This window comes from Novosphingobium sp. JCM 18896 (assembly GCF_025938095.1).
Lineage (GTDB): Bacteria > Pseudomonadota > Alphaproteobacteria > Sphingomonadales > Sphingomonadaceae > Novosphingobium.
The window spans coordinates 106,237-162,568 of record NZ_JAPCZF010000006.1 but is presented as its reverse complement, the minus strand read 5'-3'; the positions used below and the strand labels follow the sequence as shown (position 1 = coordinate 162,568).

Sequence of the window (56,332 nt, the reverse complement as noted above, 5' to 3'; positions counted from 1 at the left end):
ATTCGACGATATCGGCATCGACACCCTAGCCCAGCGGCTGCGTGTCGATGCCGCGGCGAACGAGCGCGTGGCCTTCATGTCCCGGCTGGTCGCCGCATGGACTCGGCTTCCCTAGCCGGCCGTCTCAGTCTGCGCCGTCATAGCCGAGCAGGTCGCCGGGCTGGCATTCGAGCTCGCGGCAGATCGCCTCGAGCGTCGAGAAGCGGATCGCCTTGGCCTTGCCGGTCTTGAGGATCGAGAGGTTGGCGAGCGTGATGTCGATGCGCTCGGCCAGTTCGGTCAGGGTCATCCGGCGCGCGTGGAGGAGGTCGTCGAGTTTCACCTGGATGCGCGTGCCTTCGGTCGTTTCGTCGCCCATCAGACGGTGCCTTCCAGTTCCTCGCGCAGGCGTGTGCCTTCGCGGAAGACGCGGGCGAGGATGAACAGGACGAGCGCCAGGAACAGCCCCGCGAGGGGGATGTCGCCTTCCCAGTGGATCCGGGGTGACAGCGTCTCCGCCCATTCGCCGATCATCGACACGGGAATCGCCATGACGTGCACGGCCACCGCGATCCAGGCCATGGCGCTGAGGCGGCGGGCGTTGATCGGGACGAAGGGATCGCCCTCGCCGACGCTGGCGACGATGCGGTAGAGGTGCCGGACGAAATAGAAGCCCAGCACGAACATCGCCGAGACGAGCAGCAGCACGGCCACGATCGCCCAGATCGCCTCGGGTGGCGCGCCCTGCGCGGCCATCTGGGCCGTTACCTTGTCACGCCAGAGGAACAGCGCGGGGGCGGCCAGGGCGATGACGGCTGCCAGGGCCAGGAAAGCGGCCATCGAAATCGCCAGGATCAGCTTGACCAGGGCGAGCAGCGGATCGAGGCGAGGACCGCCAGCGGAGGTCATCACGCGAGGGCGGGTGCGGCGACGGTGGCGACCGAGGTCGGCGCGGTGCCGAGAGGCATGGTCAGCGTCGAGGTCCAGAGCGCGAAAACGGCGAGGGCGGCAAAGGCGAAAGCGCCGAAAGTGTTCGTGGTGCGGGTCATTGATCGTTCTCCGATATGCTTGATATCGATATTCAATAAGGCGAGTCGACCTTATTGTCAATCGATAATATCGAAAAACGATATGCGGCTGATCGTTTTACGGAAAGCCGGGGTTTGCCGCCCATATTGCGCGAAGCAATCGGCTGTCCTGTATGCGGCGAAGGCGGCCCCGGTTGGGGCCGCCTTCTTCGTCCCATCCCCCGACTTGGGGGTTGGGCACACGCACCTTCAGGCCGTGACCCGCGGGGGAGTTGCGGGGGCGGGGTTGCTGGTCGACGACTTGTAGGCGCGCCAGTCGAACGGCGTGGTCGCGGCGTTCTTCTCGTCAATCTCGCGCGACTGCAGGATGATCCGCGCGCGGCGCAGGCGCGCCTTGCGCGAGGTGAACGGATTGCTCGCATCGGGTTCGGCCGAAATCATGCGATCGAGCAGCGCGTCGCGTTCGGCGCGGGTCTGCGGCACCGGGCCGTCGAGCGACGCGGCGGGCTTGGCTGCGGCCGGATGGGTTGCGGGTACCAGTTCTTCCTCGCCGATCGAGCGGCGCGGGTCGAGCGGCATGGCTGCAACGGACTGGGCTGCAACGGGCTGGGGCGCGATCGTGGGTTCCACGACCGGGGCTGTGACGACCGGACGCGGGGCGGGTTCGGCATAGACCGTGGCCGGTGCTGCCAGGGCGGTGTCCTCGTGGACCTCTACGTGGCGACGACGGCGGCGCGTGACGGCGAAGGTGCCGAGACCGAGCGCGAGCAGCAGGGCTGCGCCGGCGCCGACCATGGCCGTTGCGCTGTTGTCTTCGAGAGCTTGCGCCCCCTCCTGCGGGCCATTCTGGAGGCTGGTATCCGCAGGCGGGGGCGTGGTCGCAGGCTGCGTCAGGGGAACGGACGCGGCCGGCGACATCGGGGCATCTGCCGTCACGGGGGCGGCGGGAACGGGTTCGGCTGCAGGAGCCGCGGCGGCCTGGGCGGGTGCGGCGCTGGCCCTCGGCGTGGTGCGCGCGGCGGTGCGCGGTGCCGGGCGTTCCGCTGCGGCGCGCGTCGGCGCGGTTTCCTCGGCGGTGATCGCGGCCGGCGGCGGCGTGACGACCGGCGTCTGCTGGACCATCGGCTGCGAGGTCATGACCGGCGGCGCGGCTACCGGAGCGGCAGGGGCCGGGGCCGTGTTCGGCAGCACGATTGTCGGCTGGGCCGCTGCCGGAGCGCTGGCGGCCGGCACGTCGATCGTCGGAGCGACCTCCTGAGCCCAGGCGGGGGTGGAACCGAGCGCAAGCACGGCACAAATCGCCGTGGTAGCGCGAAGGATGGGGGTGGGTGCGTGTGTCATGCTCTCAAGCTTGGGCGAACAGATGTGGTTGAAAAGCCCCGTGATGCGATAAAGCGATGGGTTGAGCGTGTTTTGTCGACGAATTGACGAATTTTGACGTCGTAATATCGAGTATGATCCACGGTAAATCGTGATTTACGCGAAGATATACTCTAATATTATTTATATATCTCTGATATAGTAAGAACAGTTAGTTTGTAACTGGCGGGGTATGTTCCGCGTCTTGTCGCAGGGCTGCGTCTGCCGGTCGATTTGACAAGCCTCGGGGGCGTATCTATATGCGCTCTCGCTCACCGCTTCGAGCAAGACGGATCCATGCGCGGGGATTCGCCCACGAAGGAAGCGAATCGGGCATCATCTGACGCGATAGGCTGCAGGCCATGGCACCCCTTGGGTGGCCGTGTGCCGTGTGGCCTTTTCTGCGTCGGTTGCGCCACGCCGCGTGTGGCATGAATTTTTTCGCCGGTTCTCCGGCCCGACAACAAAGAGGCAAACCTCTCCATGGCGACCAAGCCCGTCAACGCTCCGCGCGCTTCGGCCAAGAAGCGCATCCGCAAGATCTTCGGCGACATCCACGAAGTCGTGCAGATGCCGAACCTGATCGAGGTTCAGCGCGAGTCCTACGAGCAGTTCCTGCGTTCGGACCCGGCCAGCGGCTATGTCTCGGGCCTGGAAAAGACCTTGCGCTCGGTCTTCCCGATCCGCGACTTCGGCGGCACCAGCGAGCTGGACTTCGTCCACTACGAGCTGGAAGACCCCAAGTACGACACCACCGAATGCCGCCAGCGCGGCATCACCTATGCGGCGCCGATGAAGGTCACTCTGCGCCTGATCGTGTTCGAGGTCGACGCCGAGACCGAGACCCGCTCGGTCCTCGATATCAAGGAGCAGGACGTCTACATGGGCGACATGCCCCTGATGACGGACAACGGCACCTTCATCGTCAACGGCACCGAGCGCGTGATCGTCTCGCAGATGCACCGTTCGCCGGGCGTGCTGTTCGATCACGACCGTGGCAAGACCCACTCGTCGGGCAAGTTCCTGTTCGCCGCGCGCGTCATTCCCTACCGCGGTTCGTGGCTCGACTTCGAGTTCGACGCCAAGGACATCGTCAACGTCCGTATCGACCGCAAGCGCAAGCTGCCGGTCACCGCGCTGCTCTATGCGCTGGGCCTCGACGGCGAGCAGATCCTCAACCACTTCTACGAGACCGTCACCTGGAAGCGCGGTGAGGGCGGCTGGCGCCTGCCCTACGCGCCCGAGCAGTGGCGCGGTACCAAGCCGACCTTCGACATCGTCGACGGCAAGTCGGGCGAGGTCATCTTCCCCGCTGGCCAGAAGATCAGCCCGCGCGCCGCGAACAAGGCGCAGAAGGACGGCCTGGCCGAGCTGCTGATCCCGACCGAGGAAATCTTCGGCCGCTATTCGGCGCTCGACGTCATCGACGAGAGCACTGGCCGCATCTACATCGAAGCCGGTGACGAGGTCTCGCCCGAGAACCTCGACGCGCTCGACAAGGCGGGCATCGATCACATCGAACTGCTCGACATCGATCACGTGAACACCGGTCCCTGGATCCGCAACACGCTCAAGGCCGACAAGGCCGAGAACCGCGAGATGGGTCTCGAGGCGATCTACAAGGTCATGCGCCCGGGCGAGCCGCCGACGAAGGAAACCGCGGAATCGCTGTTCGACGGCCTGTTCTTCGACGGCGACCGCTACGACCTCTCGGCCGTGGGCCGCGTCAAGCTCAACATGCGTCTGGGCCTCGATGCCGAGGACACCGTCACCACGCTGCGCACCGAGGACATCCTCGCCGTGGTCAAGGAGCTGGTGAACCTCAAGGACGGCAAGGGCGAGATCGACGACATCGACAACCTCGGCAACCGCCGCGTGCGTTCGGTGGGCGAGCTGCTCGAGAACCAGTACCGCGTCGGCCTGCTCCGCATGGAGCGCGCCGTGAAGGAGCGCATGAGCTCGGTCGACGTGTCGACGGTGATGCCGAACGACCTGATCAACGCCAAGCCCGCGGTCGCCGCGGTGCGCGAGTTCTTCGGTTCCTCGCAGCTCTCGCAGTTCATGGACCAGACCAACCCGCTGTCCGAAGTCACCCACAAGCGCCGCGTTTCGGCGCTCGGGCCGGGCGGTCTCACGCGTGAGCGCGCGGGCTTCGAAGTCCGCGACGTTCACCCGACCCACTATGGCCGCATCTGCCCGATTGAGACGCCGGAAGGCCCGAACATCGGTCTGATCAACTCGCTGTCGACCTTCGCCCGCGTCAACAAGTACGGCTTCATCGAGACGCCGTACCGCAAGGTGATCGAGGGCAAGGTGACCAAGGAGGTCGTCTACCTCTCGGCGATGGAAGAGCAGAAGCACACGGTTGCCCAGGCTTCGGCCGAAACCAATGCCGACGGCTCGTTCGTCGAGGAACTGGTCTCGGCGCGTGAAGGCGGCGAATTCGTCATGGCGCCGCGCGATCACGTCACGCTGATGGACGTTTCGCCCAAGCAGCTGGTCTCGGTCGCCGCCTCGCTCATTCCGTTCCTGGAAAACGACGACGCCAACCGCGCGCTCATGGGCTCGAACATGCAGCGCCAGGCGGTGCCGCTGGTCAAGGCCGACGCGCCCTTCGTGGGCACGGGCATGGAAGAGACCGTGGCGCGCGATTCGGGCGCCGCGATTGCCTCGCTGCGTCCGGGCATCGTCGACCAGGTCGACGCCACGCGTATCGTCATCCGTGCGAGCGGGGATATCGAGGCCGGCCAGTCGGGCGTCGACATCTACACGCTGCAGAAGTTCCAGCGCTCGAACCAGAACACCTGCATCAACCAGCGTCCGCTGGTGAAGGTGGGTGACATCGTCGAGAAGGGCGACATCATCGCCGACGGTCCGTCGACCGAGCTGGGCGAACTGGCCCTGGGCCGCAACAGCCTCGTCGCCTTCATGCCCTGGAACGGCTACAACTACGAGGACTCGATCCTCATCTCCGAGCGCATCGTCAAGGACGACGTCTTCACCTCGATCCACATCGAGGAATTCGAAGTCATGGCCCGCGACACCAAGCTCGGGCCCGAGGACATCACCCGCGACATCCCGAACGTCGGCGAGGAAGCCCTGCGCAACCTCGACGAGGCGGGCATCGTCTACATCGGCGCCGAAGTGCACCCGGGTGACATCCTGGTCGGCAAGATCACGCCGAAGGGCGAAAGCCCGATGACGCCGGAAGAAAAGCTCCTGCGCGCCATCTTCGGCGAGAAGGCCAGCGACGTGCGCGACACCTCGCTGCGTCTGCCGCCGGGCGTCTCGGGCACGATCGTCGAAGTCCGCGTGTTCAACCGCCACGGCATCGAGATCGACGACCGTACCCGCGCGATCCAGAACGAGGAAATCGAACGCCTCGCCAAGGACCGCGAGGACGAGCGCGCGATCCTCAACCGTGCGACCTACAACCGTCTGCGCGACATGCTGCTCGGCCAGACCGCCGCGGCTGCGCCGAAGGGCATCAAGAAGGGCGTCGAGATCACCGAGGAAGTCCTGGGTGAGGTCGAGCGTCACGAATGGTGGAAGTTCGCCGTCGCCGACGACGGTCGCCAGGCGCAGCTCGAAGCGGTCAAGTCGCAGTACGACGAGACCGTCAAGGCGATCCAGGAGAAGTTCGAGGACCGCAAGGAGAAGCTCGAGCGCGGCGACGAGCTGGCCCCGGGCGTGCTCAAGATGGTCAAGGTCTTCGTCGCGGTGAAGCGCAAGCTGCAGCCGGGCGACAAGATGGCCGGCCGTCACGGCAACAAGGGCGTCATCTCGCGCATCCTGCCGATCGAGGACATGCCGTTCCTCGAGGACGGTACCCACGTCGACATCGTGCTGAACCCGCTGGGCGTGCCTTCGCGCATGAACGTCGGGCAGATCTTCGAGACGCACCTCGGCTGGGCCGCGCGCGGCCTCGGCCAGCAGATCAAGCACGCGCTCGAGGATTGGCGCCACGCCAACCCGAACCCGCAGGCGGCCGAACCGCCGACGGTGATCGCGGACAAGCTCAAGGACGTCTACGGCGAGCAGTACCACGCGCAGATCGATGCGCGCTCGCCGGCCGAGATCCTCGAACTGGCCGACAACCTGAAGGCCGGCGTCCCGATGGGCACCCCGGTGTTCGACGGCGCGCGCGAGGCCGACGTCTCGGCGATGCTGACCAAGGCCGGTCTGCACACGTCGGGCCAGTCGGTGCTGTTCGACGGCCGCACGGGCGAGGCGTTCGACCGCAAGGTCACCGTGGGCATCATCTACATGCTCAAGCTGCACCACCTGGTCGACGACAAGATCCACGCACGTTCGATCGGGCCCTACTCGCTCGTCACCCAGCAGCCGCTGGGCGGTAAGGCGCAGTTCGGTGGTCAGCGCTTCGGTGAGATGGAGGTCTGGGCGCTCCAGGCCTACGGCGCCGCTTATACGCTGCAGGAAATGCTGACGGTGAAGTCGGACGACGTGGTCGGCCGCACCAAGGTCTACGAAGCGATCGTCAAGGGCGACGACACCTTCGAGGCCGGCATTCCCGAGAGCTTCAACGTGCTCGTCAAGGAAATGCGCTCGCTGGGCCTCAACGTCGAACTCTCGTCGCTCGACAACGACGAGGACGACGACGGGATCGCCATCGCGGCCGAGTGAACGATCGGAGCGCCGCCCCGCACGGGTGGCGCTCCCCCGTTCGCAGCAGAGATTGACCCTCCAAAGGGACTGAAACCATGAACGACCTGACCAAATTCACCAACCAGATGGCCAAGCCCGAGACCTTCGATCAGATCCAGATCGGTCTCGCATCGCCCGAGCGCATCCGCTCCTGGTCCTTCGGCGAGATCAAGAAGCCGGAGACGATCAACTACCGCACGTTCAAGCCCGAGCGTGACGGCCTGTTCTGTGCGCGCATCTTCGGCCCCGTGAAGGACTACGAGTGCCTGTGCGGCAAGTACAAGCGCATGAAGTACAAGGGCGTCGTCTGCGAGAAGTGCGGCGTCGAAGTCACCGTCACCAAGGTGCGCCGCGAGCGCATGGGCCACATCGAGCTGGCCGCCCCGGTCGCGCACATCTGGTTCCTCAAGTCGCTGCCCTCGCGCATCGGCCTGCTGCTCGACATGCAGCTCAAGCAGCTCGAGCGCATCCTGTACTTCGAGAGCTACGTGGTCATCGAGCCGGGCCTGACCCCGCTCGAGAAGTACCAGCTCCTCACCGAGGACGAACTGCTCGACGCACAGGACGAGTACGGTGAAGACAGCTTCTCGGCCGGCATCGGCGCCGAGGCGGTCAAGCAGATGCTGATCGCGCTCGACCTCGAGCAGGAGAAGGTCGACCTGCTCGAAGAGCTAGCGACCACCAAGTCCGAGCTCAAGCCGAAGAAGATCATCAAGCGCCTGAAGGTCGTCGAGAGCTTCATCGATTCGGGCAACCGCCCCGAGTGGATGATCCTCGACGTCGTGCCGGTCATTCCGCCCGAACTGCGCCCGCTGGTGCCGCTCGACGGCGGCCGCTTCGCGACCTCGGATCTCAACGATCTCTATCGCCGCGTGATCAACCGCAACAACCGCCTGAAGCGCCTGATCGAGCTGCGCGCGCCGGACATCATCGTCCGCAACGAAAAGCGCATGCTGCAGGAAGCCGTCGACGCGCTGTTCGACAACGGCCGCCGCGGCCGCGTCATCACCGGCGCCAACAAGCGTCCGCTGAAGTCGCTGTCCGACATGCTCAAGGGCAAGCAGGGCCGCTTCCGTCAGAACCTGCTCGGCAAGCGCGTCGACTATTCGGGCCGTTCGGTCATCGTGACCGGTCCCGAGCTCAAGCTGCATCAGTGCGGCCTGCCGAAGAAGATGGCGCTCGAGCTGTTCAAGCCGTTCATCTACGCCCGCCTCGACGCCAAGGGTCTGTCGATGACCCTCAAGCAGGCGAAGAAGTGGGTCGAGAAGGAACGCAAGGAAGTCTGGGACATCCTCGACGAAGTCATTCGCGAGCACCCGGTCATGCTGAACCGCGCGCCGACCTTGCACCGCCTCGGCATCCAGGCCTTCGAGCCTGTGCTGATCGAGGGCAAGGCGATCCAGCTTCACCCGCTCGTCTGCTCGGCCTTCAACGCCGACTTCGACGGTGACCAGATGGCCGTCCACGTGCCGCTTTCGCTGGAAGCCCAGCTCGAAGCGCGCGTGCTGATGATGTCGACCAACAACATCCTGTCGCCCGCGAACGGCAAGCCGATCATCGTGCCGTCGCAGGACATGGTGCTGGGCCTGTACTACCTGTCGATGGACCGCGACGGCGAGCCGGGCGAAGGCATGCTGCTGGCCGACATGGCCGAAGTGCACCAGGCGCTCGAGGTCAAGGCCGTGACCCTGCACTCGAAGATCATCGCGCGCGTTCCGCAGACCGACGAAGACGGCAAGGAATACCTGAAGCGCTTCGAGACCACGCCGGGCCGCATGCTGATCGGCGAGTGCCTGCCGCGCAGCCACAAGGTGCCCTTCGAGATCGTCAACCGCCTCCTCACCAAGAAGGACGTCGGCGACGTGATCGACGAGGTGTATCGTCACACCGGCCAGAAGGACACGGTGCTGTTCGCCGACGCGATCATGACCCTGGGCTTCCGCAACGCCTTCAAGGCGGGCATCTCGTTCGGCAAGGACGACATGATCATCCCGGACAGCAAGGATGCGCTGGTCGCGGAGACGAAGGAACTCGTCGCCGACTACGAGCAGCAGTATCAGGACGGTCTGATCACGCAGCAGGAGAAGTACAACAAGGTGATCGACGCCTGGAGCCGTTGCGGTGACCAGGTCGCGAACGCCATGATGGACGAGATCAAGGCGACGCCGAAGGATCCGGAGACGGGCCGTCTGGCGCCGATCAACTCGATCTACATGATGTCGCACTCGGGCGCTCGTGGTTCGCCGACGCAGATGAAGCAGCTCGCCGGTATGCGCGGCCTCATGGCCAAGCCGTCGGGCGAGATCATCGAGACGCCGATCATCTCGAACTTCAAGGAAGGCCTGACCGTTCTCGAGTACTTCAACTCGACCCACGGTGCCCGTAAGGGTCTGGCCGATACCGCGCTCAAGACGGCGAACTCGGGTTACCTGACCCGCCGTCTGGTCGACGTGTCGCAGGACTGCGTCGTCGTGATCGACGACTGCGGTACCGAGCGTGCGCTCGAAATGCGCTCGATCGTGCAGGGCGGTTCGACCATCGCCTCGCTCGGCGAGCGTATCCTGGGCCGTACCCTGGCCGAGGACATCGTCGACAAGGAAGGCAACGTCATCGTGCCCAACGGCACGCTGCTCGACGAGCCGACCACGGCTAAGATCGAAGCGACCGGTCTCCAGGCCGCGAAGATCCGTTCGCCGCTGGTCTGCGAAGCGACCCAGGGCGTCTGCGGCAAGTGCTATGGTCGCGACCTGGCGCGCGGTACCCCGGTCAACATCGGCGAGGCCGTTGGCGTCATCGCCGCTCAGTCGATCGGTGAGCCGGGTACCCAGCTGACCATGCGTACGTTCCACATCGGTGGCGCGGCGCAGGTCAACGAGACCTCGCACCTCGAAGCGATCGCCGACGGCACGGTCCAGTACCGTGACATCCCGACGATCGTCGACAAGCGCAACCGTCGCCTCAGCCTTGCCCGTAACGGTGAGATCGTGGTGTTCGATACCGAAGGCCGCGAGCGCGCCATCCACCGCGTGCCTTACGGTACCCACCTGCTGCACACCGACGGTGCCAAGGTGAAGGAAGGCGAGCGTCTGGCCGAGTGGGATCCGTTCACCACCCCGGTCATCACCGAGAAGCCCGGTATCGTTAAGTACCAGGACCTGATCGACGGCCGCACGCTGACCGAGCAGACCGACGAAGCCACCGGCATGACCAGCCGCGTCGTCACCGAGAACCGTGCTTCGAGCCGGGGCAAGAAGGAGGACCTGCGTCCCCGGATCACCCTGCTCGACGAGGCCTCGGGCGAAGCCGCGCGCTACATGATGGCGCCGAACACGACGCTGTCGGTCGAGGACGGCCAGATGGTCGAGGCGGGTGACGTGCTGGCGCGTGCTTCGCGCGAAGCTGCCAAGACGCGCGACATCACCGGCGGTCTGCCGCGCGTTGCCGAGCTGTTCGAGGCCCGCATTCCCAAGGACAACGCGATCATCGCCCGCATCAGCGGCCGGATCGAGTTCATTCGCGACTACAAGGCCAAGCGCAAGATCGCGATCATCCCCGAGGAAGGCGAACCCGCAGAGTACCTGATTCCGAAGTCGAAGGTGATCGACGTTCAGGAAGGCGACTGGGTCAAGAAGGGCGACAACCTGATCTCGGGCTCGCCCAATCCGCACGACATCCTGGAAGTGCTCGGCGTGGAAGCGCTGGCCGAATACCTGGTTGCGGAAATCCAGGAAGTCTATCGACTGCAGGGCGTGAAGATCAACGACAAGCACATCGAGGTGATCGTTCGCCAGATGCTGCAGAAGGTCGAGATCACCGACGGCGGCGACACCACGCTGCTGCCGGGCGAGCAGGTCGATTTCGAGGAGATGCTCGAATACAACGGCAAGCTGGAAGAGGGGCAGCGCCCGGCCGAAGGCAAGCCGGTGCTGCTCGGCATCACCAAGGCCTCGCTGCAGACGCGTTCGTTCATCTCGGCCGCGTCGTTCCAGGAGACCACCCGCGTGCTCACGCAGGCGGCGGTCGAAGGCAAGCGCGACAGCCTGATCGGCCTCAAGGAGAACGTCATCGTCGGCCGTCTCATCCCCGCCGGTACCGGCGCGGGCATGAACCGTCTGCGTGTCGCCGCCTCGAGCCGCGATGCCGCGCTGCGTGCGCAGTATCGCAAGCTCCAGGAGCACCTGATCGCGCCCGAAACCGCGGCTGAAGAGCACGCGGCCGAGCTCGCCCAGGGCCCCGAAGCGGCGATCGGCGACGATCCGCTGGCGAGCATGGAAGGCGAGACCCACGGCACCGACGCCGATGCCGGCGACTACCTGCTGAAGGGTGACGAGGCCGAATAAGCCTCACGCCTCGCTACAAGAACAGGCCCCGCCGGAGCGATCCGGCGGGGCTTTTTCGTGCCTGCGCGGCTCGTGGTAGACCGGGGTATGACCGTGACCATCGATTCGACCGCGATCGCCGTGCTGCTCGCCGCGGCGGCCTTCGTGTTCTGGCTGGGGCGCTTGTCCGCGGGGCGGGCGCGCGATCTCTCGGCACCGCCGGCGGGGCTGGGGACGGCGACGCCGGCGCGCCCGGTCGCCACCGCCCGCGCGCCCAGCGACCTGGCACCCGACAAGCTTGCGGAGATTCGCGGCGAGCTGGCGCGGGGCAACAAGATCAATGCGATAAAGTTGATGCGCGAAGCCACCGGGCTCGGACTCGCCGAAGCCAAGCAGGCGGTCGAATCGCTCGAAGGATAGCGAGGGGCAAACTCGTCGCGAAAATACCCCGACTCCCCCTGCGTGACATTATCAGGACATTGTTAACCTTCGTGTGACACATCATGACAGTGATCTGTCGAGTTTTTCCGGGGGGTAGGCTCGCATCGTGACGGTTTTTACTATTCGTGCCCACAAGCGTTTCGCGGTCTGCCGCAAGATTCGGCTCGGTAAGTCCGGGCGTCGCGGCGTCGATGGCCTGCTGATCGAACTCTCGCTCGACGGCTGCCGCATCAGCCACGCTTCCAAGACTGACAGCTTCGCGCTCGACGAGCCGATGGTCCTGCGCATCGCCGGCGCCGATCCGATCGAGGGCCATGTGCGCTGGCTGCGCGAGGGCGTGGTCGGCCTGCGCTTTGCACGGCCGCTGCACAACGCCGGGCTCGAGGCGCTGATCCGCCTGTGCCGCGCCGAACCGGCGATCACCGCCGCCTGATCCCGTTTTTCACCGCGCGTGACTTGCCGCTGCGCCGCGGCTAGACTGGCCTTCTGCAAAGGAGACCGGCGCATGAGCGACATCGATCCTTCCGCCCAGCCCGCGCCGCGGGCCGACCTCGGCCAGGGGCCTTCATCGGCGCCCTCTTCGCCGCCATCGGTAGCCGGCGGCTTCGAATTCAACCACCCGACGATCATCAGCCTGCTCTACCTCGCCTCGATGGTGGTCGGCGTGACCGCGATCGTCGGCGTCGTGCTGGCCTACGTCTGGAAGGGCGATACGCACGAGGCCTGGGAGACGTCGCACTACCAGTACCTGATCCGCACCTTCTGGATCGGCGTGGTGGGCAGCGTGATCAGCGTGGTGCTGATGATCGTCGCGATCGGCTTCCTGTTGCTGCTCGCGGTCGGCGTGCTCGTGCTCGTGCGCTGCGTGCTGGCGCTGGTCAACGCGCAGAAGCGTCAGCCGATGCCCAATCCCGAAAGCCTGTTCGTCTAGGTTTTTCGCGGAAATGCGTGGCCTATCGCACCGTTTCGGAGGGAACGGCTAGGCCTCGCGCGGCAATCTGCGGTGCAGGGTGGCGGCATGAAGACCGCCATAGCCCTGCTCGCCTTCGCCCTGACCGGCCTCGCCGTATCCGCCAGCGAGGCGGCGCCAAGGCACGCGCCGGCCGATCGCGAGGCCGCGCATTTCGCGCCATGCGGCGGCGGCCTGCGCGTGACCTGCGTCGTCGACGGCGACACGCTCTGGTACCGCGGAACCAAGATCCGCCTCGCCGACATCAACGCCCCCGAACTCTCGTCGCCGCACTGCCGGGCCGAGGCGCGGCTCGGCGCGCGGGCGGCCGGGCGCCTCGCCGATCTGCTCAACGCGGGCGGCTTCAGCTTGCAGCCCATCGCGCGCGCGCAGGATGCCTATGGCCGCCGCCTGCTGGTGGTCACGCGCGGCGGCGAGAGCCTGGGGGCGATGCTGACCGCCGAAGGCCTGGCCGAGCCGTGGCAGGGCCATCGGCGCGACTGGTGCCGAGCCTGAGGGTTCAGTCGTCGAACAGTTCGGACAGCCAGTGCTTGCGCTTCTTGTAGGGCTTGTGCTGGCCCTTACCGTAGTCGTGCTTCCCATGCCCGTAGCCGCCGTGGTCGTAGCCGCGCGGCGCCCAGGGATCGCTGCCGCCCGACTGATGGAGCGGCGCCGCCGGCTGCGGCGCGGGTTGGGCCGCGGTCTGTGGCTCGGGCGCGCTGCGCTCGATGATCTTGTCGAGCTCGCCGCGATCGAGCCAGACGCCGCGACACTGCGGGCAATAGTCGATCTCGATCCCCGAACGCTCGCTCATCGCGAGCGGGACCTGGCAGACCGGGCAGGACATGGCGGCGACTTCGGCTTGGCTACGCATCAAGGATCCTCGTCTCTCGCGCCCCCGCTCTCAAGATAGGGGGCGTCCCGGAGGGTTTCCATGGCGCAATGCCGGCCATCGTCCGATGCGACCGCGCAGGCTCGTTAAACGACCGTCGCATCGGCATTAGACATTGGTCGTAAGTAGAAACATCAAGGGTTAACTTACCCCAGGATTCACCATGACTTCGTAGAAACCGGCAACTCGGTCGCGAAGGTGGCAAACGATGAGCAGCGCAAAAAAAGATGACATGGCGTCGACGCGTCTCGACTTTTTCGGCATTACCGAAGAAGACTATGGTAAATTTCCCAAGATTGCCAAGAGTGTAGACAAAGTCGCGGTCAAGGCGCTGGACGATCTCTACAAGAAGATCAAGAAAACGCCCGAAGTCGCGCACTTCTTCACCTCCGACAAGGTGATCGAGCACGCGAAGGCCAAGCAGATCTCGCACTGGGCCGGTCTCTTCTCCGGTCGGATGGGCCCCGACTATCACGCGAACGCCGAACAGATCGGCATGGTTCACGCGCGTATCGGCCTGGAGCCGACCTGGTATATCGGCGGCTATGCCAGCGTTCTCGAACGCGTGATCAAGCAGATTTGCGGCGGCCTGCTGGGCGGAGCCGCCGGCGCCACCGTCGCGACGCTGGTCAAGGCCGCGCTCGTCGACATGGACATCGCGCTCTCGGCCTACTTCAAGGCCGAGGAACAGTCGCGCCTCGCGGTGATCGACCAACTCGGCCAGGCGCTCGCCGAAGTGGCCAAGGGCAATTTCTCGGCCAAGCTCACCGGCCTGCCCGAGGCCTACAAGCAGATCGAGCGCGATTTCGAGGCGATGCGCGACGGCATCGACGGCGCGCTGACCGCGGTCGCCGACGGCGCCGGACGCATCAACACGGGTTCGAGCGAAATTCGCCAGGCTTCCGAAGACCTGGCCCAGCGCACCGAACGCCAGGCGGCCTCGCTCGAGGAAACCGCGACGGCCATGGAAAAGCTGACCGCCGGCGTGCGCGAAGCGGCCGACGGCGCCATGAACATGACCAAGGTCGCGGGCGAAGCCAACAGCGAGGCGCATACCGGCGGCCAGGTCGTCAGCCAGGCGGTCGCGGCGATGGACCGCATCCAGAAGAGCTCGGCCGAGATCTCGACGATCATCGACGTCATCGACGGCATCGCCTTCCAGACCAACCTGCTCGCGCTCAACGCCGGCGTCGAAGCCGCGCGTGCCGGCGAGGCGGGCAAGGGCTTCGCCGTCGTCGCGAACGAGGTGCGCCTGCTCGCGCAGCGCTCGGCCGATGCCGCCAACTCGATCAAGGCGTTGATCAACACCAGTGTCGAACAGGTCGGCCTCGGCGCCCAGCTCGTCGACAAGTCGGGCACCGCCTTCGAGGCGATCGCCGCCCGCGTCGGCGACGTCGACAAGCTCGCATCAACGATCGCCGGCCTCGCGCAGACCCAGGCGGTCAACCTCGCCCAGGTCAACGCCGCGGTCCGCGACATGGACCAGATGACCCAGCACAACGCCGCCATGGTCGAGCAGTCGAGCGCCGCTTCGCGCAGCCTCGCCAGCGAGGCGGGCGAGCTCTCGTCGCTGGTTTCGCGCTTCACGCTTTCGGGCGGTTCGCGCCAGGTCGCCAGCCCGCCGGTAAGCATCGCGCCGAAATCGCCTTTCGTGCTGGCGCGCCAGGCGCCGGCACGCGCGCCGGTCGCGATCGGCAATGCCGCAATCGACCAGGACTGGACCGAATTCTGAACCGCTCTTGCCCGATCCCGGACGGCGAACGATAAGCGCCGTCATGGGTACCGTGCACAAGTTCAAGCGTCCGCCGAAGAATCGCGGTCAGTTCCAGGGCTACAACCCCAAGCCGCCCCACGATCCGCGCGATCCGCGCAAGGGTGGTCGCGGCACCGGCCGGCGCTGGTGGCAGTGGAAGTGGTGGGGCCCGCTCGCGGTCCTGACGCTCGCCGTCGTGCTTGGCCTGCTCAGCGCCGGGCGCTGAGCTGCGAAACCCGCCGATGCGATCCGATCGACTGGCCCGCGCCCTCGCGGAAAGCCTCGCGCGCCATCAGAGCCGCGGCCTCGTCGACGCGGCTGCCGGGCTGAGCGACGTCGTCATCCACGGCAGGCTGGATCTCCAGGCGGTTGCCGAGGACGTGGCGCTTGCCGCCGGCCGCCGTCCGCAATCGGCGCGGCGCTCGTGGGCGGGCTGGTTTGCCCAGGATGTCGACGATCGCCGTGCGCTCTCGCGGCGCGAGCACCGGCAGCGCTGCCTGGCCGAACAGGCGCGCCGCGATCCGGCCTCGGCCGATGCGGCGATCGCGCGCCTCAAGCTGCGCGATCAGGCGAGCGTCAGGTAGATCTCGGCCTCGATCACCCAGTCGGCGCCGAGCTTGCGCCACTTGGCGCTGTAGCTGCCCGAGGCGAGTTCGCGCCCCGAAAGACTGACCCCGCGCCATTGCCCATGTTCGAAAGCCAGCGGCGCGACCGGCGAGGCCTCGATCCGCTCGGGCGTGCGCGTGTAGATCGTGCGATCGGGCGCGGCGAATTCGTACTTCCACGACTTGAGCTGCGCCTGCCGCCCCGAAATCACGGCACTGTCGGTGCCCGCGACGAGCACCACGTCGCGCGCGAGCAGCGGCCCGATCGCCGCGAGATCGGCCTCGGCCAGCGCGCGGTTGAACGCGGCGCGGCGCAGGCGGATTGCGAGATCGGGCGTATCCATTGCGATGGTCAGTCCTTCGGCTTGAGCGTGACCCAGATGTCGACCGGCGCGACGAACTTGCCCGGCGCGGGCTTGCCCACGTCGATGCGCTCGGCCGTGACGAGTTCGCCGGTCTCGAGATTGAAGGAAATCCAGGGCTTGGGCATGCGCCCGAAGCTCATCTTCTGGATCGGACGGCCGGTGACCGTGTTCATGATTGTCGCGATGATTGCCATGCCGCGCCGGTAGCGAAGCCGGGGGCGCGGCGTCCAGCGGGGGATGGCACAGGGTTGTTCAAAGGTGGCCTGATGGAGATTGCTTTGCCCAACGGCTCTTTCGCGCCGGGGCAATAGCCAACGGCTCATCTGCATCTTCAACGTATCGCAAATGTCGATGACATTAAGCGTTTTTTGCTCGGTCTTCGCCTGACAGCATTTGCTCATTCAACATGACCGATCTCTCGAGTGCCACCGCGATCCGATCTTGAGCCTTAAGCGAAGCGAGATAAATATTGTCTCGGAGAATGAAGCCGTTGGCAGCGTACGCCTCAACGGCCAGATCGGCTTCCGACGCTTTGATCCCAACCGCATTGAGGGCGGCCGATAGCAATTTTGTTTGCGCGGCCAAAACGTCCTGGTTGTGCAAATTGGCGCCTTCAGGTGTTGATGGCTGTTCGCGACGAATGTTGCGATGATATTCTTTGAAAGCCTCCATTACTGGTCTGCAGTGAGCAAATTCTACCCGCAGAAGATTGATGGCTCCGGAATAATTCGGATCTGCCGGAAGGTGTCGGGTTGTCATCAACGCTCGAACAACCACCATTTTGCCTTCGCGGTCGCGGCGTCTGCCTTCAATCCAGAGTATTATGCAGACGGCAAAAATGGGTGAGACCACTACACCGGCGAGTGTAAGCCATTCATTCAAGGTCATTGCTTGTCCCCCTCAGGAGAACGTGCACGGTATTCGGCGAGCGGGCAACTCGACGTTGGCCGTTACGGAAATCACCATGGAACAATGGAAGTTGTCTGAACCGAACCGCGCTTGCAAGAGCCGAAGGTTTCGCATCTCGCATAAAAGTGCATGCTTACCATGCAGCGGAAAATGTGGAGGCCCGAGCCGGAATCGAACCGGCGTGCAAGGATTTGCAGTCCTCTGCGTCACCACTCCGCCATCGGGCCTCGATCGCGGGAAAGCGCCCCTAACAACCTCTGCCAGCCAGCGCAATCGGATTCGGTGCGTTCAGCTCACCCGCTCGAAATCGAGGTGGCGGCGGAGCGGGTCGGCAGCGCGCAGGCGGACGCGGATCGTCTCGCCGGGGATCACGCCGTGCGCCGTGGTGCGCGCGACGATCGGCAGGTCGGTGAGCTGGATGCGCGCGCCGCTCTCGCCCAGGTCGGTGACCACGGCGCGGAACTGTTCGCCCTCGTGGTTGGCGAGCAGCGCGACTTCGGCGAGGTCGATCACCGCGCGCTCGATCTGGCCGTCGCGGCTCTCGGCCTTGGCCATGGCTGTGGGCAGGCGCTCGAAGGCGGCCTGGACCTCCTCGGGCACCGGCTGGCCGTTGGCGACTGCGAGCACGGCCTGGAGCACGTAGCGGTCGGCCAGTCGGCGCAGCGGCGCGGTGCAATGCGCATAGGTCGCGGCCATGGCGGCGTGCCACGGCGTCTCGCCCTCGCGGAACGGTACGTAGGAAGCGCCGCGGCCGGCGCGGCGGATCGCCAGCATGAAGGCGGCCTCGGGCGCGACCGTGGGGCGCAAGGACTTCTCGAACTGGGCGAGCGGCATGCCTTCGGGCCAGGCGAGGTGGAAGGCCTCGGCGGTGCGGCGCAGCCGCGGCTCGGCGCCGGCATCGGGCTCGGGCATGACGCGGAACAGGCCGGTGCGCGCGGCAAGCAGGGCATCGGCGACCGCGAGGTTGGTCGCCAGCGACAGCGCGGCGTTGCGCTCCTCGGCGGGGAGCTGCGGGCGGTAGCGCAGGGTGAAGTGGCCGGCCGCATCGCGCGTGACCTCCTGCTCGGGCGGATCGACGCGCCCGGCGCCGCGGCGGTCCTCGGCGGCTTCGATCCGCGCGGCGAGCTCGGCGAAGCCCGGCGGCAGGTCCTCGTCGCGCACGGTCTCGTAGGCGAGCTTGGCGCGGCTCTCGATTAGCGCGCGGACCACGCCCTCGAGCTTGACCGCACCGTCGGGCGCGACGCGCGTGATCAGGACCACGGCCGGGCGCGGTCCGCCCGGGAGGAGGCTGGCCGCCCTTTCGCTGAGCGCGGGCGGATAGAGGTTGGCCTTGCCGTCGGGCAGGTAGGTCGTCGTGCCGCGCTTCCAGGCCTCGACGTCGAGCGGGTCGCCGTCTCGCACGAACCAGGCGACGTCGGCGATCGCGTAGTGGAGCAGCAGGTCGGTTCCGGCGCGCTCGATCGCGAAGGCCTGGTCGAGGTCGGTCGAGCTGGCGGGATCGAGCGTGACGAAGTGCCGACCAGGGAATTTGGCCGTCCAGTCGGCGTGTTCGCTCGGCTTGCGCGCGGCGGCCGCTTCGCCGGCGGCGCGCACTTCGGGCGGGAGGTCGTCCGGCACGCGGAACTGCGCGCGGATCGCGGCCAGCCCCTCGGACAGCAGGCTCTGGGGATCGCGTAAGGCTTTCATCGCGCGAAAGGAGCCTATCGCTTATCGCTTGGCAAGATTGCCTATTGCTCAGGGGTGCGGGCCGCGGGCTATAGCGGGGCAACCGCTTTCAGGAGATCCCCATGAAGACCCGCGCCGCCGTCGCCTTCGCGCCGAAGACCCCGCTCGAGATCGTCGAGCTCGACCTCGAAGGTCCCAAGCCCGGCGAGGTCCTGGTCGAGATCATGGCGACGGGCATCTGCCACACCGACGCCTATACGCTCGACGGCTTCGATAGCGAGGGCATCTTCCCCTCGGTGCTCGGCCACGAGGGCGCGGGGATCGTGCGCGAGGTCGGGCCGGGGGTGACCTCGGTCAAGCCCGGCGACCACGTCATCCCGCTCTACACCCCCGAATGCCGCCAGTGTAAGTCGTGCCTTTCGGGCAAGACCAACCTCTGCACCGCGATCCGCGCCACCCAGGGCCAGGGGCTGATGCCCGACGGCACCAGCCGGTTCTCCTACAAGGGCCAGACCATCTTCCACTACATGGGCTGCAGCACCTTCTCGAACTTCACCGTCCTGCCCGAGATCGCCGTCGCCAAGATCCGCGAGGACGCGCCGTTCGACAAGTCGTGCTACATCGGCTGCGGCGTCACCACCGGCGTCGGCGCCGTGGTCAAGACCGCCAAGGTCGAGCCGGGCGCCAATGTCGTGGTCTTCGGGCTCGGCGGCATCGGCCTCAACGTGATCCAGGGCGCGCGCATGGTCGGCGCGGACAAGATCATCGGCGTCGACATCAACGATACCAAGGCCGAATGGGGCACGCGCTTCGGCATGACCCACTTCTACAACCCCAAGGGCAAGTCCACGCCCGAGGTCGTCGCCGATCTCGTCGCGCTGACCGAGGGCGGCGCCGACTATACCTTCGACTGCACGGGCAACACCGAGGTCATGCGCCAGGCGCTCGAAGCCTGCCACCGCGGCTGGGGCGTCTCGACCGTGATCGGCGTGGCCGAGGCAGGCAAGGAGATCTCCACGCGCCCGTTCCAGCTCGTCACCGGCCGCGTCTGGCAGGGTAGCGCCTTCGGCGGCGCCAAGGGCCGCACCGACGTGCCCAAGATCGTCGACTGGTACATGAACGGCAAGATCGAGATCGACCCGATGATCACCCACGTGCTCACGCTCGAGGAGATCAACAAGGGCTTCGACCTGATGCACGCGGGCGAATCGATCCGCTCGGTCGTGGTGTTCTGATGGAGCAGGTCCCGGTCCAGGTCGTATCAGAGACGAAAAGCCACGGCGGCACCCAGGGTGTCTATAGCCACCCGTCGGCCGCGACCGGGACCGAGATGACCTTCTCGGTCTTCGTTCCCGACCGTCCGGAAGGAACGAAGCTGCCCGTGCTGTGGTACCTCTCGGGCCTGACCTGCACCCACGCCAATGTCACCGAGAAGGGCGAGTTCCGCGCAGCCTGCGCCGAGGCCGGTGTGATCCTCGTCGCGCCCGACGCCAGCCCGCGCGGCGACGATGTGCCGGACGATGCCGACAAGGCCTATGACTTCGGCCTCGGCGCCGGCTTCTACGTCGACGCCACGCAGGAGCCTTGGGCCCGCAACTACCGCATGCGCTCCTATGTCGAGAGCGAACTGCCCGAACTCGTCGCGACCATATTCCCCGCCGACATGACGCGGCAGGGGATCACCGGCCATTCGATGGGCGGCCACGGCGCGCTGACGATCGCCTTGCGCAATCCCGGTCGGTTCCGCTCGGTCAGCGCCTTCGCGCCGATCGTCAGCCCGCTGAACTGCCCCTGGGGCGACAAGGCGCTCGGCGGCTATCTCGGTCCCGATCGCGCGGCCTGGCGCGAATACGATGCCTGCGCTCTGATCGCCGACGGTGCACGCCTGCCGAATCTGCTGGTCGACCAGGGCGAGGCCGACGGCTTCCTGGCCGAGCAGCTCAAGACGCAGCTGCTGGTCGAGGCCTGCGCCGAGGCGGGGATCGCGGCGACGATCCGCATGCAGCCCGGCTACGACCATTCGTACTATTTCATCTCGAGCTTCCTGGCCGAGCACGTGGCCTGGCACGCTGGGCACCTGCATCGCGGCTGAGCTTGCGCGCGGGAACATCCGGCCGCACTATCGGTTCGAAAGCCATGAATTCGGGAGGAGTTGGCATGATCCTGGGAGCCGTTCTGGCGGGTGGCCAATCCTCGCGCTTCGGTAGCGACAAGGCGCTCGCCGAATTTCGCGGCCATACCTTGCTCGCTCATGCGGTCGACATGCTGTCGGGCTGGTGCGAGCACGTCATCGTCGTCGGACGCGAGACCGCGCCGGCGCCGACCCTGCCCGATTGGCCGCGCCCCGGCATGGGCCCGCTCGGCGGCATCGCCGCGGCGCTCCACCACGCGCGCGACGAGGGCTACGAATTCCTGCTGACCTGCGGCGTCGATTCGCTCGACCTGCCCGAGAACCTGCCCGAACTGCTGAGCCCCGCGCCGGCCTTCCTCGCCTCGCAGCCGATCATCGGGCTCTGGCCTTCGAGTGCGGTCGGCGCGGTCGAGGACATCCTCCATGCCGAAGGCTCGCATTCGCTCAAGCGGCTGACCGCGGTGATCGGCGCACGCGCGGTAACGGTCGGCGCCGAACCCGCCAACATCAACACCCAGGCCGATCTCGCCGCCTTGGAGCGCCGGCTGGGCGGTTAGGGCCGAATGGAGCGGGGCGGGCGGGCTTCGCTAGTCTAATGTCGCCAACTTTGCGGCCATGACGCGCAACCGTTGATTGCCTCGATAACAGACCCTTCTCACATACTCTCCGTCGCCCCGGGCTTGACCCGGGGCCCCGCTGTTCTTCAACTCGGCGCATGGACAGGGAGCGGCGAGGCGGCTGGGTCTATATCATGGCCGACCGTTATCGGGGCACGATCTACGTGGGCGTGACGACGGACCTGCCGCGCCGGATATTCCAGCATCGCCAAGGAACCGGATCAGACTTCTGCTACCGGTACGGATTGCGGCGACTGGTATGGGCGGAGCGCGGCGAAACCATCGAAGACTGCATCGCCCACGAAAAGCGGGTCAAGCGATGGCGGCGCGCCTGGAAGTTTGCTCTGATCGAGCGTGGCAATCCTGATTGGAACGACCTCTACGACTTTCTCGTCTGACCGGTCGGGTACGGACAAAGCGGGACCCCGGGTCAAGCCCGGGGTGACGGGGTGACGGGGTGAGGAATGGTGGAGATTCCACCTTTCAGAGCAAAACCCGACAGTCCGCATCCTAAGGCAACTAGAGCATCCCCAATCATGCGTCTCCCGTGGACGCCAGCTAAGCCTTCTCCGCCGTCGCTTTCGCCTGCTTCTCCAGCCCCCGCTTCAATCCCGCCAGCTTCTCGACCGCGCGCGCCGCGTGCGGGCCGATCCAGCGTTCGTGGATCTCGTGGATCGGCAGCGGATTGAGGTGGTTCCAGCGCTCGCGGCCGCGCCGTTCGGCGATCACCAGGTCGGCCGCTTCCAGCACTTTCAGATGCTGCATCACGCTGCAGCGGTCGAGCTCGGGAAACAGCGCGCATAGCGCGCCCGTGGTCAGCGGCGTGTCGCGCAGGTGGTCGAGCAGCGCGCGCCGTGCGGGCGAGGCGAGCGCGCGAAAGACCGCGTCTTGGCGTTCGGACGGTGACATGTTATGAATATATAACATATTAGATCGACTCGCCAAATCGGTTTTTCTGGAAAGGTCACGCCGTGGAACTCAAGTTCAAGGTTTTCGCCCACGTCTCGCGCCCCAGCCACGAGGTGTTCGAGGCCGTCGCCGATCCGGCCAAGCTCTCGGGCTATTTCACCACGGGCGGGGCCGAAGGACGGCTCGAGGTGGGCAGCGCCGTGACCTGGGACTTTCACGATTTTCCCGGGCGCTTCCCGGTCGAGGTGATCGAGGTCGTGCCCGATCGGAAGATCGTGCTGAAGTGGGAAGCGAACGAGGGCGAGGCGCAGCCCGGCTATCAGACCACGGTGACGATGGAGTTCGCTCCGCTCGACGACGACACGCGCACCCTGGTCTCGATCACCGAGGAAGGCTGGCGCGAGAACCAGGCGGCGCTGGGCTCGTCCTACGGCAATTGCATGGGCTGGTCGCAGATGCTCGCCGCGCTCAAGCTCTGGGTCGAACGCGGCATCAACCTGCGCGAGGGCATGTACCGTTAGAGCGGGGCGGGGCCGGGGATTGAACCCCAATCCTTTGTCGTCGCCCCTGCGCAGGCAGGGGCCCAGCCGACGGCGCCTCAACGCGCCTTCCGTTTCAGGACGAGAGCCTGGTTGGGCCCCTGCCTGCGCAGGGGCGACGGCTTTACGACCGAGTAGAATGATGTCTGCGCGTCACGGCGCGAGCTCACGGTGCTGCACATTCCGTCCCGGGAATGGAAGGGCTCCTACCATTGCTAGCTGGGCAAGCGGCGAACTGCTGGTATGCTGGGCGCTATGAAGTTGCTTGTCCAAGACGATGCCATAGAGGTGCCGCGCCGGCCTCGCGGACGGCCCAAGCTCGACGATGTCGCCCAGATCGATACGCTGCTGCTCGACGTGGCGCTGCGCGAGTTCCTGGCCGAAGGCTATGGCGGGACCTCGCTGACGCGCATCGTCAAGATCGCCGGTATCTCCAAGACCACGCTCTACACGCGCTATCCGTCGAAGGCCGATCTCTTCGCGGCGATCTGCCGGCGGCAGATCGAGCGCTTCTCCGCGGTAACCGCGCTGCGCTCGCCCAAGGGGCGGCTCGATCTCGCCTCGGGGCTCGAGGCCTATGGCAACCGCACGCTCGAGATCAGCCTCGAGGGCGACCTGCTCCACGTCAACCGGCTGATCTACAGCGAATCGGGCCGCTTCCCCGAACTGGGCCAGGCTGCCGCCGAGCGGACCCAGCTCGGCATCGAGGACGTCTCGATCTTCATCCGCACCTGCGCCGATGCCGAAGGCGTGCCCTGCCGCGATCCGCAGGCCGTGGCCGAGGCCTTCATCTTCATGCTGCGCGGCTGGTACGTCGACGTGCTGCTGACCAACCGCCATGTCTCGGCGCGTGACCGCCAGCGCTGGGTGGCCAACGCCGTGCGTACCTTGCTCGCGGGCCGTGCCGAATGGTGACGGGCTTGACGGGTCGGAGTTGCAAGCTCTAGCAACAAATAGTCGTCACGGTATCATAAGCCGGACGTTGGGAGAGCGGCGATGATCAGCAACCTACCGGCGCAGTGGGACCTCGAGGCAGACGTCGTCGCGATCGGCTCGGGCATCGGTGGGCTCTCCGCGGCGATCACCGCGCACGAACACGGCAGCAGCGCGATCGTGCTCGAACGCGCGGACAAGGTCGGCGGGGTCACCGCGCTGTCGCTGGGCGAGGTCTGGGTCGCGGGCAACCACCACGAGGAAGCGCTCGGCGTCGAGGACTCCGCCGACAGCGGCTTCCGCTATCTCAAGCGCCTGGCGATGGGCTACGGCGACGACGTGGCCATGCTCAACCTGGTCACCAACGCGCGCGAGGCGCTGCGCTATTTCGAGGACACCATCGGCCTCAGGATGGAGGCGATCCGCGGCTGTCCCGACTATTACTACGGCACGTCGAACGATGCGGTCCGCGAGGGGCGCCTTCTCGAATGCCTGCCTTTCGAAGCGGCGAGCCTCGGCGAGTGGCAGGAAAAGACGCGGATCTCGCCGCTCGTACCCTATGCGATGACCCACCACGACATGTTCTCGCGCGGCGGCGCGGCCAACATGATGAAGTGGGACTACGAACTGATGGCCGAGCGGCTGACCCAGGACGTCCGCTGCCTCGGCGCCGGCCTCGTCGCCTATTTCGTCAAGGGCGTGCTCGACCGCGGCATTCCGATGAAGACCGGGGTCAACGTCGTCGGCCTGATCGGCGACGGCGAGCGCGTAGTCGGTGTCCATGCAGTCGAGGACGGCAAGGACATCTATATAAAGGCCAACAAGGGCGTGGTCGTCGCGGTCAGCTCCTACGAGCGCAACCAGGGCTTCAACAAGACCGTGGGCTCGTCGCTCGATCTCGAATCGATGGTCTTCTCGACCGTCGACGGCGCGCACTTCCGCATGGCCGGGCCGTTCGGCGGCCGAGTGGCGCGCGTGCCCGACATCACCGGGCTCGGCTTCCATGTCGTCGGCGAGGAGGACGAGGAAGGCAAGCCGCTGTGGCGCTCGGCCCTGCAGCCGATCGGTCTGCCGCACGTCATCGTCGTCAACCGCGCGGGCAAGCGCTTCGGCAACGAGGCCTTCTATCGCGACATCCTCTATGCGGTCGATGCGATCCACGGCGGCACCCAGACCCATCCCAACATGCCGTGCTGGGCGGTGCTCGACAGCCAGCAGCGCGAGAAATACCCCTTCGCCAGCGTCATGCCGGGCCAGGAGATTCCCGAAGGCATGGCGATCAAGGCCGATAGCCTGGCCGAGCTCGCGGCCAAGACGGGGATCGACGCCGAGGGGCTGGCGGCGACCGTCGCGCGATTCAACCATTACGCCGAGAAGGGCGAGGATCCCGATTTCGGCCGCGGCACCCATGTCTGGAGCGCCTGGATGTGCGGCGATCCCTACAACAAGCCGCACCCCAATTTCGGCACCCTGGAGAAGGGGCCGTTCTACGCGGTGCCGCTCCATCGCTTCGGCGGCAGCGCCATCGCCGCCGCCGGGCTGCTCGCCGATCACCACTGCCGCGCGATCGGTTGGGACGATCAGCCGATCCCCGGACTCTACGTCGCGGGCAATTCGGTGGCACGCATGGATACGGGCGCGACGATGCAGAGCGGCGTCTCCAACGCGCGCGGCATGACCCACGGCTATCTCGCTGGCCGGCACGCTGCGGGGGTGCCGAGTCGGCAACTCCAGGCCGAAATCGACCGCGGCGCGCTCGACGCGCTCTGATTCGGCCGCGGATTCGGCGTTTCGACCTTTTCCTATGCGTGCCGCGGCGCGCGATGGGCGTTCCTCCTAAGGGGCCGCATGGCGATCCGCCGGGCGTCGCGGCGATCGATCTCGCACGGGCGCAAGGTTCTGCGCAGATTACGTAGTTATGCGAGATTGCATTCTTCGCGAGAATGCGAATCGGTGTTGCGGTGATACGCGTGAAAGACGCGCGTAATCACGCCGCGTGGCTGCGCGCTCCGCACTAATTGCGGCGCTGCAACATGCGCCTATTGTGTAAACCGGCGCGATATTCACCAATTTATAAGGCATAGGCCCCGCCGGTCGCGCGTGCGGGTTTGCCAGATTTCGCATGGTTTACAGTCGTTAAGAACGATGTTCGGTGCGGTTAGGCTGTGGCGTGGCGGGAAGGGCCGCGTGCGTCGCAGCGCAGTACTTCGCAGACTGCGCGCACGTAAGAAAACGGTCTTGCCGGTTCTTCGGGCCGTCACGACGATAGGTATCAAGCAGAAAGTCCCACTTGGCAAGGGCCGAGAGACAATGCTTCGTCGCTCGCGGGGCTCTATCGTGCGAGCCATTCTCAGTCGCGATTGAAATATAGCTTCCCGCCGGAGCCAACCGAGCCTTAAATAAAAGTCGCGATTTTCTCTGTGTATTAGATTATTTATTTTAACCAATTATTTTAACATTGAAAGACGAGCCGGTTTCTTTGCTTTGCTTTTAGGGCGATTACAGCAACATCAGGTGTTTCAGATTGGAACGGTGCTCTGAAACACTCGTTGCGTCGCACGTCTGACTCGGCTAATAGCAATTTAACGACTCGTTAATGGTGAAAACACCGGTAACGAATCGCCTAACAGTCGGGTTTCGAGAGCTAAGGGGGTTACCATAATGAAGCAGGTGAGGTTGGTCGCCATGAGCGCAGCGGCATTGGCCGCGGTCTCGATGGCAAGCGCGGCTTCGGCCCAGGAGCTGAAGTTCCAGTTCATCAACCCGTCGTTCGGCGGCAATCCGTTCAACTCGGATCACCTGCTGGCGATCGCCACGGCGCAGCGTCCGGACAAGCCGGCCAGCGAAGACGGCACGACCGGTGAACTGACCGAGGCGCAGCTGTTCGCCCGCCAGATCCAGAGCCGCCTGCTTTCCGCCCTGTCGTCGTCCGTGGTCGAGGCGATTACCGGTTCGAACCCCGGCACCACCGGCGAGTTCACCGTGGGCGACCAGAAGATCTCGTTCGAACGCACGCTCAGCGAAATCAAGCTGACGATCTTCGACAACACCACGGGTGAGAACACGGTGATCTCGGTCCCGGTGCTCAACTTCACCAATTCGGCCGCTTCGGCCGCACTCTCGGCCAATACGTCGGCCGAAAGCTCGCTGCTCGGCAGCACCCTCACGGGTACGTCGAGCGTGGAAGGTTCACTCCTGACCAGCCTGACTGGCCAGTAAACGGGGATTGGGGGGCAACATTATGAAGAAGACCGCAATTCTCGCGCTGATGTCGTGTGCGTCGCTCGCGCTCGGTGGCTGTGCCGCCGCGCAGAAGTCGCTGATCGCCACGGCCAGCGAAGCACCGCAGCTCGCCAAGGTCACCTCGAGCCAGCGTGACCTGATCTACCTGCCGCCGCCGCCGGCGCCGGTTCCCATCGCCGTCTACTCGTTCACCGACCAGACCGGCCAGCTCAAGCCCTCGGAAAACATCCAGAGCCTGTCGCGCGCCGTCACCCAGGGTGGCACCTCGATCCTGATCAAGGCGCTGCGCGATGCCGGCAACGGCAACTGGTTCACGGTGGTCGAGCGCGAGCGTCTCGACAACCTGCTCAAGGAGCGCCAGATCATCCGCGAGATGCGTCAGCGCTACCTCGGTGAGCCCGAGACGCCGTCGAACGTCCTGCCCTCGCTGCTCTTCGCGGGTATCCTGCTCGAAGGCGGCATCGTCGGCTACGACAGCAACACGCAGACCGGCGGCCTCGGTGCCCGCTTCCTCGGCATCGGCGGCAACATGCAGTGGCGCCAGAACACGGTCACGATCTCGCTCCGCGCGATCTCGGTGAAGACCGGCGAGGTGCTCGGCAACGTCACCACGACCAAGACGGTCGCTTCGGTGGCGATGAACGCCAACGTCTTCAAGTTCGTCACCTTCGACGAGCTGCTCGAGGGCGAGGCCGGCATCTCGGCGAACGAGCCGATGCAGATCGCCACCCAGGCAGCCATCGAGAAGGCGGTCTACGCGCTCGTCCTCGAAGGCGCCCAGCCCGGTGCCCGTCAGCTCTGGAACTTCGCGGACAAGGCCGCGGGCGACAAGCTGCTGACCGACTACCAGGCCGAGAAGAACCGCGCGCTGAGCCAGGCCTGGCGCGACGCCGCCCCGGCCGACCGCCGCGCCGAGCGTCAGCGCAAGCAGGCGCGCACCGTCACCCCGCCGACGAGCACGCAGACCGTGCGCCCGGCGACCGCTCAGGCTTCGGTGCCGAAGGCGGCCCGCCCGTAAGGGCAAACCAATTCCGCACGGCCCGGTCGCGGCCGTGCGGTCCACCAACTCGGTCCCGGCCATCGGGGGAGTGCGACCAGTGCACCAGGGGGCAGCCACAAGGCTTCTGGCACGCACGGAATGACCGGAGAGAGAGAATCCGGTGATCCAAAACTGCCGCTCAAAAGAGCGGTATGCGTATGAAACAGGAGAAGAGTACCATGATTAAGAAGCTTCTTATCGGCGCCTCGGCGCTGGCCATGACCACGACCGTTGCTCACGCGCAGCTCGTTTCGCAGGCAACTCCGGACGCTGCTGTTGAAGTCAACATCAGCAAGAACACCACCGTTCCGGTGACGAGCAACTCGACGTTCGGCAACAACATCGGTAACCGCGATGCCACCACGCCGGTCAACAAGGCCACTGCCGTCATCAACGCCGTTACGGGTGCGGGTCTTCCGGCTCTGACCGACGCCGGCAACAAGGCAGCTGTCGATCAGGACGGCGACAGCAACAACGGCGTCATCGACCAGCAGGGCGGTCAGCGTGGTTGGGCTGCCATCAAGCAGAACGGCGATTCGAACTCGGCTGACATCGATCAGGACGAAACCGTTGGCGGCAATGCCAGCATCGCGAGCCGCAACGCTGCTTTCGTTCAGCAGATCGGCAACGGCCAGAAGGCTGAAGTCAACCAGGTCAAGGACAGCAACGTCGGTGGCCGCAACAACGCCAGCATCCAGCAGGGCGGTTTCTCGACCACCTTTGCCAATCCGGCCTTCCCGTTCGGTCCGGCGAACATCACTGTCACTCCGAACGGCCTCAACAACCAGGCCCGTGTCGATCAGACCGGTTCGGGCAACGATGCGAACATCGCTCAGGGTGTCGGTGCGGTTATCGTCGGTGGTCTGAACTACGCTTACGTTGAGCAGGTTCGCCTGACCGCCGGTGGCGTGAACTCGAACAACAGCGCCACGATCCAGCAGCGCTTCGACGGCAATGCTGCCATCTTCCAGCGTGGCGCCACCAACTCGACGGCTGTCATCGTGCAGGGCCTTGGCCTGCTGTCGGCCGGTGGCCTGGACAGCGATGTCGTTCAGACCGGTAACAACAACTACGCCGCCAACTATCAGGATGTGACCTTCGGCAGCGCCGACTCGTTCATCAAGCAGAACGGCAACAGCAACAAGGCGTTCGTGAACCAGTCGGGCGATCTGACGAACGGTGTCTCGACCGTTTTCCAGAACGGCAACTTCAACGACGCGCTGGTTCTGCAGACCGCCGCGCCGGTTTCGACCGCCACGGTTTCGCAGCTCGGCAACAGCAACGTTGCCACTGTCAAGCAGTAATGGGTTTTGCGGGGTGGCCTCGGCCACCCCGCGCCTTTCCCGAACGAAGCTGCGGCTTCGCTCCGGTAAGGTCATTCATCGAACGGCGCGCTTTTCAAGCGCAGCCGAGGGGGAAGTGAAATGAACGCGCAGTGGAAGAAGATCGGGCTCGTGGCACTGATGAGCGTCAGCGCCCTGGCCTTCGCCCCGATGGCATCCGCGCAGACCGCGCCGACCCTGTCCGAATTCCAGAACGCCTGCGTCGGCACGGCCAACGTGGCCTGCATCGCGCAGATCGGCGATCTCAACCAGACGACTATCGACCAGACCGGCGCGCAGAGCAGCCGTGCGGTCGTCTACATCGCCGGCAGCAACAATGGCACCGGTTCGATCCAGCACGGGTCGTCGGGGCAGCTCACGGTCTATGTGCCCGTGGTCCAGTCGACCCCGTCCAATCAGAACACCAACAATGGTGGCAGCAACAACGGCGGCGACAACAACGGTAAGAAGCCGAACAGCGGCGGCAGCAACAACGGCGGCGAGCAGGGCAATCCCGACAACAATGGCGGCACCAACAATGGTGGCTCGAACAACGGCAAGGGGCAGGCGCAGAGCCAGGCCCCCGCGCCGATCCTGACCGCTGGCATCACGGTTCCGGCCAATCTGCCTTCGGGTGTCATCAGCCAGCGTGGCCCGCGCAACAGCGCCGAAGTCACCATTCGCGGCAACAACAATGACTTCTATGTTTCGCAGGAAATTGGCGACAACCGTGCCTTCCAGACGATCACCGGCGACCTGAACGCCGCGGTCGTCATCCAGAGCGGCGGCGACTACAGTTCGCAGACGCAGACGGGCAACGGCAACTTCTCCTATGTCTCGCAGTCGGGTGGCGGTAACACCGCGACGACGTCGCAGGACGGCAGCTCGGACATCTGGCTCGAGCAGCAGGGTGGCGGTAACAGCGCCAATCTCCTGCAGACCGGCGGCGGCAACAGCATCGCCCTGCGCCAGACCGGCAATGTCGCGATTTCGATCTCGCAGTATGGCGGCCGCAGCATCGCCATCGAGCAGCAGGCCGGCATGAGCGGTTCGTCGCCGATCTCGATCACGCAGAACTGATGAAATTTGCCGCCTAGCGGCTTGAGGAGAACGTAATGGGCAACAGGGCAAAACAGATCGCGCTCGGCGCCGCATCGGCCCTTGCGCTCATGGCCGCTCCGGCGTCGGCACAGTTGGTCGATCGCAGCAACAGCGCGAGCACGGGCACGACGGTCACCGACATTCAGATCGCCGATACACCGCAGACCTTCCTCGACGATCAGGTGCTCGCCGAAGCGCTGAAGAAGGCGGCGGATGCGCAGATCGTCAGCGGCAGCGCCTTCAACAAGGGCGATGTCGCGGGTGCTGCGCGCGCCGCCTTCGGCAGCTCGGCCGCTAACATCATCGGTAACTTCAACCTCGACGAAGTGCCGGGCCTCGAGTTCACCACCGCCGGTAACAAGATCGCCGCCGAACAGGACGGCACTCGAAACCTTGCGACGATCAACCAGGAGCGCAGCCGTGGCGGCTGGGCCGTGGTCAACCAGGCGGGCGAGGACAACTCCACCGCGATCACCCAGGCCGATACCCGCGCTCCGGGGGAGGCTTCACGGAACCGCGCCTATGTCGGTCAGATCGGCTCCGCCACACCTTCGGGCTCGGGGCTCTATTCGAACACTGCCGAGATCGTGCAGACGCACAGCTCGTTCGATCCGACCCGCGCCGTGGCTTCGGGCATCAACGATCCCAACAATGCGACGATCCAGCAGGGCGGCACGCGTGACCTCAACCTGCGCGACGTGCCTGTCTCCGCCACCGCGCGATCGGCGCAGAACCGCGCGCGCATCGAGCAGACCGGGGCGGGCAACGACGGCGTGATCCAGCAGGGTCTCGAGACCGCCGCGCTCTATGCCTTCGAACTCGGCGATCAGGTCGGTCGCAACAACCGCGCAATCATGACCCAGGTCGGCATCGGCAACCGCGCCGTCATCCTCCAGGAAGACGATGCCAATGCGATCACTCGCCAGTACGGCTCGGACAACGAAGCCTTCGTCTCGCAGAACGGCGACGTGCTCGACGGTGGCCAGTACAGCCTGATCGAGCAGGGTGCGCCCGAACTCCCCGACGTGAATAGCAATGTCGCGGTCGTGTTCCAGCGTGGTATCCTGCAGGAATCGCTGGTTCGCCAGCTTTCCAGCCGCAACCAGGCCTTTGTCAACCAGACGGCGGAATCGGGCTATGCCAAGTCCGCGATCGAGCAGCGCGGCGGCACCGACAATTTTGCCAGCGTGTTCCAGTCGGCGCCGTCGAGCACGGTCGATCAGGGCGTCTATAGCGCGATCGTGCAGAATGGTAACAGCAACGAGGCCTGGGTCTCGCAGCGCGTCGCTTCGAGCGCGAGCGCGATTTCGCAGACAGGCGACCGCAACTTCGCTAGTGTGCGCCAATAACGTCGCACCGCACGAGGATACCTGACATGAAACTGCGCCTGCTTCTTTCGCTTTCGGCCGTCGCGGCGATCGCGACCGCCGGTGCGGTCTCCGCGCAGCGGAGTGATCTCAGCGTCGATCAGGTTACGCCGAACGCCAATCGCGCGGTCGAGCAGATCGGCAATGCCGATGCCCGGCACTCGCCGGGCATGACCCAGGTCAGCCGCAACGCCGTGCCCGCTGCGCCCAATCAGGTTTCGAGCCCGCGCGCCGGTCGCGATCCCGCGCTCGGCCAGCTCTCGACGCGCGCCGCGGGCAATGCCCCGACCGCGCAGCTCTCGACGCGCAACACGCCTACCGGCGTCGCCGCGCTGCCGCCGGGCCTCGCCGATGCCTGCGACCGCGCCGCGGCCGGGCAGGGACCCGCGCCCAAGGGCGTCGACTGCTCGATCGTCGTCCAGGCCGCGCCGCCGGCCGTGCTCGTCTCGGCCGAGCAGACCCTGCTGACCACCGACAACGAGCGCGACGGCCAGCGCATCGCCGCCGAACGCTTCGCGCGCGGCAATGCCCCCGACGCCGGCGAGGTCGCGCTGCGCCTGCAGACCGGCGACATCGCGAACTCGCCCGTCGCCCAGGCCGTCGCCGCCCAGGCCGCGGCCGCGGCCGTGCAGAACGCCGCCGCGGGCACGCCCGGCACCGTCAGCGCCGGCGGTGCGACGATCGTCCCCGGCGGCGCCAGCCTCGGCGCCCCGCCGGCCGGCAACTGAGCCCATGCGCGTCTGGCTCGCCGGGCTGCTTGCGGCCTTTGGCGCTACGCCCGTGACCGCTGCGCAACCCGAGCCCGTGAAAGTCTGGATCGCCGCCGAACCCGTCGCGGGCGGCGGCGAGGTCTTCGTCGGCTATGCCAGCGCCGATTCGGCGTTAACCCTGCGCTATCAACTCGTCGGCGAAAAGCGGGGATCCGGCGGACATTCGAGCGTGTCGCAGGGCGGCCAGGTGGCGGTCACACCCGGCTCGGCGGCGCGTCTGTCGCAGGTCTCGTTCGGTCGGCTCGGCGAATCGGACCATTATTCCATACACTTGCGTGTCTACGAGGGCGTAGAACTACGGGGGGAGACCGTTCTCGATAGGTAAATATCGGTTAACTCTGGCCAAGAACTACGTTTTTACCGCCGGCGCATAAATTCTGCCTCATCGAACATCCGAGAGAAGGCAGCAGAAAAATGCGCAAGATCGACATCATGATTTCGGCCGCGACTGCGGCTCTTTCTTTCGCCGCCGCGACGCCCGCGATGGCCGTCCAGTCCGATGCTTTCGTCGACCAGGTCAGCCTCGGTGCGGCCAAGTCGGCAGGCATCGAGCAGGTCGCCCCGCGCGCCGCCGCCAGCACTTTCGTCGCCCAGGTCGAGACGGCCGATAGCGGCAACACCTACAGCTTCCAGGCGACCACCGAAGTGATCCGCTTCGCCGACGCCGCTTCGGCCGAGCAGATCTCGCCGGGCCTGAACTCGCGCGGCGGCGGTGCCGAACTCGCTTTCCTGGGCCTGGGTCTCGACCTCGGCAAGTTCCAGCGCGTCTCGGGTGAAGGCAAGGCCTCGTACACCGACAGCAACAACAACACCCAGCAGTACGCCTGGAACGGCAATGACAACCTCCAGGTCGCCCTCCAGCGCGGCGCGGACAACTTCGCTTCGCTCGAGACCGTGGGCAACGGCAACGTCGGCTTCATCCTGCAGGACGGCCAGGGCAACCGCGCCACGACCCAGCAGTTCGCCGACAACGCCTTCGCCTCGATCCTGCAGTTCGGCAACCAGAACCAGGCTTCGGTCTACCAGGGCACCAATTCCAGCGTGGCCTTCGTCTCGCAGAACGGCATCGGCAACGTGGTTTCGATCCGCCAGTAATTGCCCCGGTAAGGGGGGCCGCGTCACCGGCGCCTCCCCGCTTACGGGCCGAGACGGCAGCAGCGGCGCAAGCCCTGCTGCCGTTTTGCTTTGTGCGGCAGTCTGGCGGCGGAATGCGGCGCCAATGGCAGCTGTCAAGAAAACGCCCGAAACGGGGGCGGCCGCGGTCCGGGTCAGGCCTGGAAGTAGTCGCGGTACCAGGCGACGAAACGCCTAACCCCTTCGCGCACATCGGTTTTCGGGCTGTAGCCGGTCAGGCTCTGGAGCAGCGAGGCGTCGGCCCAGGTCGCCGGAACGTCGCCGGGCTGCATGTCCATGTAGTTGCGCACCGCCTTCTTGCCGAGCTCCTGCTCGATCGCGTCGATGAAGTCCTCGAGCCGGATTTTGTCGCTGTTTCCGATATTTACCACGCGGAACGGCGCCACCGGCGAGAGGCTGTCGCCCGCCGGAATCGCCGCCCGGTCGGCCGGCCTGACCGGCACTGCGTCGATCAAGAGCCTGATTCCATGGACCAAATCCTCGACATAGGTGAAGTCGCGCCACATCTGCCCATGGTTGTAGATGTCGATCGGCGTCCCCTCGAGGATGCCCTTGGTGAACTTGAACAGCGCCATGTCGGGCCGGCCCCAGGGGCCGTAGACCGTGAAGAAGCGGAACATCGTGACCGGCAGGTTCCACAGGTGGGCATAGGAATGGCCCATCTCTTCGTTGGCTTTTTTCGTGGCCGCATAGATGGTTAGCGGCGTGTCGCACTTCTGCGTTTCGCCGAAGGGCATGTCCTCGTTGGCACCGTAGACCGACGAGGTCGAGGCCATCAGCAGGTGCTGCACCCCCAGTTCGCGCGCCACTTCCATGACGTTGAACGTGCCGGTGATGTTGGTGTCGATATAGGTGCGCGGATGCTCGAGGCTGTAGCGCACCCCGGCCTGGGCGGCGAGGTGGACGATCGCATCGGGCCTGGCCTGGTGCGCGAAGTCCATCAGGCGCTGGTGATCGAGGATGTCGAATTCCTCGGCGCTGAAGGCGTTGCTCTCGCGCAGCATGGCGTGGCGGCGGTGCTTGATGCCGACGTCGTAGTAGTCGGTGATCGCATCGACGCCGACGACGCGGAAGCCCTCGGCGAGGAGGTGGCGGGCGAGGTGGAAGCCGATGAAGCCGGCCGTGCCGGTGACGAGGACGGTGCGCATGGCCGGTTTGCTTATGCCTTCATGGTTAACGATCGCCTACCTGTTGCCCTATAGTCGAACCTGTCGCCGTATGGCGACCGATCGCGGTGCGATGATCGGACCTCGGCATGCGGTATCCCGGTACAACTTTCACTGCACTGCACAAATAATCTGGTTATGCTTGGCTCATGAACGCACAATCGCTCCGCAAGCCGGTCCGCAAAGCAGTGTTTCCGGTGGCCGGTCTCGGCACCCGTTTCCTTCCCGCCACCAAGGCCATCCCCAAGGAGATGTTGCCGATCATTGATCGCCCTCTGATCCAGTACGCGGTCGACGAGGCGCGCGAGGCGGGGATCGACCAACTGATCTTCGTCACCGGTCGCGGCAAGACGGCAATGGTCGAACATTTCGACCACGCCTTCGAGCTCGAGACGACGATGCGCGATCGCAGCAAGAACCTCGACGCGCTCGAGCGGACCTGGGTGCAGCCGGGCAATCTGATCACGGTGCGCCAGCAGGTGCCGCTTGGGCTCGGTCACGCGATCTGGTGCGCGCGCGCGATCGTCGGTGACGAGCCTTTCGCGATCTTTCTGCCCGACGAACTGATGGTCGGATCGCCGGGCTGCATGAAGCAGATGGTCGAGGCTTACAACGAGATCGGCGGCAACCTGATCAGCGTCCTCGAAGTCCCGCGCGAGGAGGTGCCGAGCTACGGCGTGATCGCGCCCGGGCAGCGGCTCGACGGTTTCGGCGGCGCTCTGACCGAGGTGCGCGGCCTGGTCGAAAAGCCGAAGCTCGAGGAGGCGCCCTCGAACCTCATCATTTCAGGGCGTTACATTCTCCAGCCCGAGGTCATGCGCACGCTCGAGAGCCAGGAGAAGGGTGCGGGCGGCGAGATCCAGCTGACCGATGCCATGGCGCGGATGATCGGCGAGCAGCCGTTCCACGCGGTGACCTTCGCCGGCCGGCGGTTCGACTGCGGTTCGAAGATCGGCTTCGTCGAGGCGACCCTGGCGCTCGCGCTCGAACGTCCCGACATGGCCGACGACATTCGCCAGATCGCGCGGCGTCTGCTCGACTGAGTTGCTGGTTGGCGGGCCGGTCGCGCCGGCCCGCCTACGGGCCTCAGCGGCCGATGCCGTGATAGACGAGGCCGGCGGCCTCGGCGGCGCTGCGATCGTAGATGTTGCGCAGGTCCACCAGCACCGGCTGTGCGAGCTTTTCGCGCATGCGGCGCAGGTCGAGCGCGCGATAGGCATCCCATTCGGTGACGATCACCGCAGCGGTCGCGCCTTCGATCGCCTCCCACGGATCGTCGGTGAACACCACGTCGTCGAGCACCTTGCGCGCCTGGTCCACGCCTTCCGGATCGCAGGCGGCGATCGTCGCGCCGGCGTCCTGGAGCGCGCGGATGATCGCGATCGAGGGCGAATCGCGCATGTCGTCGGTGTTCGGCTTGAAGGTCAGGCCGAGGATCGCAACGCGCTTGCCGCGGACGTCGCCACCGGCCGCGGCGATCACCTTGCGGCCCATCGCGCGCTTGCGCTGATCGTTGACCGAGACGACGGCCTCGACGATGCGTTGCGGCGCCTCGAAGTCCTGCGCAGTCTTGAGCAGCGCGATCGTGTCCTTGGGGAAGCAGGAGCCGCCGTAGCCGGGCCCGGCATTCAGGAACTTCGAGCCGATGCGATTGTCGAGCCCGATGCCGCGCGCGACGTCGCGCACGTCGGCGCCGACCTTCTCGCAGAGATCGGCCATCTCGTTGATGAAGGTGATCTTGGTCGCGAGGAAGGCGTTGCCCGCATATTTCGTGAGCTCGGCACCGCGACGGCTCATCTCGATCAGCGGTGACTTGCCGCCGAGGAACAGCGGTCGGTAGATCTCGCGCATGACCTCGAGCCCGCGCTCGTCCTCGCCACCGATGACGATGCGGTCGGGGTGCTTGAAGTCGGCGATCGCCGCGCCCTCGCGCAGGAACTCGGGGTTCGAGATCACGGCGAACTCGGCCTGCGGATTGGTCTCGCGGATAATGCGCTCGACCTCGTCGCCGGTGCCGACGGGGACGGTGGACTTGTTGACCACCACGGTGAAGCCGTCGATCGCCTGCGCGATCTCCTGCGCGGCGCCATAGGCATAGGACAGGTCCGCATAGCCGTCGCCGCGGCGCGAAGGGGTGCCGACGGCGATGAAGACGGCGTCGGCGCCGCGCACGGCCGAGGCGAGATCGGCGGTGAACGAGAGGCGCTTGGCCTTGACGTTGCTCGCGACGAGATGGTCGAGGCCGGGCTCGAAGATCGGGATCTCGCCGGCGTTCAGCGCGGCGATCTTGGTTTCGTCCTTGTCGACGCAGACGACGTCATGTCCGAAATCGGAGAAGCAGGCGCCGGAAACGAGGCCCACATAGCCCGATCCTATCATCGCGATGCGCATTCGGAGATTGTCCCTTGTTAATCTGGTGCCGCGTGATCGCGCGACGGCGTCTCGCCCGCGATATAGCGGAACGATGACGGAACGCGGAAGCCGTTAGCATGCTGCGCGGGCTTTCGACAGGAGGGGCGGGCGTTGCGATTCGCCGCGTGCCCGGTGCGGCAGGACCAAGACAGCTTTGCCGACCCGCGGCCGGCGCATAAAAGGGGGGCGGATGCGAGCGGGGGCTCGGCTGTAAGCGGGTGAAAATAACAGATTACGACAAGAAAATGTCGCCTGCGCGGAGCGGGCGGCGCCCCCTTTCTGCGCCCGGAATCGGGCTCGTGGAAGCCCCGATCAGTGCCAGCCAACGGTCCGTCGTATTCCTGAGTTTTTGTACACTTTTGAACGCTTTACGGGGTATTCCTAATCTTCATTTACCGTCGATCACCACAGAAAATTGAGCCCCGCGAGGCATATACCCGCTCACTGCAACGGGGTTCCTAAATGTCTATCAATCTTACCGCCGGTTCGCTGTCGGCGTCGGACTTTCTTTCCACTCTTGGGGTCAACACGCATTCCGGTTTCGTCATGGATGGCTACGCCAATACGGCGCTGGTCATCAAAAGCCTCAACTATCTGGGTATCGACACGGTCCGCGATGCCTTCTCGGCACAGGGCGCCGCGCAGCAGGCGCTGACCGCGCTGGCCGATGCCGGCATCAAGTTCGACTTCATTCTCTCCCCGCAGGCGACCACGGCCGATCTGCAGACCTGGGTCAAGAACGTCGGCGCTTTCGCCAAGGGCAATCCCGGCGCGGTGATCGCGGTCGAAGGCCTCAACGAGGTCGACCTCAACGCGGTCAACTTCAACGGCAACACCACGTTGGCCGGCGCCGCGGCGGCGCAGCAAGTGCTCTATGGCGCGGTTAAGACGAACGCCGATCTCGCCGGCATACCGGTGATCAATCTCTCGATCGGGCATGAGGACGCCAGCAAGTACGCGGCGGTCGGCAATCTTTCGCTCTATGCCGACTATGGCAACTCGCACGCCTATACCGCCACCGGTGGGAGCGCCGACGCGCAACAGGAACGCCTGCTCGCGCTCGCGACCAATGCCGTCGGCGGTCAGAAGGTCTTCATCACCGAGACCGGCTATACCACGCACGAAACCGAGGATCGCCTGGGCGTCAACCAGTCGAGCCAGGCCAAGCTGACCCTGACGGCGCTGTTCAACGCCTTCGAGAACGGCTCGGCCCAGACCTTCCTCTACGAGCTGTTCGACAGCAACCAGACCACCGACAAGGGCGATCGCGAGCGGAATTTCGGTCTGTTCGAGCACGATGGCACGCCCAAGCTCGCGGCCGTGGCACTGCACAACCTGACCACGGTGCTCGGCAATGCCAGCGCCAGCGGCACGGCCGTCACCAGCGGCACCCAGTTCACCGCCACGGGTCTGCCGTCGGACGGGCACGCGCTGACCTTGGCCAAGGGCGAGGGCGTCTACGACATCGTGCTGTGGCGCGACGTGCAGGTCTGGAACGACGTCCAGAACGTCGAGAACACCACGGCTGCGGTCCAGACCAAGGTCGAGTTCGGATCGGTCCAGGAAAGCGTCTACGTCTACGATCCGATCGCCGGCTCGAGCCCGGTCGCGGTTTATCACAACGTGAGTGCGGTGACCCTGGCGGTCGGCGATCGGCCGCTCATCGTCGAAGTCGGGGCATCGGGGCCGGTCACGCCAGCCGCCGATACCACGCCGGCCGAAATGACGATGACTGCCGCCGATTTCGTGGCGCAGCTCGATCAACTAGCCGACAATCCGCAGCTCACGAAAATCGTCCTCAGCGACACGCACAAGCTCGCGGTCTCGACCAACGAGACGCTGAAGTACATCATCGCCAACTATGGCGACGTGCTGGCCAAGGTCGATGGTGGCTATTCGTTCGTCGTCGCGCTGACCGGGACGAATTGGGAGAAGGACCAGAACTACGACGCCAGCGGCAAGCTCGTGGCGACGACTGATATCGCCTTTACCAACGGCGTGAAGCAGTACGAGCAGACCGTTGGTACCGACGGTTCGCGCAGCGTGTCGCGCTATACGGGCGGCAAGATCATCGAGCGTGTCGATGTCTCGGCGGCCGGTTTGCGGGTGACCACGAGCTTCGACGCGGTCACCGGGTTCAAGCTCTGGACGAAGTCCGAAGCGCCCGATGGCTCGTCGATCTCGACGAACTTCACCAACAACCTGGCGACCAGCATCTCGAAGGTGACCGCGACGGGCGAACGCAGCGTCGAGGTGCTGGGCACGGGCAGCGCGCGCACGGTCAACTCGGTCAGCGCCGACGGCACCAAGACGGCGATGACCTACGACGCCGAGGGCAAGCTGACCAACAAGCAGGTCACCAAGGCGGACGGCAGCGGCGAGGCCACCGCCTACAACCTGACCGGGCTGCCCTATACGCAGCAGCAGCAATACCTCGACCAGTCGGGCAAGGTCACGGGCGTGGTCCGCACGCGCGCTGACGGTACGCTCTATTCGACCGAGAACTACGGTGCGACCGGGGCCAAGGCGTTCTCGAGCTACGATACGGCGGGCAAGCTGGCTTCGACCACGCGGATCGAGGCGAATGGAGCAAAGCTGATCTCGACCTACAACAGTTCGGGCGTGGCGATCTCGACGCTGCAGGTCGACGTTTCGGGGACGAAGACCACCAAGCTCTACGACGCGACGACGGGCGCTCTGACGCACAAGACGGTCGTAAACGCCAACGGGACCGGTGAATCGTTCGCCTACAAGCTGACGGGCCTGGCCTACACGCAGCAGCACCAGTATTTCGACGCGACGGGCAAAGTCACCGCGGTCGTGCGCGAACGCGCCGATGGCACGCTCTATTCGACCGAGAACTACGCCGCGAGCGGTGCCAAGGCGCTCGCGACCTATGACACGGCGGGCAAGCTCGCCAGCTCGACCCGCATCGAGGCCGACGGCACCAAGCAGACCTTCACTTACAACGCGGCCGGCGCGAAGCTGACCTCGCTGATTACCGATCTCGCCGGAACCACGGTTACGAAGAGCTTCGATCCGACGACCGGTGCGCTGACCAAGCATGCCGTGGTGGGAACGACCGATTCGACCTTGATCGGCGGTGCGGGCGACCAGACCCTGCTCGGTGGCTCGGGCAACGATCTGATCGACGGCGGCGCGGGCAACGACGTGCTCTCGGGCGGCACGGGAACCGACACGGTATCCTACGAATCGGCCACGGCCGGCGTGACGGTCAATCTCGGTCTCGGTCGTCAGGACACGATCGGCGCGGGTATCGACACGCTGTCGGGTTTCGAGAACCTGACCGGCTCGGCCTTCGACGACGTGCTGTTCGGCAATGCCGGCGACAACGTCATCATGGGCGGTGCGGGCAACGACAGGATCATCGGGGGCGGTGGTGCCGACACGATGTTCGGCGGCGCCGGGGCGGATACGTTCCTGCTCCAGACGATGGCTCAGTCGACCAATGAGGCGCGCGACGTGATCCGCGACTTCAATCGTGCCGAGGGCGACATCATCGATCTCTCGCAGATCGATGCGATCGCGGGCACGGCGAACAACGACAAGTTCACCTTCGTCGAGACCGGTGCCTTCACGGGCAAGGCCGGACAGCTCATCGCGGTTGCGGAGTCGCCGAACCACTTCCTCGTTCAGGGCGACGTGAACGGCGACGGCAAGGCCGATTTCAGCTTCTGGGTCGACTCCCCGGCGCCGCTGAACGCGAGCTGCTTCATGCTCTGATCCTGCGCCGGCCCCCTCTCGAACCGAGGGGGCCGGCTAGGGTGCGCTGCACAATTTTTCGGCCTTGGCCGAAGCGCGATACTGTTAATCCATCGCAATCCAGCAACGGCTGGCGACAAAGCGCTGGCAGCGCGCAACGCTGCAGCGCAGTAAAAGCCGCAGATGACGGCACTCAATCCGCAGCGGCGCTTCGCCGGCCGCCTGGCATCGCGTCGCCGCGCGGCGCTTATGCTCGTGGCCGCGATGCTGCCCTCGCCCGCTCTGGCACAGACCGAACGCGAAAAGCTCGAGGCCCTGCCGGCGACCGAGCAGAACGGCTTCAACCTGCGCGCCGCGGTCCAGGCGACCTACGATAGCAACATCTTTCGCACCAACGACGACGTCGCGCCGAAGGTCGACGACATCATCGTCACGCCGACCGTCGAGGCGCGGTTCAATCGCACGACCGGTCCGAACAGCCTGAGCGTTTCGGCGCTGGCAGGCTATGATCGCTTCCTGTCCAACGGCGAGCGCAGCAAGCCGCGCTTCGTCGGGCGGATCGGCGGCAAGATCGCGGTGCTCAATCCCTGCACGGTGAGCCCCAAGGCCTCCTACCGCGCTGAGCGTGCCAACTACGGCGATCTCAACAGTGCGGTCGAGAACCAGCAGCGCTTCAGCGAACTCGGCGTGGCCGTGTCGTGCGAGCGGCCCGCGGGTATCTATCCCAAGGCCTCCTACCTGCGCACGACCACACGCAACGAGGACGCCTTCGATTTCGCCGATCAGACCTCGAACATCTACACGGCCAGCCTGAACTTCGCGAAGCCCAGCTTCGGCGTCCTGCAATTGGCGGTGCAGCGTGAAGAGGCGCGTCGTGACAGGCTCGGCTATACCAACCGCGTCGACCGTGCCGGCGTGATCTTCGACCGCGCGATCTCGTCGCGCCTGTCCGCGCACATCGACGTCCACGCACTACGCGTCCGGCCGACGGTCGCGACGATCCAGAAGTACGACGGCCTGGGCTGGGACGTGTCGGCGACCACGCGGGTGCTGAGCCCGATGGTCATCACGCTGGGATCGCGGCGGACCGTGGTCAACGACAGCCTGATCACCACCGGCTACGTGCTGCAGAACGCCTATACCGCGCGGCTGCGCTTGCCCTTGAGCAGCCTGACCGAGATCGAAGGCAGTGTCGAGCGGCGCGACCGCCGCTTCCGGCACGAGACGATCACCAATCGCTCGCCGATCGACCGGGATCGTGTCTGGGCCGCCGAACTCAACCTGCGGCGCAAGCTGACCGAACGATTCAAGCTGGTCGGCGGCGCGGGCTACTACAGCCGAGCGACCGACGATGCGGTGGTCGGCAACTACAAGGCCTTTACCGTGACCTTGGGGGCGGAGGCGGTTTTCTAGCAATGGAGACAAGCAGATGCGCGATCTGATCGCCGCGATGTATTTGGTCGCTCCCCTGGCTCTCGGCACGGCCGGTGTCGTTCACGCCCAGCAGCTTGCCGCGGCGCAGCCAGCCGCGCCGCGGCAAGCGGCCGACTATCTCCTCGGCCCGAACGACGAGGTCGAGGTCAAGATCTTCGGCCAGCCCGACATGACCGTGAAGACGCGGATCAAGGCGGACGGCACCGTCAACCTCGTCCTGCTCGGTCCGGTCCAGGCTTTGGGCAAGACCACCGGAGACCTGAGCCGCGAGATCGCCCAGGCCTATGAGCGGGGGGGGTACCTGGTGAAGCCCTCGGTCAACGTCGACGTGACCAGCTTCATCAGCAAGACCGTGACCGTGCTGGGCGACGTGCCCAGCGCGGGCAACTATCCGCTCGACCGGCCCTATACCGTCGCCTCGATGATCGCGCTCGCGGGCGGGATCAAGGATTCGGGTGCGAACGCGGTGATCCTGACCCCGGCCAGCGGCGGCGCGCCCGCACGCATTTCGCTCAACGACATGAGCGGTGCCGCCACGCGCCGGCTCGAGCCGGGCGACGTGCTGTTCGTGCCGCCGCAGGAGCGCTTCTTCGTCTACGGCCAGGTCAACGAGCCGGGCGGCTACAAGTTTCAGCCCGGCATGACCTATCGCCAGGCGATGGCCCAGGCCGGCGGCCCGACCCTGGCGGCCTCGAGCAAGATCGAGGTGCGGCGCGGGGGCAAGCGCGTCGAAGGCCTCAAGCTCGACGATGCCGTCCAGCCGGAAGACGTGCTGGTCATCAAGGAAAAGCTGTTCTGATTGCGGCGCGCGCGCCTCACGCGCTTTGCGTGCGGCGCGCGGTCCAGTCGCGGTAGCGCTGGTCGAATGCGCGACCGAGCGCGACTGCTGGTGCCTCGATATATTTCTGGACCAGCGCGGCGGTGCCGATCGAGCCGAGGAACAGCATCGGCGTGAGCACCGCGAGCGATACGGTCCAGGGCATGGTCGGCCAGAGCCCGACGAAGATGTGCAGGAAGATCGGGTGGAACAGGTACAGCGAATAGCTGATCAGCCCGAACCAGGCAAACAGCGCACCGCCGAACCAGCGCCGCAGCGCACAGAGCAAGAATAACGCGAGCCCCGCGAGGTAGCCGGTGTTGGCGGCGACCCAGCCCACGAGTTCGTTCTGCGCGTGGAGATAGGCCAAGGTATTCGCCGTGGTCGTCACCCCGGCCAGCAGTAGCGCCGAGGGCCAGAACATCCGGCAGGCGAAAGCGTCGCGTTCTAGGATGCAGATCCGCGCGATCGTGCCGAAATGCATCGCCGCGAGGTAGGTCGGCAGGCCGACGGGCAGGTCGCTTTGCGGGTTTATCCAGCGGTAGCCGCCCATTGCCAGGGCCAGGCCCAGGAACAGCCCCATCATCGCGAGATTGAAGCGCGGATTGTGCAGCAGCCGCCCGGCGAAGGCGAGCAGGCAGATCCCGTAGAAGATCAGCTCGATGAACAGCGTCCAGTAGACGCCCAGGATGTCGGGCGCACGCAGCAGCATCTGCACCATCGTCAGGTTGGCGACGATCTGCCAGGTCCCGAAGACATGGCCCGAGAACAGCGGGACGACCAGGATCGCCAGCAGGATCGAGGCCCAATAGGCCGGGTACAGCCGGAAGAACCGGCTGATCACGAACTTGCCGATCGGCGCCGGGCCGCTGAAGCTGAACGGGATGACGAAGCCGCTGATGCAGAAGAAGGCGACGATGCCGAGCCGGCCCGTGCTGAAATAGTCGCGGAAGGCCCCCGTCAGCAGTTCGCCCAGCGGCCGGAACGGCGTGACGTGGCCGACATATTCGGCCCAGTGGCCGAGCAGCACGGCGAAGGCGGCGAGGCCGCGAAGCCCATCGATGTGATCGAGCCGGTGCTTGGGACGCGCTTCGGTCATGCGGCGGCTCCTGGACGGTGGGCGGGTTCTTCCGCGATGGAGGGATCCGGTGGTGTCTTGGCGGCACTGCGGCGGTGCTTGCGCGCATAGGAGGGGCCGAAAGCCGCCTTGCCGAACAGGCCGCTGAACACGTAGCCGGCGATGATCGTGGCGAACGAAGGCCCGTAACAGGCGACTGTGACCGTGTAGATGTTGAGCATCGCGACGAGCGCGAGCTTGCTCGGGTCGCGCAGGTTCCGCACCGCGAAAGCCTGGGCGATCACCAGGATCGCGAAGGGAATGCCGAGGAACAGATAGGTCGTGATGTAGAAGTTATCGACCGGCACGGCATAGCCGGCCATCTCGGTATAGGTCATCGGATAGGAGAAGCAGCCGAGGCCGCAGCCGGTCAGGAGCCCGGCCGGATAGGTCTGCGACAGGTATTCGAACGGCTTCTGCCAGGAATTGTCGATCCGGTCCTGCAGGCTGAACAGATCGGGATAGTTCGCGTCGATATTGGCGCCGCCGAGCACGAAGATCATCAGGATGGGGAACAGCACGAGCAGGTAGGACGAGACCGCGACGCCTTGCTGCAGACCCAGGCGTCGGTGCGCCGGGATCAGGATGTGGATCGCGACGTAATAGGCCACGAAGGCCGCGAGCACGCCGCTGGCCGTCTTGCTGGTCGAAATGTCGAGCGCGTAGAACAGCACCGGCCACAGCGCCACGTTGGCCCAGCGCGGCAGGTGGTTGTAGAGCAGGAAATAGGGGAAGATGACCATGAAGGCGGCCATCGTGCTGTCCCCGGCGAAACCGCCGTAGCGCACCACGCCGCCGGCCCACCACAGCTTGCCCACGGTCTTTTCGAACCCGAAGTTGCTGATGTTCGCGCCGACCCAGGGGTAGTTCGAATGGGGCGCGAAGATCAGGCCGATCGCCGACATCGCCATCATCGTGAACAGGATGATCCGGCAGTACCGCTTCTCGGTGATCGACCGGTCGATGAAGGCCATGCCGACGAACAGCGGTATCACCGCCTTGATCCCGGTCACGAAGGCCAGGCTCGACTGGTTCATGTAGATCGCGCCGATCACCGCCGCCGCGAAGAAGTTGACCACCAGCATCGCCGCCAGGAGCGAGCGGTTCTGGATGATCGCGGTGTAGCAGAAATAGCCGAACACGACGAAAGCGATCACGTCGGGCACGAACCACAAGGTCGATAGCCCGAACATGTCCATGTAGTAGCGGATCGAACCAGTCAGCGTGTCGCGGATCGCGTAGAGCGCGACGTCGAGGAACAACAGCCGCAGCATCCATTGGGACAGGAACCCGTCCGCCGGCTTCGACTGGGAGGCGGCCGGTGCTGTGCGCCAGGATCGGTCGGCGAGGTCGGGGGCGAGGGTCGCCATGTCAGTTCCCCAACCGCATCGCCGGGCGCGCGAAACGGCGCTGGAGCAGGCTCAGGATCGGGCGCTCGACGAAGCGGTAGATCAGCACGGAGGCGACGACCGCGGCTGCCAGCATGGCGAGGATCGGCACGACGGGGACGTTCCACAGACCGAGCCGGGCCGACACCGCGGCCACCGCCTTGAGCGCGAAAGGGTGCGCCAAGTAGAGCGCATAGGACGCATCGCCGCCCAGCACGGCCATCCGCGCCGGCCAAGAGGTCATCGCCGGTTGAGGTCCGCAGACGACGGCGCCGACGATGAGCAGCGCGGGAATGCCGCCGGTGATGGCGCGCGCGAGCTCATGGTAGGCGCCGGTCTGGTAGGACCAGGTCGCCAGCAGGAAGCCGATGCCGGCTGCGGTCAGCGCCAGCCAGCCGGGCAGCGGCGGGCGATGACGATGCAGTGCCGCCAGGCCGATGCCGAACAGGAATTCGAAAATGATCGGATCGCCCCAGAACTTGAGCATGAAAGCCTGGGGCGGGGCCAGCCGCGCCGCGACGAACAGCGCCGCGAAGACCGACAGCAGCAGCGTCAAGCCCAGACGCCGCGGCAGGGTCAGCGCCAGCGCGAAGACGCAGTAGAACATCATCTCGTAGTTCAGCGTCCAGCCGAGCGTGAGCACCGGAAACAGGCCGCGCCCGTCGGGATGCGGCCAGGGGATGAAGAGATAGGAGGCCAGTGCGAAGGGCAGCGATTCTGCCAGTGTGAAGGCCGACAGCGTGGCCAGCGCGATCGCGGTCGTCCCCAGCCAGTAGATCGGCACGATGCGCAACACGCGGCGGCGCAGAAAGCGTTGCGCCTCGCCGGGTTGGCCGAACGAATCCTGCATCAGGTGCCACATGATGAAGCCGCTGATGACGAAGAAGATGTCGACGCCGAGGCCCCAGTCGAAGGCGATCAGGCCGAAGGCGCCGGCCTGGTCGCCGAGCGCCGCCAGCGCTTCGTGCTGGCAGTGACCGATCACCACGAGCAAGGCCGCAAGGAAGCGCAGCGCCTGGATGCCTTCAAGCCGGCTGGCCTTGCCCGCGACGGTGGAGGCGGTGGGGCGCGTCAAAATTCGGCCTCGAAGGTCGTGTCGGCGTTCGGTTGCGTCAGGGCGATGACGGTCGGTGTGTTGGTGATGCCGACCGTGGTGCCCTTGGCACCCGTCCCGCAGAGCGGTCGGCTTGCAACGCTATCCGCCGCGCGCAGGGTGGCGGTGGCCTCGGCTTCGTTGGTCCAGGCGATCAGCTTGCGCCCGTCCGCGCCGACATAGTCGAGCACGGTGACGCGCGGGGAGCGATAGACGACGCGTCCCTGTCGCATTGCGCGTGACAGGGCAATCGACTCCTTGACCAGGCAGGCGGCTGGTTTCGGCTGGTAGTGGTAGTCGTATAGCCCGAAGTTGTCCTCGATATCGTCGGTCTTCAGCCCCTGGTCCTTGAGCTGGTAGATCCAAACCCCGCGCACCCAAGGCGTTGCCATCGACCACAGCAGGAACTGGGCGAGATTGTCGGCCGATTGCTCCCGCGAAATCCGGCAGCTGGTCGCCGTGGGCCAGCCGATCTCGGTGATGTAGAGATCGGGCGCGCTACCCGCCGTGCCGCCCAGCGTTTCGCGCAGCCGCTGCATCTCGCCGATCGCCTCGCTCGCGGTGCGATCGGCCGCGGGCTTGCAATGGTTGTAGTAGTGGACCGAAAGCCCCGCGCGTTGCTGTTTGAGCCCGGCGGCGACCGCGCCCAGCCATTGCCATTGCGGATCGGTGCCGGCGGCACCGTAGAGCAGGGTGGCGCGCGGATTGGCCGACCCGGCTGCGGCGATCGCGGCGCGGGCCAGCGGCACGTAGTTGCCCGCAGCGCGCGGATCGTCGGTGCGGCCCGCTCCGGCCAGTGCCGCGCGGCCCATGACCGCGCGCAGGTTCCATTCGTTGCCGAGTTCGAGCAGCGCGCGATCGGCCTGCGGGGTGGCCGCGACCTGCGCCGCGAACTTGGCATAGGCGGTGCGGCCGCCGGGGGTGACAGGCGGATTGGCGCCTTCGATCCGGCGGTTTCCGGCGGTGAGGATCAACAGCGGGCGCGCCTTGGTCGCGGCCATGAACTGGCCGAGCCGGCCGGGAAACACGCCGCCCGCATCCTGGAAGGCGGGCCAGTCGAGATCGTCGCGGAACGAGTCGAAGCCGAGTTCGTCGATCAGCCGCGCGCTCTCGTCGATCTGGTAATTGTATTCGCCGCCGATGCCGAAATGGGTGCCGACGCCGATCAGCAGGGGCGACGCGCGCCCGGCGGGCAGGGTCTTGGGCACGACGATGCGTTCCTTGGCCGGCGGCGCCGCGCTCGACACCACCGTCGCTACGGCGGCCAGCACCGCGAGCACGGCGGGCGCCGCCAGTCGCCTGGCCCAGCGCGAGGCGGTGCTGCGGCTCTGCCAGCTGCGGGTCGGGCCCTGGTTCATGACCCCGCCGGCGAGGCTTTTCGCGTCAGCACGAGCAGGGACCAGCCGCCGAGCAGCCGCACGCTGGCATGGGCGCCGAGCTGGAACGCGATCCGCCGCGGCCAGGCCGCCAGCCGCTTCTTCCAGGTCTTGTGGCTTTGGTCGATCGCCCAGGGCGTATAGCGCTCGGTGACGATCTCCAGCCCGCATTCGCGCAACAGGGCGATCGCGGTGTCGCGGTTGAAATAGTGGATATGGCCGATCTGCGACCGCGCATCCGTCACCGGCCAGCCGCGCGCGACCGACAATGCGTTCATGTCGAGCGGGATGTGGAACAGCTGGTGGGCGCCGATTTCGGCGAGATCGCGCGCGAAGGCGAAGGGATCCTCGACGTGCTCGATCACGTCGATCGCCATGGCCAGGTCGAAGGCGAGCGGCTTTCCGAAGGGCGAGCCGCAATGGAAGCGCAGATCGGGCCGCGCGCGGCGCGCGCTGATCTGGCAGGCCTGCGGCGAGATATCGAAGCCGTCGCCGGTGGCGCCCGGAAAGGCCTGCTGGACCAGTTCGATCACGCGCCCGCTGCCGCAGCCGACCTCGCAGATCGAGCCTGGACGCAGCGAGGCCTCATCCAGCATCTGCTTGATCAGTCCCGCCTTCCACGGCGCGTCGTCTTCGTGCCAATCGGGATTCTCGGCGAGGTAGTCACCCGCGAGGTATCGCTGCGAAGTCTGGGTGGCCATGATCGCAGGCCTTCAGAGCAGGACCGTCCCGGCGATCGGGATCGCCGCGCCGTCGAGCACGTCGATCACCGAGCGCACGCGGTCGTAGGTCGTGCGGTGCTGTTTGGTCAGCAGCACGGCGGTGTCGAAGCCGGCGAAGACGCTGGCGAGGAAGCCGGCTTCCTGATCGCGGCCGATCGGCAGGCCGGTGATCACGCATTCGGTCATGGCCGGCCAGCCGCGCGTCGCCTCGAGGATCGAATAGCGTTCGAGATAGTGGCTCGAAAGCTCCTGTTCGGCGCCGGCGGGCAGGAGTTGCAGACCCTCGACCGCCGTGGCCAGCGGCGCCGGCTGCTCGTCGCTGTCGTCGAGATAGCCGACGAGCCCGTGATCGCCGGGCAGGCCGAACAACCGGGCCAGTTGCGGCGCGCGGAAGTCGGCCTCGACCAGCAGGGTACGCATGCCGAGGCGGGCCATGACGATCGCCAGGTTGCCGGCGATGCCCGGCAATTCGTCGGCGCAGTCCATGCCGATCAGCGCGCAGGTCAGCGCTTCGCCGCGCGGCTTCTGGTCGACCGCCTGCAGTATCGTCGCGCGCAGCGCGCGGATCTTGCGTACGGCCGAATGTTCCATGTCGTAGGCGGCGAAGAGCTCGCTCGACAGGTCTCCGGGCGGGTCCTGCACGTCGAGTTCGACCCCGGCGGCTGCGGCGACCGAGGCGGCGGCGAAGGGGAAGCCACCGTTGGCCGGCGCCCGGTCGATCTTGGCTCGGATTCTCATGCTGCCACTCCCCCAAAGCGCGCCGGTTCGACGCTGATCGGCCGCGTGAAGTCGAGGATGTGCTCGACGTCGGTGGCGCGGGCGGCACCGCGTGCCGAACGGATGCGCGGCTTGGCCAGTTCGAGCAGCAGCAGCGGCACGATGCCCGCAATCACGCCCAGAACCACCGCGGCGACGAACCACAGCATGAGATTGGGCTTCGCCGGGAAGACGGGAACCACCGCGTGATCGAGCCGCGTCGCGCTGGCCTGCGAGATCTCGCCCTGCAGCGAGGCTTCGTTGAACCGCTGACGCACCGAATCGTAGGTCTGGCGTGCGGCATCGACGTCGCGCTGGAGCACCATCAGCTGGTCCTGGACCGTCGACAGGCCGATCATTCGCGCCTGCTGATCGGCGAGCAGCGCGCGCAACTGACGCTCGCGCGCGCTGGCGGCGCCGCTCGCGGCACTGAGCGCGCCTTCCTGGCCCGAACGGGCCTGGGCGAGCGAGGCCTGCAGTTCGCGCAGGTTGGCCCTGGCCGCGATCATCTGCGGGTGATTGGCGCCGAGCGTCTTGCCGAGATCCTGCGTCTTGGCCGCCTGGGTCGCGACCTCACGCTCCAGATTCTGGACGATGTCGGAGCCGGCGACTTCGGGAACGGTACCGCGACCGGCGACCGAATGCGCCTTCGCCGCATCGGCCTGGGCGATCACCAACTGGTCGGTCAAGGTCTTCACGCGATCGCCTTCGAGATCCATGCGATCGATGCCGACGATGCCATGCTGGCGCTGGAAGTTGGACAGGCGTTCCTGCGCCTGTTCGTAGCGCTGGCGAACCTCGACCGTGCGCTCGTTGAACCACTGCGCGTTCCGACGCGCGGGCACGGCGCGAAGCTCGACCTGCTTTTCCATGAACACGTCGGCGACGAGATTGACGATCTTGGCCGATTGCTCGGCCTTCTTGTCCATGTAGCTGATGCGGATGACGTTGCTGGTCCGGTCGGTGACGACCTTGAGGTTGCTGCGGATGATCGCCACCGCCTGTTGGCGGCGGTCGTTCTCGAGCCCCGGCAGACGCGCGAGCAGGCCGGCGCGGCGTGCCACTTCGGCCAGCACGACCTCGCTCTTGATGACGTCGGCCTGGGTGCCGACGATCGCCTCGATCTGCTGCGGGCTGAGCGACTTTTCCTCTTCGGTCGGGTCGGACTGGCTGACGTCGATCACCACCGACGAGACCGCCGCGTAATAGCGCGGCTGGGCCAGCGCGATGATGACGATCAGCGCGAAGACCGCGAGCCCGCCGAACAGGGCCAGGCGCCAGCGCTGGCGTACGGCTTCCACAAGATCCACCAATGGTATCATCGGAATGCCTCCCCAACCTCTTGGAACGCGAGGCTCATGTCCTGCCGCTGATGCGACACCTCCTCGTCGAAAATCTGCTGCCGGCGGGCGACCATCAGCATCAGGAACTGCGCGGACAGATTGTCGCGGAACATGCGCGCGCCGCGATTGCCGACGGGGTCGGTCACGCGCTCGAGCTGTTGCATCAGCGTTTCGCTGCGCACCGCGATCTGGTGCTCGGGCACGCCGATCGAGCGCAGCGCGTCGGCCACCGCCGCGGCGTCGAACTGCCCGGCATAGCTCGCCAGCACGGCGATCGCGCCGAGCTGGTCGGGCACGGCATCGGGGGCGTTGAGCAGGTGGCGGAACCAGTCGTGCGTCTCGCGGCTGATCATCGCCCATTCGAGCAGGGCCTTGGTCAGGCCGGCGCCGACCTCGACCTCGGTGATCTGCAGGCTTTGACGCTCTTCCGCGCGCAGGGCGGCATGCATGCCGAACAGCCGCAGGTGATAGGCCGAGCCCATCGCCGCGCGGACGAGAACATCGCGCGCAGGGCGATCGATCGTCATGCCGGCAATCGCGCAGCAGTGATCGAGCAGGTGATCGAGATCGGCACGCGCGATCGCCCCGAGCTGGATCGCCTCCATGTGGCGGCGCAGCGAGGGGTGGCCGACGACCAGTTCCTCGATGTCGCCGGCGATGCCGATGATGAACAGGCGGATCGGCAGCCGCATGTCCGACAGCAGCTTCATCAGGCTGGCCAGCTCTTCCTTCGTCCGCGGATTGCGGATCCGGTCGAACTCGTCGAGCAGCAGCACGATGTCCTGGTCGAAATGGATCGCCATCCAGTCGGCGAGGAGCCTGGCGTTGGCGCCGTCCTCGGGCGCGACGATCGCGCGGCGGCCCTGCGATGCCACTGCCACCAGTTCGTGGACGAAAGGCGCCATCAGCTCGCGGAAGTCGAGGTCGCCGCTGACCGAATGGTAGAGCACGAGGAAGCGCGCCTCGTCGGCGAGTTCACCGAAGACGCGCGACAGCGAGGTCTTGCCCGAACCGCGCCCACCGAACACCAGCGCGTGCTTGCCCTGTTCGACCACGGCGTTGGTCAGCCGCGACAGTTCGGTGCTGCGGCCCGACAGGCCCGAGCGATCCTCGACCGGCATCGAGCTGTCGAAGGCACGGACGATGCGGACGCGCTGGCTCTTGCTGGCGGGATGGCGGATCACCGCGGCGGCCGGTGGCGGCGGTGCCGGCGCGGGTTTTTCCGGAAGCGGCTCGTCGCCGATCCAGGTCAGGAGCTGGGGCTTGGCTGCGGCCGTGTCGCCGGTGAGCCAACCGATCAGGCGTCTCAGGAAGTTCGGCATGATATTGACGTCTTCCTCTGAAAAATATCCAACAAACGGGGCGTTCGACCATGACCTGCGCCGCGCGTGGCGGCGGACGGTCAGCGGTCGAACTGGCCCTTCCAGGCGGCGATCGCGTCGAACGGCAGGGTCAGCGCGATCGGGTCCGAACCCTTGATCCACTCATCGATGCGCGCGAGGTCGTCGCGCGCGACGGTCGGCAGGCCGGTATCGCGCGAAATCTCCGAGGCGCGGTTGTCGACGGTTACGATCAGCGATCGTGTCTTGTGCTGCAGCGCCAGCACGCCGCAGTGCAGGCGCAGGCCCACGTAGTCGAGGTTGTCGCGGCGCAGCAGGTCGGCGACGTCGGTCAGCCCCGGCTTGACGATCTGGACCGCACCGCTGAGCAGGTGGTCGCTGCCGATCTCGAGCAGATAGGCCATGTCGTCGAACATCTGCGGCCAGAAATGGACGGTCTTGTAGCTGCGCACGAGTAGATCGAGGATCGCCCGGTCGGCGGCTTCGTCGCGCAGGTAGGCGGTCAGCGCGAACAGCACCTCGTCGGCGCGCGTGGTCGGCACCGTCGCGGCGTGTTCGGGGGTGAGCCGCCACATCGTCGGGCAGCCGGTGTAGACGACGTTGTCGATGCCCGAGCGCTTGAGCTTCTCGTAGGTGTAGGTGTCGCGCACCGAATGCAGGTATTCGCGATCGAAAAGCCGGCGGTGGATGCGGTTGGTCACCGGATCGGGATCGCGCTGGTACTTGTGCCAGCCGACCCCCATCAGGATCAGCGGCTTCACGCGCAGGACGTCGCCCAGCGAGAGCTTGATCTGGTGATAGCGCAGCCAGTGGCTGGCGATGATGTTGGTCCCGCCGACGAAGGCGTGATCGCACTCGGCGGCCTTCTGGATGCCGTGCTTGCCCGGATAGTCGTGCGAGGGGATGCCGGTGAAGAAGCCGTAGGGAAAGATCTCGCGCAGGTGATCGTGCACCGCGTTCATGATGATCTGATCGCCCAGATTGTCGGTGGTATACGACGAATCGTAGAGTGTGATCCGCTTGAGTGCGGGTTGCCCGCTGCGCGGGTCGAGCGGGAAGGCGCTGTCGAACTTCGGCTGGCTGTTCATGCGTGGGCTCCCACCGGAACGCGGGTCTGGGTCCGGATCGCTTCGGGCGCGCTCGCCAGGATCTGCTCGAACACGGCCAGTGCCTCGTGGCTCAGCGCGGTCTTGGCAAAGCGACCCGATGCGGCGAGGGCATTGGTGCGTAGCGGCGCGAGCTGCGCCGGGTTCGCGACCAGTTCGGCGACCGCCGTGCGCCAGGCCGTGACGCTGCCGGCTTCGACCAGCAGGCCATTTTCGCCGTGCTGGACCAGCTCGGGAATGCCGCCCTTGTCGCTGCCCATCACCGGCAGACCCTGCAGCAGCGCCTGGATGATCACCCCCGGCGAGTTCTCGTTCCAGATCGAGGGCACCAGCAGGATGTCACTGTTCTCCATCTGGTCGGCGACCGCCTGCAGCGAGACGTGACCGGCGAAGCGCAGCCAGGGACGATCGCCGTACTGCGCGCGCCACTCCGCCTCGTCGGGCCCAGAACCCAGCACGTCGAGCGTGAAGCCCGGCTGCGGGCCGAGCCCGTCGAGCGCTTCGAGCAGGACCTGGACGCCTTTCGACGTGTGCAGGCGGCCGACGTAGAGCAGGCGTACCCGGTCACCGGCTTCCTCGCGCGTGACTGTCGGGCGCGGGTACTCGTTGGGATTGAGCACGCGGTGGCACGGATAGTCGCCGACCGGCTGGAAGCTCTGCAGCTTCTGGAGATTGGCGGTCGAGGGCGAGATGAAGCCCAGCCGATCCATCGAGCGCAGGTAGCGCATCTTCACTCCGGCGCTGGCGCGGCAGGGCGTGCACAGGCCGTTGCACTCCTTGCCATCGACGAACATCGACATGCGCACGCAGGTCAGGCCGAGGTCGTGGAGCGTGAACACCGCGGGAATGTCGCGGCGGCCGATCGCGGTCATGGCGTTGTAGCCGAGGCCCTGAATGTACTGGATGTTGACGAAATCGGGGCGCACGTCGTCGAGCACGCGGTCCATCAGCGCGACGTTGCGCGGGTCGAACAGGTCCTGCAGGTGCCACAGCGGCTTTTTCCAGCCGGGCGCGTCGCCGGCGTCGAACGGCGAATAGGCGCGCGGCGGCGAGACGCGGTAGATGCGGCAGCCGTCCTCGATCTCGCCCCAGGTCTCCTGTGCGGGATCGGGCGTCGTGGTCAGTACCGAGACCTCGTGCCCCTCGCCGGCGAGCCAGGTTGCCAGGTTGTGCGCGCAGATCTCGGCACCCCCGCGGACGAAGGGTGGATAGAGCGACGAGATCATCAGAATGCGCATGGGTGCGGTGGGTCCTTCAGATGACGGCGTTGGAAAGCGGCTTGGCGGTGGCGGTCTTGCCCATCGGCTTGGCCGGGGCGCCGACCGCGGTGGCGCCCGCGGGAATGTCGCTGAGGACGACGGCATTGGCGCCGATCGAGGCATTGGGTCCGATCGTCACGTCGCCGACGATGACGGCGCCGGCGGCGAGATAGACGCCGTCGCCGATGATCGGGATGCCGCCGGCCGCGCGAGAGCGTTTGCCGATCGTGACGTTCTGCAGGATCGTCACGCCGTCGCCCATCGCGCATTCGCCGATGACGATGCCATAGGGATGCGGCACGTAGAGGCCCTGGCCAATGCTGGCGGCGATGGCGATCTCGGCGCCGAAGCTGCGGCAGGTCCACCACCACCAGATCCGGCCCATCGCGCGGCCGACGATCGGCAGGCGGTAGAGCCGGTCCTGGATGCGGCGTGCGAGCACGAACTGGAAGCCCGGCATCAGGAAGATCATGCGCAGGGTGAAAGCCCAGGTGACCGCGCGGCCTTCGGAGGCGGCATAGCGCGCGAGGTCGCTACGCACGGCGGCGCGGAAAGAGGGCCGCGGCGGTGTCGGGGGGCGGCCGTGCATCATCCGACGATCAATTCAAGGGTTCGTTCGGCGCAGTTGCGCCAGTTGAACGCCTTGGCTCGCTCTCGCCCCTTCAGTCTTATGTTTTCTGACAGTTTTTCATCGTCGAGCAGGGCTTCGACCTGGCTCGCGATCGAGCCAACGTCCTCTGCATCGCAGTAAATTGCTGCATCGCCGCATCGCTCGAGTAGCGACGGAATCGTCGATGAGACCACGGGCACCCCGCAGGCCATGGCCTCGATTGGCGGCAGCGGCGAAGCCTCGTAGAGCGAGGGGAACATGAATACGCTCGCGCCTTTGTAGTACTGTACGAGGCGGTCGGTGTCGTTGATCTGGCCGGCGAAGACGATCTTGTCGGCGATGTCGGGATCGATCGTCAGATCGGACTGCTCGAGCGAGGCGGCGGTGCCGCCGACGAAGACCGTGCGCTGCCCGCGCCGGCGTGCCAGATCGCAGGCGACCTCGAACATCCGCGGGAAGTTCTTCCGCTTGCTGAGGCTGCCGACATAGAGGACATAGCCGGGCTCGGGCAGGTCGGCCAGCGCCGGCGCGGCGGTGTCGACCGAGGCTGCGAGGCCCCCGTTCTGCACCGCGGTGATGCGCGGTGAAATGTGCGGATAACGCGACGTAATCGCGGTTTTCTCGGAGTTTGAGACG

The 56,332-nt window shown here is 66.0% G+C and carries 53 protein-coding genes and 1 tRNA gene (2 of these 54 running past the window's edge); 29 read left to right on the top strand and 25 right to left on the bottom strand.

Features of this window, described 5'->3' with window-relative positions; translation table 11 throughout:
- Positions 1–115, top strand: the end of a protein-coding gene (locus OLX23_RS25840; RefSeq protein ID WP_413629923.1) for a hypothetical protein. Its footprint begins 311 nt before the window's first position; only the last 115 of its 426 coding nucleotides appear in the window; the start codon falls outside the window, past its left edge; the stop codon is at positions 113–115.
- A gap of 9 nt (positions 116–124) precedes the next feature.
- Here OLX23_RS25840 and OLX23_RS20620 read toward each other — a convergent pair whose 3' ends face one another.
- The 4 genes from OLX23_RS20620 to OLX23_RS20605 all read right to left on the bottom strand — a co-directional run bounded on the left by OLX23_RS20620 (position 125) and on the right by OLX23_RS20605 (position 2,297).
- Positions 125–358: a helix-turn-helix domain-containing protein gene (locus OLX23_RS20620; protein ID WP_264447023.1), complete on the bottom strand. Its 234-nt coding sequence runs from the start codon at positions 356–358 to the stop codon at positions 125–127.
- On the bottom strand, positions 358–888 hold the full coding sequence (locus OLX23_RS20615; RefSeq protein ID WP_264447087.1) for a DUF2975 domain-containing protein: 531 nt from the start codon (positions 886–888) through the stop codon (positions 358–360). The genes OLX23_RS20620 and OLX23_RS20615 overlap by 1 nt, the downstream gene beginning before the upstream one ends.
- Complete coding sequence (locus OLX23_RS20610; RefSeq protein WP_264447022.1) at positions 888–1,028, bottom strand: hypothetical protein; 141 nt, start codon at positions 1,026–1,028, stop codon at positions 888–890. The genes OLX23_RS20615 and OLX23_RS20610 overlap by 1 nt, the downstream gene beginning before the upstream one ends.
- Positions 1,029–1,256: 228 nt before the next feature.
- On the bottom strand, positions 1,257–2,297 hold the full coding sequence (locus OLX23_RS20605; RefSeq protein ID WP_264447021.1) for a hypothetical protein: 1,041 nt from the start codon (positions 2,295–2,297) through the stop codon (positions 1,257–1,259).
- A 552-nt stretch (positions 2,298–2,849) separates the two neighbouring features.
- Between OLX23_RS20605 and rpoB the strand changes: the two genes are divergently transcribed.
- The 6 genes from rpoB (at position 2,850) to OLX23_RS20575 (ending at position 13,256) form a co-directional block, all read left to right on the top strand.
- Positions 2,850–7,010: a DNA-directed RNA polymerase subunit beta gene (rpoB, locus tag OLX23_RS20600; RefSeq protein ID WP_264447020.1), complete on the top strand. Its 4,161-nt coding sequence runs from the start codon at positions 2,850–2,852 to the stop codon at positions 7,008–7,010.
- Positions 7,011–7,087: 77 nt separating this feature from the next.
- The gene (gene rpoC / locus OLX23_RS20595) at positions 7,088–11,371 is read left to right on the top strand and encodes a DNA-directed RNA polymerase subunit beta' (protein ID WP_264447019.1); all 4,284 of its coding nucleotides are present in this window, start codon (positions 7,088–7,090) and stop codon (positions 11,369–11,371) included.
- Between the two features lie 87 nt (positions 11,372–11,458).
- Positions 11,459–11,770, top strand: coding sequence for a ribosomal protein L7/L12 (locus tag OLX23_RS20590; protein ID WP_264447018.1), 312 nt, complete (start codon positions 11,459–11,461; stop codon positions 11,768–11,770).
- Positions 11,771–11,897: 127 nt separating this feature from the next.
- Positions 11,898–12,224, top strand: a complete 327-nt coding sequence (locus OLX23_RS20585; protein ID WP_264447017.1) for a PilZ domain-containing protein — start codon at positions 11,898–11,900, stop codon at positions 12,222–12,224.
- Between the two features lie 72 nt (positions 12,225–12,296).
- Entirely contained in the window at positions 12,297–12,722 is a 426-nt protein-coding gene (locus tag OLX23_RS20580; protein ID WP_264447016.1) for a DUF4870 family protein, read from the top strand.
- An 87-nt stretch (positions 12,723–12,809) separates the two neighbouring features.
- On the top strand, positions 12,810–13,256 hold the full coding sequence (locus OLX23_RS20575) for a thermonuclease family protein (protein WP_264447015.1): 447 nt from the start codon (positions 12,810–12,812) through the stop codon (positions 13,254–13,256).
- Between the two features lie 4 nt (positions 13,257–13,260).
- On the opposite strand, the gene OLX23_RS20570 is transcribed toward OLX23_RS20575, so the two are convergent.
- Positions 13,261–13,614, bottom strand: coding sequence for a zf-TFIIB domain-containing protein (locus tag OLX23_RS20570; protein WP_264447014.1), 354 nt, complete (start codon positions 13,612–13,614; stop codon positions 13,261–13,263).
- 250 nt (positions 13,615–13,864) lie between these two features.
- On the opposite strand from OLX23_RS20570, the gene OLX23_RS20565 reads away from it, so the two are divergent.
- From OLX23_RS20565 to OLX23_RS20555, 3 genes are read left to right on the top strand one after another with little or no spacing between them, the layout of a single operon-like run.
- Positions 13,865–15,364 (top strand): globin-coupled sensor protein, encoded by a 1,500-nt coding sequence (locus OLX23_RS20565; RefSeq protein WP_264447013.1) that lies wholly within the window; start codon positions 13,865–13,867, stop codon positions 15,362–15,364.
- 43 nt (positions 15,365–15,407) lie between these two features.
- Positions 15,408–15,611 (top strand): hypothetical protein, encoded by a 204-nt coding sequence (locus tag OLX23_RS20560; protein WP_264447012.1) that lies wholly within the window; start codon positions 15,408–15,410, stop codon positions 15,609–15,611.
- A gap of 16 nt (positions 15,612–15,627) precedes the next feature.
- The gene (locus OLX23_RS20555; RefSeq protein ID WP_264447011.1) at positions 15,628–15,969 is read left to right on the top strand and encodes a hypothetical protein; all 342 of its coding nucleotides are present in this window, start codon (positions 15,628–15,630) and stop codon (positions 15,967–15,969) included.
- Here OLX23_RS20555 and OLX23_RS20550 read toward each other — a convergent pair.
- The 5 genes from OLX23_RS20550 to OLX23_RS20530 form a co-directional block, all read right to left on the bottom strand.
- Entirely contained in the window at positions 15,951–16,334 is a 384-nt protein-coding gene (locus tag OLX23_RS20550; protein ID WP_264447010.1) for a nuclear transport factor 2 family protein, read from the bottom strand. The two genes, OLX23_RS20555 and OLX23_RS20550, sit on opposite strands and share 19 nt — an antisense overlap.
- 8 nt (positions 16,335–16,342) lie before the next feature.
- The gene (locus OLX23_RS20545) at positions 16,343–16,549 is read right to left on the bottom strand and encodes a hypothetical protein (RefSeq protein WP_264447009.1); all 207 of its coding nucleotides are present in this window, start codon (positions 16,547–16,549) and stop codon (positions 16,343–16,345) included.
- Positions 16,550–16,712: 163 nt separating this feature from the next.
- A complete protein-coding gene (locus tag OLX23_RS20540; protein ID WP_264447008.1) occupies positions 16,713–17,243 on the bottom strand; it encodes a DUF6680 family protein in 531 nt (176 codons plus the stop codon).
- A 174-nt stretch (positions 17,244–17,417) separates the two neighbouring features.
- Positions 17,418–17,491 (bottom strand) — tRNA-Cys (locus OLX23_RS20535).
- A 61-nt stretch (positions 17,492–17,552) separates the two neighbouring features.
- Positions 17,553–18,950, bottom strand: coding sequence for an RNB domain-containing ribonuclease (locus OLX23_RS20530; protein ID WP_264447007.1), 1,398 nt, complete (start codon positions 18,948–18,950; stop codon positions 17,553–17,555).
- 101 nt (positions 18,951–19,051) lie between these two features.
- Here OLX23_RS20530 and OLX23_RS20525 point away from each other — a divergent pair, with 101 nt between their 5' ends.
- The 4 genes from OLX23_RS20525 to OLX23_RS20510 all read left to right on the top strand — a co-directional run bounded on the left by OLX23_RS20525 (position 19,052) and on the right by OLX23_RS20510 (position 22,075).
- Positions 19,052–20,164, top strand: coding sequence for an S-(hydroxymethyl)glutathione dehydrogenase/class III alcohol dehydrogenase (locus tag OLX23_RS20525; RefSeq protein WP_264447005.1), 1,113 nt, complete (start codon positions 19,052–19,054; stop codon positions 20,162–20,164).
- Positions 20,164–21,021 (top strand): S-formylglutathione hydrolase, encoded by an 858-nt coding sequence (fghA, locus tag OLX23_RS20520; protein WP_264447004.1) that lies wholly within the window; start codon positions 20,164–20,166, stop codon positions 21,019–21,021. The genes OLX23_RS20525 and fghA overlap by 1 nt, the downstream gene beginning before the upstream one ends.
- 65 nt (positions 21,022–21,086) lie before the next feature.
- Positions 21,087–21,617 carry a molybdenum cofactor guanylyltransferase gene (locus OLX23_RS20515; protein ID WP_264447003.1) on the top strand — a complete coding sequence of 177 codons (531 nt, stop codon included), beginning with the start codon at positions 21,087–21,089 and terminating at the stop codon, positions 21,615–21,617.
- 158 nt (positions 21,618–21,775) lie between these two features.
- The gene (locus OLX23_RS20510; RefSeq protein ID WP_264447002.1) at positions 21,776–22,075 is read left to right on the top strand and encodes a GIY-YIG nuclease family protein; all 300 of its coding nucleotides are present in this window, start codon (positions 21,776–21,778) and stop codon (positions 22,073–22,075) included.
- Between the two features lie 160 nt (positions 22,076–22,235).
- Here OLX23_RS20510 and OLX23_RS20505 read toward each other — a convergent pair whose 3' ends face one another.
- The gene (locus OLX23_RS20505) at positions 22,236–22,586 is read right to left on the bottom strand and encodes an ArsR/SmtB family transcription factor (protein WP_264447001.1); all 351 of its coding nucleotides are present in this window, start codon (positions 22,584–22,586) and stop codon (positions 22,236–22,238) included.
- 62 nt (positions 22,587–22,648) lie between these two features.
- Between OLX23_RS20505 and OLX23_RS20500 the strand changes: the two genes are divergently transcribed.
- From OLX23_RS20500 to OLX23_RS20450, 11 genes are all read left to right on the top strand, one after another.
- Positions 22,649–23,107, top strand: a complete 459-nt coding sequence (locus tag OLX23_RS20500; RefSeq protein ID WP_264446999.1) for an SRPBCC domain-containing protein — start codon at positions 22,649–22,651, stop codon at positions 23,105–23,107.
- Positions 23,108–23,380: 273 nt separating this feature from the next.
- Positions 23,381–24,040, top strand: a complete 660-nt coding sequence (locus tag OLX23_RS20495) for a TetR/AcrR family transcriptional regulator (RefSeq protein WP_264446998.1) — start codon at positions 23,381–23,383, stop codon at positions 24,038–24,040.
- A gap of 81 nt (positions 24,041–24,121) precedes the next feature.
- On the top strand, positions 24,122–25,828 hold the full coding sequence (locus OLX23_RS20490) for an FAD-dependent oxidoreductase (protein ID WP_264446996.1): 1,707 nt from the start codon (positions 24,122–24,124) through the stop codon (positions 25,826–25,828).
- A gap of 915 nt (positions 25,829–26,743) precedes the next feature.
- Complete coding sequence (locus OLX23_RS20485; RefSeq protein WP_264446994.1) at positions 26,744–27,277, top strand: curli assembly protein CsgF; 534 nt, start codon at positions 26,744–26,746, stop codon at positions 27,275–27,277.
- Positions 27,278–27,299: 22 nt separating this feature from the next.
- Positions 27,300–28,319 carry a CsgG/HfaB family protein gene (locus OLX23_RS20480; protein ID WP_264446993.1) on the top strand — a complete coding sequence of 340 codons (1,020 nt, stop codon included), beginning with the start codon at positions 27,300–27,302 and terminating at the stop codon, positions 28,317–28,319.
- A 200-nt stretch (positions 28,320–28,519) separates the two neighbouring features.
- Positions 28,520–29,644 carry a hypothetical protein gene (locus OLX23_RS20475; protein ID WP_264446992.1) on the top strand — a complete coding sequence of 375 codons (1,125 nt, stop codon included), beginning with the start codon at positions 28,520–28,522 and terminating at the stop codon, positions 29,642–29,644.
- A gap of 120 nt (positions 29,645–29,764) precedes the next feature.
- The gene (locus OLX23_RS20470) at positions 29,765–30,742 is read left to right on the top strand and encodes a hypothetical protein (RefSeq protein ID WP_264446991.1); all 978 of its coding nucleotides are present in this window, start codon (positions 29,765–29,767) and stop codon (positions 30,740–30,742) included.
- Between the two features lie 35 nt (positions 30,743–30,777).
- Positions 30,778–32,112 carry a hypothetical protein gene (locus OLX23_RS20465; RefSeq protein WP_264446990.1) on the top strand — a complete coding sequence of 445 codons (1,335 nt, stop codon included), beginning with the start codon at positions 30,778–30,780 and terminating at the stop codon, positions 32,110–32,112.
- Positions 32,113–32,138: 26 nt separating this feature from the next.
- Complete coding sequence (locus OLX23_RS20460; protein WP_264446989.1) at positions 32,139–32,858, top strand: hypothetical protein; 720 nt, start codon at positions 32,139–32,141, stop codon at positions 32,856–32,858.
- 4 nt (positions 32,859–32,862) lie between these two features.
- Complete coding sequence (csgH, locus tag OLX23_RS20455; RefSeq protein ID WP_264446988.1) at positions 32,863–33,225, top strand: curli-like amyloid fiber formation chaperone CsgH; 363 nt, start codon at positions 32,863–32,865, stop codon at positions 33,223–33,225.
- Positions 33,226–33,314: 89 nt separating this feature from the next.
- Positions 33,315–33,995, top strand: coding sequence for a hypothetical protein (locus OLX23_RS20450; RefSeq protein ID WP_264446987.1), 681 nt, complete (start codon positions 33,315–33,317; stop codon positions 33,993–33,995).
- Positions 33,996–34,168: 173 nt separating this feature from the next.
- Here OLX23_RS20450 and OLX23_RS20445 read toward each other — a convergent pair whose 3' ends face one another.
- Complete coding sequence (locus tag OLX23_RS20445; RefSeq protein ID WP_264446986.1) at positions 34,169–35,182, bottom strand: SDR family NAD(P)-dependent oxidoreductase; 1,014 nt, start codon at positions 35,180–35,182, stop codon at positions 34,169–34,171.
- Positions 35,183–35,349: 167 nt separating this feature from the next.
- Here OLX23_RS20445 and OLX23_RS20440 point away from each other — a divergent pair, with 167 nt between their 5' ends.
- Entirely contained in the window at positions 35,350–36,243 is an 894-nt protein-coding gene (locus OLX23_RS20440) for a UTP--glucose-1-phosphate uridylyltransferase (protein WP_264446985.1), read from the top strand.
- Between the two features lie 43 nt (positions 36,244–36,286).
- On the opposite strand, the gene OLX23_RS20435 is transcribed toward OLX23_RS20440, so the two are convergent.
- Entirely contained in the window at positions 36,287–37,591 is a 1,305-nt protein-coding gene (locus OLX23_RS20435; RefSeq protein ID WP_264446984.1) for a UDP-glucose dehydrogenase family protein, read from the bottom strand.
- Between the two features lie 483 nt (positions 37,592–38,074).
- On the opposite strand from OLX23_RS20435, the gene OLX23_RS20430 reads away from it, so the two are divergent.
- The 3 genes from OLX23_RS20430 to OLX23_RS20420 all read left to right on the top strand — a co-directional run bounded on the left by OLX23_RS20430 (position 38,075) and on the right by OLX23_RS20420 (position 43,568).
- Positions 38,075–41,356, top strand: coding sequence for a calcium-binding protein (locus OLX23_RS20430; RefSeq protein WP_264446983.1), 3,282 nt, complete (start codon positions 38,075–38,077; stop codon positions 41,354–41,356).
- A 162-nt stretch (positions 41,357–41,518) separates the two neighbouring features.
- Complete coding sequence (locus tag OLX23_RS20425) at positions 41,519–42,748, top strand: outer membrane beta-barrel protein (RefSeq protein WP_264446982.1); 1,230 nt, start codon at positions 41,519–41,521, stop codon at positions 42,746–42,748.
- 16 nt (positions 42,749–42,764) lie between these two features.
- Positions 42,765–43,568: a polysaccharide biosynthesis/export family protein gene (locus OLX23_RS20420; RefSeq protein ID WP_264446980.1), complete on the top strand. Its 804-nt coding sequence runs from the start codon at positions 42,765–42,767 to the stop codon at positions 43,566–43,568.
- A gap of 16 nt (positions 43,569–43,584) precedes the next feature.
- On the opposite strand, the gene OLX23_RS20415 is transcribed toward OLX23_RS20420, so the two are convergent.
- From OLX23_RS20415 to OLX23_RS20360, 12 genes are all read right to left on the bottom strand, one after another.
- A complete protein-coding gene (locus OLX23_RS20415) occupies positions 43,585–44,685 on the bottom strand; it encodes an acyltransferase family protein (RefSeq protein ID WP_264446979.1) in 1,101 nt (366 codons plus the stop codon).
- Entirely contained in the window at positions 44,682–46,073 is a 1,392-nt protein-coding gene (locus OLX23_RS20410; protein ID WP_264446977.1) for a hypothetical protein, read from the bottom strand. The genes OLX23_RS20415 and OLX23_RS20410 overlap by 4 nt, the downstream gene beginning before the upstream one ends.
- Before the next feature lies 1 nt (position 46,074).
- Complete coding sequence (locus tag OLX23_RS20405) at positions 46,075–47,166, bottom strand: acyltransferase family protein (protein WP_264446976.1); 1,092 nt, start codon at positions 47,164–47,166, stop codon at positions 46,075–46,077.
- On the bottom strand, positions 47,163–48,542 hold the full coding sequence (locus OLX23_RS20400; protein ID WP_264446975.1) for a hypothetical protein: 1,380 nt from the start codon (positions 48,540–48,542) through the stop codon (positions 47,163–47,165). Before OLX23_RS20400 ends, OLX23_RS20405 begins: the two co-directional genes overlap by 4 nt.
- Positions 48,539–49,261 (bottom strand): class I SAM-dependent methyltransferase, encoded by a 723-nt coding sequence (locus OLX23_RS20395; RefSeq protein ID WP_264446974.1) that lies wholly within the window; start codon positions 49,259–49,261, stop codon positions 48,539–48,541. The genes OLX23_RS20400 and OLX23_RS20395 overlap by 4 nt, the downstream gene beginning before the upstream one ends.
- A 12-nt stretch (positions 49,262–49,273) precedes the next feature.
- Complete coding sequence (locus OLX23_RS20390; protein ID WP_264446973.1) at positions 49,274–50,020, bottom strand: hypothetical protein; 747 nt, start codon at positions 50,018–50,020, stop codon at positions 49,274–49,276.
- A complete protein-coding gene (locus OLX23_RS20385) occupies positions 50,017–51,360 on the bottom strand; it encodes a GumC family protein (protein WP_264446971.1) in 1,344 nt (447 codons plus the stop codon). The genes OLX23_RS20390 and OLX23_RS20385 overlap by 4 nt, the downstream gene beginning before the upstream one ends.
- Complete coding sequence (locus tag OLX23_RS20380) at positions 51,357–52,703, bottom strand: AAA family ATPase (protein ID WP_264446969.1); 1,347 nt, start codon at positions 52,701–52,703, stop codon at positions 51,357–51,359. Before OLX23_RS20380 ends, OLX23_RS20385 begins: the two co-directional genes overlap by 4 nt.
- A gap of 80 nt (positions 52,704–52,783) precedes the next feature.
- Entirely contained in the window at positions 52,784–53,809 is a 1,026-nt protein-coding gene (locus tag OLX23_RS20375) for a polysaccharide pyruvyl transferase family protein (protein ID WP_264446968.1), read from the bottom strand.
- On the bottom strand, positions 53,806–55,065 hold the full coding sequence (locus OLX23_RS20370) for a glycosyltransferase family 4 protein (RefSeq protein ID WP_264446966.1): 1,260 nt from the start codon (positions 55,063–55,065) through the stop codon (positions 53,806–53,808). Before OLX23_RS20370 ends, OLX23_RS20375 begins: the two co-directional genes overlap by 4 nt.
- 16 nt (positions 55,066–55,081) lie before the next feature.
- Positions 55,082–55,627, bottom strand: coding sequence for a serine O-acetyltransferase EpsC (gene epsC / locus OLX23_RS20365; RefSeq protein WP_264446964.1), 546 nt, complete (start codon positions 55,625–55,627; stop codon positions 55,082–55,084).
- A gap of 47 nt (positions 55,628–55,674) precedes the next feature.
- Positions 55,675–56,332: the 3' portion of a glycosyltransferase family 4 protein gene (locus OLX23_RS20360; protein WP_264446963.1), read on the bottom strand. Its footprint extends 398 nt past the window's final position; only the last 658 of its 1,056 coding nucleotides appear in the window; its start codon lies off the right edge, out of view — the gene reads right to left on this strand; the stop codon is at positions 55,675–55,677.

Excerpts from the sequence above, each read along its gene's own strand:
- OLX23_RS20620 (WP_264447023.1), bottom strand. The coding sequence starts at position 358 with ATGGGCGACGAAACGACCGAAGGCACGCGCATCCAGGTGAAACTCGAC.
- OLX23_RS20615 (WP_264447087.1), bottom strand. The coding sequence starts at position 888 with ATGACCTCCGCTGGCGGTCCTCGCCTCGATCCGCTGCTCGCCCTGGTC.
- OLX23_RS20610 (WP_264447022.1), bottom strand. The coding sequence starts at position 1,028 with ATGACCCGCACCACGAACACTTTCGGCGCTTTCGCCTTTGCCGCCCTC.
- rpoB (WP_264447020.1), top strand. The coding sequence starts at position 2,850 with ATGGCGACCAAGCCCGTCAACGCTCCGCGCGCTTCGGCCAAGAAGCGC.
- rpoC (WP_264447019.1), top strand. The coding sequence starts at position 7,088 with ATGAACGACCTGACCAAATTCACCAACCAGATGGCCAAGCCCGAGACC.
- OLX23_RS20590 (WP_264447018.1), top strand. The coding sequence starts at position 11,459 with ATGACCGTGACCATCGATTCGACCGCGATCGCCGTGCTGCTCGCCGCG.
- OLX23_RS20580 (WP_264447016.1), top strand. The coding sequence starts at position 12,297 with ATGAGCGACATCGATCCTTCCGCCCAGCCCGCGCCGCGGGCCGACCTC.
- OLX23_RS20575 (WP_264447015.1), top strand. The coding sequence starts at position 12,810 with ATGAAGACCGCCATAGCCCTGCTCGCCTTCGCCCTGACCGGCCTCGCC.
- OLX23_RS20570 (WP_264447014.1), bottom strand. The coding sequence starts at position 13,614 with ATGCGTAGCCAAGCCGAAGTCGCCGCCATGTCCTGCCCGGTCTGCCAG.
- OLX23_RS20565 (WP_264447013.1), top strand. The coding sequence starts at position 13,865 with ATGGCGTCGACGCGTCTCGACTTTTTCGGCATTACCGAAGAAGACTAT.
- OLX23_RS20560 (WP_264447012.1), top strand. The coding sequence starts at position 15,408 with ATGGGTACCGTGCACAAGTTCAAGCGTCCGCCGAAGAATCGCGGTCAG.
- OLX23_RS20555 (WP_264447011.1), top strand. The coding sequence starts at position 15,628 with ATGCGATCCGATCGACTGGCCCGCGCCCTCGCGGAAAGCCTCGCGCGC.
- OLX23_RS20550 (WP_264447010.1), bottom strand. The coding sequence starts at position 16,334 with ATGGATACGCCCGATCTCGCAATCCGCCTGCGCCGCGCCGCGTTCAAC.
- OLX23_RS20545 (WP_264447009.1), bottom strand. The coding sequence starts at position 16,549 with ATGGCAATCATCGCGACAATCATGAACACGGTCACCGGCCGTCCGATC.
- OLX23_RS20540 (WP_264447008.1), bottom strand. The coding sequence starts at position 17,243 with ATGACCTTGAATGAATGGCTTACACTCGCCGGTGTAGTGGTCTCACCC.
- OLX23_RS20530 (WP_264447007.1), bottom strand. The coding sequence starts at position 18,950 with ATGAAAGCCTTACGCGATCCCCAGAGCCTGCTGTCCGAGGGGCTGGCC.
- OLX23_RS20525 (WP_264447005.1), top strand. The coding sequence starts at position 19,052 with ATGAAGACCCGCGCCGCCGTCGCCTTCGCGCCGAAGACCCCGCTCGAG.
- fghA (WP_264447004.1), top strand. The coding sequence starts at position 20,164 with ATGGAGCAGGTCCCGGTCCAGGTCGTATCAGAGACGAAAAGCCACGGC.
- OLX23_RS20515 (WP_264447003.1), top strand. The coding sequence starts at position 21,087 with ATGATCCTGGGAGCCGTTCTGGCGGGTGGCCAATCCTCGCGCTTCGGT.
- OLX23_RS20510 (WP_264447002.1), top strand. The coding sequence starts at position 21,776 with ATGGACAGGGAGCGGCGAGGCGGCTGGGTCTATATCATGGCCGACCGT.
- OLX23_RS20505 (WP_264447001.1), bottom strand. The coding sequence starts at position 22,586 with ATGTCACCGTCCGAACGCCAAGACGCGGTCTTTCGCGCGCTCGCCTCG.
- OLX23_RS20495 (WP_264446998.1), top strand. The coding sequence starts at position 23,381 with ATGAAGTTGCTTGTCCAAGACGATGCCATAGAGGTGCCGCGCCGGCCT.
- OLX23_RS20490 (WP_264446996.1), top strand. The coding sequence starts at position 24,122 with ATGATCAGCAACCTACCGGCGCAGTGGGACCTCGAGGCAGACGTCGTC.
- OLX23_RS20485 (WP_264446994.1), top strand. The coding sequence starts at position 26,744 with ATGAGCGCAGCGGCATTGGCCGCGGTCTCGATGGCAAGCGCGGCTTCG.
- OLX23_RS20480 (WP_264446993.1), top strand. The coding sequence starts at position 27,300 with ATGAAGAAGACCGCAATTCTCGCGCTGATGTCGTGTGCGTCGCTCGCG.
- OLX23_RS20475 (WP_264446992.1), top strand. The coding sequence starts at position 28,520 with ATGATTAAGAAGCTTCTTATCGGCGCCTCGGCGCTGGCCATGACCACG.
- OLX23_RS20470 (WP_264446991.1), top strand. The coding sequence starts at position 29,765 with ATGAACGCGCAGTGGAAGAAGATCGGGCTCGTGGCACTGATGAGCGTC.
- OLX23_RS20465 (WP_264446990.1), top strand. The coding sequence starts at position 30,778 with ATGGGCAACAGGGCAAAACAGATCGCGCTCGGCGCCGCATCGGCCCTT.
- OLX23_RS20460 (WP_264446989.1), top strand. The coding sequence starts at position 32,139 with ATGAAACTGCGCCTGCTTCTTTCGCTTTCGGCCGTCGCGGCGATCGCG.
- csgH (WP_264446988.1), top strand. The coding sequence starts at position 32,863 with ATGCGCGTCTGGCTCGCCGGGCTGCTTGCGGCCTTTGGCGCTACGCCC.
- OLX23_RS20450 (WP_264446987.1), top strand. The coding sequence starts at position 33,315 with ATGCGCAAGATCGACATCATGATTTCGGCCGCGACTGCGGCTCTTTCT.
- OLX23_RS20445 (WP_264446986.1), bottom strand. The coding sequence starts at position 35,182 with ATGCGCACCGTCCTCGTCACCGGCACGGCCGGCTTCATCGGCTTCCAC.
- OLX23_RS20440 (WP_264446985.1), top strand. The coding sequence starts at position 35,350 with ATGAACGCACAATCGCTCCGCAAGCCGGTCCGCAAAGCAGTGTTTCCG.
- OLX23_RS20435 (WP_264446984.1), bottom strand. The coding sequence starts at position 37,591 with ATGCGCATCGCGATGATAGGATCGGGCTATGTGGGCCTCGTTTCCGGC.
- OLX23_RS20430 (WP_264446983.1), top strand. The coding sequence starts at position 38,075 with ATGTCTATCAATCTTACCGCCGGTTCGCTGTCGGCGTCGGACTTTCTT.
- OLX23_RS20425 (WP_264446982.1), top strand. The coding sequence starts at position 41,519 with ATGACGGCACTCAATCCGCAGCGGCGCTTCGCCGGCCGCCTGGCATCG.
- OLX23_RS20420 (WP_264446980.1), top strand. The coding sequence starts at position 42,765 with ATGCGCGATCTGATCGCCGCGATGTATTTGGTCGCTCCCCTGGCTCTC.
- OLX23_RS20415 (WP_264446979.1), bottom strand. The coding sequence starts at position 44,685 with ATGACCGAAGCGCGTCCCAAGCACCGGCTCGATCACATCGATGGGCTT.
- OLX23_RS20410 (WP_264446977.1), bottom strand. The coding sequence starts at position 46,073 with ATGGCGACCCTCGCCCCCGACCTCGCCGACCGATCCTGGCGCACAGCA.
- OLX23_RS20400 (WP_264446975.1), bottom strand. The coding sequence starts at position 48,542 with ATGAACCAGGGCCCGACCCGCAGCTGGCAGAGCCGCAGCACCGCCTCG.
- OLX23_RS20395 (WP_264446974.1), bottom strand. The coding sequence starts at position 49,261 with ATGGCCACCCAGACTTCGCAGCGATACCTCGCGGGTGACTACCTCGCC.
- OLX23_RS20390 (WP_264446973.1), bottom strand. The coding sequence starts at position 50,020 with ATGAGAATCCGAGCCAAGATCGACCGGGCGCCGGCCAACGGTGGCTTC.
- OLX23_RS20385 (WP_264446971.1), bottom strand. The coding sequence starts at position 51,360 with ATGATACCATTGGTGGATCTTGTGGAAGCCGTACGCCAGCGCTGGCGC.
- OLX23_RS20380 (WP_264446969.1), bottom strand. The coding sequence starts at position 52,703 with ATGCCGAACTTCCTGAGACGCCTGATCGGTTGGCTCACCGGCGACACG.
- OLX23_RS20375 (WP_264446968.1), bottom strand. The coding sequence starts at position 53,809 with ATGAACAGCCAGCCGAAGTTCGACAGCGCCTTCCCGCTCGACCCGCGC.
- OLX23_RS20370 (WP_264446966.1), bottom strand. The coding sequence starts at position 55,065 with ATGCGCATTCTGATGATCTCGTCGCTCTATCCACCCTTCGTCCGCGGG.